General features: G+C 64.5%; 48 protein-coding genes, 1 tRNA gene and 1 pseudogene (1 of these 50 only partly in view). 19 read left to right on the top strand and 31 right to left on the bottom strand.

Annotated elements, in window-relative coordinates; all coding sequences use genetic code 11:
* Positions 1-523: 523 nt before the first annotated feature.
* The 3 genes and pseudogenes from F3H96_RS31345 to F3H96_RS27110 all read right to left on the bottom strand — a co-directional run.
* Positions 524-661 (bottom strand): annotated as a pseudogene (locus F3H96_RS31345) (integrase); the annotation flags it as partial.
* Between the two features lie 229 nt (positions 662-890).
* The gene (gene guaA / locus F3H96_RS27105) at positions 891-2,471 is read right to left on the bottom strand and encodes a glutamine-hydrolyzing GMP synthase (RefSeq protein ID WP_149804735.1); all 1,581 of its coding nucleotides are present in this window, start codon (positions 2,469-2,471) and stop codon (positions 891-893) included.
* 56 nt (positions 2,472-2,527) lie between these two features.
* On the bottom strand, positions 2,528-3,010 hold the full coding sequence (locus F3H96_RS27110) for a MarR family winged helix-turn-helix transcriptional regulator (RefSeq protein ID WP_149804736.1): 483 nt from the start codon (positions 3,008-3,010) through the stop codon (positions 2,528-2,530).
* Between the two features lie 188 nt (positions 3,011-3,198).
* On the opposite strand from F3H96_RS27110, the gene F3H96_RS27115 reads away from it, so the two are divergent.
* Positions 3,199-3,525: a hypothetical protein gene (locus F3H96_RS27115; protein ID WP_149804737.1), complete on the top strand. Its 327-nt coding sequence runs from the start codon at positions 3,199-3,201 to the stop codon at positions 3,523-3,525.
* 12 nt (positions 3,526-3,537) lie between these two features.
* Here the strand turns inward: F3H96_RS27115 and F3H96_RS27120 are convergent, their stop codons facing one another.
* The 3 genes from F3H96_RS27120 to F3H96_RS27130 all read right to left on the bottom strand — a co-directional run bounded on the left by F3H96_RS27120 (position 3,538) and on the right by F3H96_RS27130 (position 6,023).
* Positions 3,538-4,173, bottom strand: coding sequence for a 5'-methylthioadenosine/S-adenosylhomocysteine nucleosidase (locus F3H96_RS27120; protein WP_149804738.1), 636 nt, complete (start codon positions 4,171-4,173; stop codon positions 3,538-3,540).
* A 3-nt stretch (positions 4,174-4,176) separates the two neighbouring features.
* Positions 4,177-4,638, bottom strand: a complete 462-nt coding sequence (locus F3H96_RS27125) for a PaaI family thioesterase (protein ID WP_149804739.1) — start codon at positions 4,636-4,638, stop codon at positions 4,177-4,179.
* Between the two features lie 95 nt (positions 4,639-4,733).
* Positions 4,734-6,023 (bottom strand): RsmB/NOP family class I SAM-dependent RNA methyltransferase, encoded by a 1,290-nt coding sequence (locus F3H96_RS27130; RefSeq protein ID WP_149804740.1) that lies wholly within the window; start codon positions 6,021-6,023, stop codon positions 4,734-4,736.
* A gap of 329 nt (positions 6,024-6,352) precedes the next feature.
* Here F3H96_RS27130 and F3H96_RS27135 point away from each other — a divergent pair, with 329 nt between their 5' ends.
* Positions 6,353-7,030: an MIP family channel protein gene (locus F3H96_RS27135; protein WP_149804741.1), complete on the top strand. Its 678-nt coding sequence runs from the start codon at positions 6,353-6,355 to the stop codon at positions 7,028-7,030.
* A gap of 72 nt (positions 7,031-7,102) precedes the next feature.
* On the opposite strand, the gene katG is transcribed toward F3H96_RS27135, so the two are convergent.
* Positions 7,103-9,316 carry a catalase/peroxidase HPI gene (katG, locus tag F3H96_RS27140; protein WP_149804742.1) on the bottom strand — a complete coding sequence of 738 codons (2,214 nt, stop codon included), beginning with the start codon at positions 9,314-9,316 and terminating at the stop codon, positions 7,103-7,105.
* A gap of 162 nt (positions 9,317-9,478) precedes the next feature.
* Between katG and F3H96_RS27145 the strand changes: the two genes are divergently transcribed.
* The gene (locus F3H96_RS27145; RefSeq protein WP_149804743.1) at positions 9,479-10,387 is read left to right on the top strand and encodes a hydrogen peroxide-inducible genes activator; all 909 of its coding nucleotides are present in this window, start codon (positions 9,479-9,481) and stop codon (positions 10,385-10,387) included.
* A 55-nt stretch (positions 10,388-10,442) separates the two neighbouring features.
* On the opposite strand, the gene F3H96_RS27150 is transcribed toward F3H96_RS27145, so the two are convergent.
* The 6 genes from F3H96_RS27150 to hisS all read right to left on the bottom strand — a co-directional run bounded on the left by F3H96_RS27150 (position 10,443) and on the right by hisS (position 17,661).
* The gene (locus F3H96_RS27150; protein WP_149804744.1) at positions 10,443-11,546 is read right to left on the bottom strand and encodes a calcium:proton antiporter; all 1,104 of its coding nucleotides are present in this window, start codon (positions 11,544-11,546) and stop codon (positions 10,443-10,445) included.
* A gap of 87 nt (positions 11,547-11,633) precedes the next feature.
* Positions 11,634-12,257 carry a poly-gamma-glutamate hydrolase family protein gene (locus tag F3H96_RS27155; protein ID WP_149804745.1) on the bottom strand — a complete coding sequence of 208 codons (624 nt, stop codon included), beginning with the start codon at positions 12,255-12,257 and terminating at the stop codon, positions 11,634-11,636.
* A 79-nt stretch (positions 12,258-12,336) separates the two neighbouring features.
* Positions 12,337-14,097 carry an AMP-binding protein gene (locus F3H96_RS27160; RefSeq protein ID WP_149804746.1) on the bottom strand — a complete coding sequence of 587 codons (1,761 nt, stop codon included), beginning with the start codon at positions 14,095-14,097 and terminating at the stop codon, positions 12,337-12,339.
* Positions 14,098-14,170: 73 nt separating this feature from the next.
* Complete coding sequence (gene hisG, locus F3H96_RS27165) at positions 14,171-14,869, bottom strand: ATP phosphoribosyltransferase (protein ID WP_149804747.1); 699 nt, start codon at positions 14,867-14,869, stop codon at positions 14,171-14,173.
* The gene (locus F3H96_RS27170; RefSeq protein ID WP_149804748.1) at positions 14,866-15,984 is read right to left on the bottom strand and encodes an ATP phosphoribosyltransferase regulatory subunit; all 1,119 of its coding nucleotides are present in this window, start codon (positions 15,982-15,984) and stop codon (positions 14,866-14,868) included. The genes hisG and F3H96_RS27170 overlap by 4 nt, the downstream gene beginning before the upstream one ends.
* A 174-nt stretch (positions 15,985-16,158) precedes the next feature.
* Entirely contained in the window at positions 16,159-17,661 is a 1,503-nt protein-coding gene (hisS, locus tag F3H96_RS27175) for a histidine--tRNA ligase (RefSeq protein ID WP_149804806.1), read from the bottom strand.
* Positions 17,662-17,972: 311 nt separating this feature from the next.
* Between hisS and F3H96_RS27180 the strand changes: the two genes are divergently transcribed.
* Together F3H96_RS27180 and F3H96_RS27185 are read left to right on the top strand one after the other, a co-directional pair.
* On the top strand, positions 17,973-18,203 hold the full coding sequence (locus F3H96_RS27180) for a hypothetical protein (protein WP_149804749.1): 231 nt from the start codon (positions 17,973-17,975) through the stop codon (positions 18,201-18,203).
* A 23-nt stretch (positions 18,204-18,226) separates the two neighbouring features.
* The gene (locus tag F3H96_RS27185; RefSeq protein ID WP_149804750.1) at positions 18,227-18,610 is read left to right on the top strand and encodes a hypothetical protein; all 384 of its coding nucleotides are present in this window, start codon (positions 18,227-18,229) and stop codon (positions 18,608-18,610) included.
* Positions 18,611-18,616: 6 nt separating this feature from the next.
* On the opposite strand, the gene F3H96_RS27190 is transcribed toward F3H96_RS27185, so the two are convergent.
* Positions 18,617-19,255 (bottom strand): DNA-3-methyladenine glycosylase I, encoded by a 639-nt coding sequence (locus tag F3H96_RS27190; RefSeq protein ID WP_149804751.1) that lies wholly within the window; start codon positions 19,253-19,255, stop codon positions 18,617-18,619.
* Between the two features lie 214 nt (positions 19,256-19,469).
* Between F3H96_RS27190 and F3H96_RS27195 the strand changes: the two genes are divergently transcribed.
* Complete coding sequence (locus tag F3H96_RS27195) at positions 19,470-20,210, top strand: L,D-transpeptidase (protein ID WP_149804752.1); 741 nt, start codon at positions 19,470-19,472, stop codon at positions 20,208-20,210.
* A gap of 390 nt (positions 20,211-20,600) precedes the next feature.
* Positions 20,601-21,521: a bifunctional 5,10-methylenetetrahydrofolate dehydrogenase/5,10-methenyltetrahydrofolate cyclohydrolase gene (locus tag F3H96_RS27200; protein WP_149804753.1), complete on the top strand. Its 921-nt coding sequence runs from the start codon at positions 20,601-20,603 to the stop codon at positions 21,519-21,521.
* Positions 21,522-21,527: 6 nt separating this feature from the next.
* On the opposite strand, the gene glcF is transcribed toward F3H96_RS27200, so the two are convergent.
* The 4 genes from glcF to F3H96_RS27225 form a co-directional block, all read right to left on the bottom strand.
* On the bottom strand, positions 21,528-22,853 hold the full coding sequence (gene glcF / locus F3H96_RS27205) for a glycolate oxidase subunit GlcF (protein ID WP_149804754.1): 1,326 nt from the start codon (positions 22,851-22,853) through the stop codon (positions 21,528-21,530).
* 9 nt (positions 22,854-22,862) lie between these two features.
* Complete coding sequence (glcE, locus tag F3H96_RS27210) at positions 22,863-24,068, bottom strand: glycolate oxidase subunit GlcE (RefSeq protein ID WP_149804755.1); 1,206 nt, start codon at positions 24,066-24,068, stop codon at positions 22,863-22,865.
* A gap of 235 nt (positions 24,069-24,303) precedes the next feature.
* Positions 24,304-25,800, bottom strand: a complete 1,497-nt coding sequence (locus F3H96_RS27220) for an FAD-linked oxidase C-terminal domain-containing protein (RefSeq protein WP_149804756.1) — start codon at positions 25,798-25,800, stop codon at positions 24,304-24,306.
* Positions 25,801-26,091: 291 nt separating this feature from the next.
* The gene (locus tag F3H96_RS27225; protein ID WP_149804757.1) at positions 26,092-27,414 is read right to left on the bottom strand and encodes a DUF3422 family protein; all 1,323 of its coding nucleotides are present in this window, start codon (positions 27,412-27,414) and stop codon (positions 26,092-26,094) included.
* Between the two features lie 206 nt (positions 27,415-27,620).
* Between F3H96_RS27225 and F3H96_RS27230 the strand changes: the two genes are divergently transcribed.
* The 3 genes from F3H96_RS27230 (at position 27,621) to F3H96_RS27240 (ending at position 30,448) form a co-directional block, all read left to right on the top strand.
* Positions 27,621-28,424: an FCD domain-containing protein gene (locus tag F3H96_RS27230; RefSeq protein ID WP_149804758.1), complete on the top strand. Its 804-nt coding sequence runs from the start codon at positions 27,621-27,623 to the stop codon at positions 28,422-28,424.
* A 23-nt stretch (positions 28,425-28,447) separates the two neighbouring features.
* The gene (locus F3H96_RS27235) at positions 28,448-29,584 is read left to right on the top strand and encodes an alpha-hydroxy acid oxidase (protein WP_149804759.1); all 1,137 of its coding nucleotides are present in this window, start codon (positions 28,448-28,450) and stop codon (positions 29,582-29,584) included.
* Between the two features lie 96 nt (positions 29,585-29,680).
* Positions 29,681-30,448 (top strand): metallophosphoesterase, encoded by a 768-nt coding sequence (locus F3H96_RS27240; protein WP_149804760.1) that lies wholly within the window; start codon positions 29,681-29,683, stop codon positions 30,446-30,448.
* A gap of 36 nt (positions 30,449-30,484) precedes the next feature.
* Here the strand turns inward: F3H96_RS27240 and F3H96_RS31565 are convergent, their stop codons facing one another.
* Positions 30,485-30,616 carry a hypothetical protein gene (locus F3H96_RS31565; protein WP_263481599.1) on the bottom strand — a complete coding sequence of 44 codons (132 nt, stop codon included), beginning with the start codon at positions 30,614-30,616 and terminating at the stop codon, positions 30,485-30,487.
* A gap of 293 nt (positions 30,617-30,909) precedes the next feature.
* Positions 30,910-31,608 carry a type 1 glutamine amidotransferase gene (locus F3H96_RS27250; protein WP_149804761.1) on the bottom strand — a complete coding sequence of 233 codons (699 nt, stop codon included), beginning with the start codon at positions 31,606-31,608 and terminating at the stop codon, positions 30,910-30,912.
* 85 nt (positions 31,609-31,693) lie between these two features.
* Between F3H96_RS27250 and F3H96_RS27255 the strand changes: the two genes are divergently transcribed.
* From F3H96_RS27255 to F3H96_RS27270, 4 genes are all read left to right on the top strand, one after another.
* Positions 31,694-32,341 (top strand): hypothetical protein, encoded by a 648-nt coding sequence (locus F3H96_RS27255; RefSeq protein ID WP_149804762.1) that lies wholly within the window; start codon positions 31,694-31,696, stop codon positions 32,339-32,341.
* 134 nt (positions 32,342-32,475) lie between these two features.
* Positions 32,476-33,210: a 16S rRNA (uracil(1498)-N(3))-methyltransferase gene (locus F3H96_RS27260; protein ID WP_149804763.1), complete on the top strand. Its 735-nt coding sequence runs from the start codon at positions 32,476-32,478 to the stop codon at positions 33,208-33,210.
* A gap of 202 nt (positions 33,211-33,412) precedes the next feature.
* Positions 33,413-34,786 (top strand): glutamate--cysteine ligase, encoded by a 1,374-nt coding sequence (locus tag F3H96_RS27265; protein WP_149804764.1) that lies wholly within the window; start codon positions 33,413-33,415, stop codon positions 34,784-34,786.
* A 101-nt stretch (positions 34,787-34,887) separates the two neighbouring features.
* Entirely contained in the window at positions 34,888-35,898 is a 1,011-nt protein-coding gene (locus F3H96_RS27270) for a DUF937 domain-containing protein (protein ID WP_149804765.1), read from the top strand.
* Positions 35,899-36,246: 348 nt separating this feature from the next.
* On the opposite strand, the gene F3H96_RS27275 is transcribed toward F3H96_RS27270, so the two are convergent.
* Complete coding sequence (locus tag F3H96_RS27275; protein ID WP_149804766.1) at positions 36,247-36,537, bottom strand: DUF1127 domain-containing protein; 291 nt, start codon at positions 36,535-36,537, stop codon at positions 36,247-36,249.
* A 179-nt stretch (positions 36,538-36,716) separates the two neighbouring features.
* On the opposite strand from F3H96_RS27275, the gene F3H96_RS27280 reads away from it, so the two are divergent.
* The 3 genes from F3H96_RS27280 to F3H96_RS27290 all read left to right on the top strand — a co-directional run bounded on the left by F3H96_RS27280 (position 36,717) and on the right by F3H96_RS27290 (position 40,499).
* A complete protein-coding gene (locus F3H96_RS27280) occupies positions 36,717-37,673 on the top strand; it encodes a LysR substrate-binding domain-containing protein (protein ID WP_149804767.1) in 957 nt (318 codons plus the stop codon).
* Positions 37,674-37,807: 134 nt separating this feature from the next.
* A complete protein-coding gene (gene xseA, locus F3H96_RS27285; protein WP_149804768.1) occupies positions 37,808-39,373 on the top strand; it encodes an exodeoxyribonuclease VII large subunit in 1,566 nt (521 codons plus the stop codon).
* Between the two features lie 7 nt (positions 39,374-39,380).
* The gene (locus tag F3H96_RS27290) at positions 39,381-40,499 is read left to right on the top strand and encodes a P1 family peptidase (RefSeq protein ID WP_149804769.1); all 1,119 of its coding nucleotides are present in this window, start codon (positions 39,381-39,383) and stop codon (positions 40,497-40,499) included.
* A 34-nt stretch (positions 40,500-40,533) separates the two neighbouring features.
* On the opposite strand, the gene F3H96_RS27295 is transcribed toward F3H96_RS27290, so the two are convergent.
* The 3 genes from F3H96_RS27295 to F3H96_RS27305 form a co-directional block, all read right to left on the bottom strand.
* Positions 40,534-40,788, bottom strand: coding sequence for a DUF768 domain-containing protein (locus F3H96_RS27295; RefSeq protein WP_149804770.1), 255 nt, complete (start codon positions 40,786-40,788; stop codon positions 40,534-40,536).
* A gap of 197 nt (positions 40,789-40,985) precedes the next feature.
* Positions 40,986-41,062: transfer RNA gene (locus F3H96_RS27300), tRNA-His, on the bottom strand.
* Between the two features lie 343 nt (positions 41,063-41,405).
* The gene (locus F3H96_RS27305; protein ID WP_149804771.1) at positions 41,406-41,861 is read right to left on the bottom strand and encodes a phasin; all 456 of its coding nucleotides are present in this window, start codon (positions 41,859-41,861) and stop codon (positions 41,406-41,408) included.
* 257 nt (positions 41,862-42,118) lie between these two features.
* On the opposite strand from F3H96_RS27305, the gene F3H96_RS27310 reads away from it, so the two are divergent.
* Positions 42,119-45,859: a PAS domain S-box protein gene (locus tag F3H96_RS27310; protein ID WP_149804772.1), complete on the top strand. Its 3,741-nt coding sequence runs from the start codon at positions 42,119-42,121 to the stop codon at positions 45,857-45,859.
* Positions 45,860-46,382: 523 nt separating this feature from the next.
* Here the strand turns inward: F3H96_RS27310 and F3H96_RS27315 are convergent.
* Positions 46,383-48,341: an acetoacetate--CoA ligase gene (locus F3H96_RS27315; RefSeq protein ID WP_149804773.1), complete on the bottom strand. Its 1,959-nt coding sequence runs from the start codon at positions 48,339-48,341 to the stop codon at positions 46,383-46,385.
* Positions 48,342-48,606: 265 nt separating this feature from the next.
* Here F3H96_RS27315 and F3H96_RS27320 point away from each other — a divergent pair, with 265 nt between their 5' ends.
* Positions 48,607-50,487, top strand: a complete 1,881-nt coding sequence (locus F3H96_RS27320) for an AsmA family protein (RefSeq protein ID WP_149804774.1) — start codon at positions 48,607-48,609, stop codon at positions 50,485-50,487.
* A 29-nt stretch (positions 50,488-50,516) separates the two neighbouring features.
* On the opposite strand, the gene F3H96_RS27325 is transcribed toward F3H96_RS27320, so the two are convergent.
* The 6 genes from F3H96_RS27325 to F3H96_RS27350 all read right to left on the bottom strand — a co-directional run.
* Positions 50,517-51,335: an ABC transporter permease subunit gene (locus F3H96_RS27325; RefSeq protein ID WP_149804775.1), complete on the bottom strand. Its 819-nt coding sequence runs from the start codon at positions 51,333-51,335 to the stop codon at positions 50,517-50,519.
* Positions 51,332-52,297 (bottom strand): ABC transporter permease subunit, encoded by a 966-nt coding sequence (locus tag F3H96_RS27330; RefSeq protein WP_149804776.1) that lies wholly within the window; start codon positions 52,295-52,297, stop codon positions 51,332-51,334. The genes F3H96_RS27325 and F3H96_RS27330 overlap by 4 nt, the downstream gene beginning before the upstream one ends.
* Before the next feature lie 9 nt (positions 52,298-52,306).
* Positions 52,307-53,446 carry an ABC transporter ATP-binding protein gene (locus tag F3H96_RS27335; RefSeq protein ID WP_149804777.1) on the bottom strand — a complete coding sequence of 380 codons (1,140 nt, stop codon included), beginning with the start codon at positions 53,444-53,446 and terminating at the stop codon, positions 52,307-52,309.
* A 79-nt stretch (positions 53,447-53,525) separates the two neighbouring features.
* Positions 53,526-54,623, bottom strand: coding sequence for a polyamine ABC transporter substrate-binding protein (locus F3H96_RS27340; protein WP_149804778.1), 1,098 nt, complete (start codon positions 54,621-54,623; stop codon positions 53,526-53,528).
* Positions 54,624-54,964: 341 nt separating this feature from the next.
* Positions 54,965-55,915 (bottom strand): DMT family transporter, encoded by a 951-nt coding sequence (locus tag F3H96_RS27345; RefSeq protein WP_149804779.1) that lies wholly within the window; start codon positions 55,913-55,915, stop codon positions 54,965-54,967.
* Between the two features lie 172 nt (positions 55,916-56,087).
* On the bottom strand, positions 56,088-56,979 hold the 3' portion of the coding sequence (locus tag F3H96_RS27350; protein ID WP_149804780.1) for an XRE family transcriptional regulator. Its footprint extends 551 nt past the window's final position; 892 of the gene's 1,443 nt are visible here — the last part of the coding sequence; its start codon lies off the right edge, out of view; its stop codon occupies positions 56,088-56,090.

The following is a 56,979-nucleotide window of genomic DNA, read 5'->3' on the forward strand; positions in this document are numbered from 1 at the left end:
ATCGGGCGGATGGCCGGGCAACGGCTGGGGGGACAAGAACCACATTCACATCGGCCCTCCCGGCCAAACCGGAAAATAGTGGTTTTGTTCGACAGCATTTGAAATGCTCGGGCCGCTCGCTCGAGCAGAGGCAACGAAGTCCCCGGCCGTATCCATCTCGGCACTTCCCGACTATGACCCCGCTACCGCCGACATCAGCCGCAACCCGAAATCCCCATAGCCATAGTCCGTGGTCCGCGGGTTCCTGCATGAGAGGCTTCCTACGCCTGCCGACACCCGAAACCCTTCGCCATCGCGGACAATCAACAATCAGCCCGCAGGTTCTGGAAGCTGCTGTTCGCGAGACTTCCGATATTAAAATGCGTTCTGCTCAAGCGGCGGCCACTTCGACCGACACCTTTGACACGTTGTAGAGCGCGTCGTTTGGGATCTGGCCGAGGTCGAGGTCTGGTTGCTTGCTCGCAGGGTGGTACCTATCAGGCGCGCCAAGCTCCCGATGTAAGTTTGCGAAAGACCGGTCCTGTCAAAGCGCTGGATCGGGCTCAAAGGCCGTCATCGTCGGGGGCATAAGCACGATAGAGCGTTTTCTCCCCTCGACCCAAGCTTCGACCACGTCCGACCACTCCCGCATCATGTGGCGGCGCTGGATTTCGCATTCCGCTTATTTTCAGCTGGTTATGCTGAAAAAAGTACCGTCACTAGCCCTATGGATAGTGACGGTACTGTCGAAAATTCCCGTTGGCAATATGTCGGAGGGCCGGCAAGCGGTCCGGCAAAGCCAAACCATGCATGCCGATAGCCACCGAAGGTTGGCGGCAAAAAATATTTTTGATTTCAGTATCTTAGATCGAGCTACGGCGTGAATTCGGCGGCGTTCGGATAGGCCGGAATCATTCCCACTCGATCGTGCCGGGCGGCTTCGACGTTACGTCGTAGACCACCCGGTTGATGCCTTTGACCTCGTTGATGATGCGGGTCGCGGCGGCGCCGAGGAAGGCCATGTCGTAGTGGTAGAAATCGGCGGTCATGCCGTCGACCGAGGTGACGGCGCGCAGCGCGCAGACGAATTCATAGGTGCGGCCGTCGCCCATCACGCCGACCGTCTGCACCGGCAGCAGCACGGCGAAGGCCTGCCAGATGGCGTCGTAGAGGCCGGCCTTGCGGATCTCGTCGAGATAGATGGCGTCGGCCTCGCGCAGGATCTCCAGTTTTTCGCGGGTGATGCCGCCCGGACAACGTATGGCCAGGCCGGGGCCGGGGAAGGGATGGCGGCCGATGAAGCTGTCGGGCAGGCCGAGCTCCTTGCCGAGCGCCCTCACCTCGTCCTTGAACAATTCGCGCAGCGGCTCGACCAGCTTCATGTTCATGCGGTCGGGCAGGCCACCGACATTGTGGTGAGACTTGATCGTCACCGACGGGCCGCCGGAGAAGGAGACGCTTTCGATGACGTCGGGATAGAGCGTGCCCTGCGCCAGGAAATCGGCGCCGCCGAGTTTTTTCGCCTCTTCCTCGAACACTTCGATGAACAGGCGGCCGATGGTCTTGCGTTTCTTTTCGGGATCGGCCTCGCCTTCCAGCGCCGAGATGAAGCGGTCGGAGGCATCAACCAGGATCAGCGGCAGGTTGTAATGCTGGCGGAACATCTCCACGACGCTTTGCGCCTCGTCCTTGCGCATCAGGCCATGGTCGACGAGGATGCAGGTCAATTGGTCGCCGACCGCTTCGTGGATCAGCAGCGCGGCGACAGAGGAGTCGACGCCGCCCGAGAGCGCGCAGATGACCTTGCCCTTGCCCACCTGCTTGCGGATCGATTCCACGGCGTGCTCGCGATAGGCGCGCATCGTCCAGTCGCCCTCGATGCCGGCGATGTTGTGGACGAAGTTCCTGAGCAGCCTGGCGCCATCCGGCGTGTGCACCACCTCGGGATGGAACATGATGCCGTACATGCGGCGCTCGACATCGCCGAAGATGGCGAAGGGCGAGCTCTCGGACTTGCCGAGCACCTTGAAGCCGGGCGGCAATTCGATGACGCGGTCGCCATGGCTCATCCACACCTGGTGGCGCTGGCCGGGCGCCCACAGGCCTTCGAACAGCGGGCTCTCCTTCTCGATCTCGACGAAGGCACGACCGAATTCGCGATGGTTGGAGCTTTCGGCGACGCCGCCCATCTGCACGCAGAGCGCCATCTGGCCGTAGCAGATGCCGAGCACCGGCACGCCGGCATCGAAGACGATCTGCGGCGCGCGCGGGCTGCCGATGTCGGTGGTGGAGGCCGGGCCGCCCGACAGGATCACCGCTTTGGGATTGATGCGCTTGAAGGCCGCTTCGGCCGATTGGAACGGGACGATCTCGGAAAAGACGCCGGCCTCACGGATGCGGCGGGCGATGAGCTGTGTGAACTGGCTGCCGAAATCGATGATGAGAACGGTTTCGGGCAGTACGGTGTCGGAATGTCTGGCTGTCGTCGTCATGGCGAGCCTTTAGAGAAAGAAACGAGTCGGCGCAATGGGTTGCGCGATCGCGCCGTTCACTTCGTTTCCGGTGCTTCTTGCGATCCGTCGGCCGGCCCGGCGTCAAGCGAGCGCAAGGCGTCCATCAGCGCGGCGAACCTGTGCCGGCCAATGCGGCTAACGTAGTCGTGTTCGATCTGAAGCTTGACGCGGTCGCCGTCGCGCAAGGCATCCAGACCCTTGCGCGTATAGCGAACGAGCTTGCCGCGCCCGTCCCGCGGATCGGGTAGCCGCTCCAGCACGCCTTCCGCCTCCAACCCGTCGAGCAGTTGCTGAACCGCTTGCTTCGAGGTCGCCGAGCGCTCGATCAGTGCCGACTGCCGCGTGCCGCCGCGGGGGATATGCCCGAGCAGCCCGGCTCGCGCCTCGGTGAACCAGGCATGGCCGGCAGCACGCATGGCGGCGCCGAATTCCGCCTGCCAGGCGCGGCTTGCCTGCCATAGCCGCCAGCCGACATGATCGGGCAGCGCTTCGTTTTTTTCGTCAAGCTCCTTGACCACTTGATCCGAACTCCATATAGTCAAGATACTTGACGATAGTCACGCCGTCGAGACATTTTCAAAACGTTGGAGCGGTTCAGCTTTTCACAGAATCGCCGATCCGCTCCAAGTATTTGTTTTCACGCAATCCCGGACGGAAAACCGTTAGGCACGTTTTCTCGAATCGCTCTGACCCGTGGACAGGAACAATGACGATACTGAACAAGGACATGCTGGCCATTATCATGATCGGCACCACGCATGTCATCGACATGGGCGGCAAGTACGCCTTCATCCACTACGAAACCGATGATCGAGCGCACTTGCTCTTACCGGACGGCACGCGCTTCCACGGGCTTTGGGCGCTGCTCGAGGATGGCTACAAAGTCGAATGGAAAGATGGCCCCACCGGCTCCTGGAAGCTCAATCACACGCCGGGAGCAATCGACTATGTCGATGCGACCGGCGCCACCCGCGGACGCATTTCGCGCATCGAGTTCGGCGATTTCGGCGATCCGCAGCGCCTGGCTGCCTGACCGGGGAGGCGATCAGGCACCAAGCAAGCCGTCGCCGATCGCCCGTTCCAGCAAGCCGACCGCAGCGGCCAGCTTCTCGTCGATGACATGCAGATATTCGGTCCAGTCGTTGACGTGCCTGAGATCGGCGGCGCCGTCGGAAATGCCGCGCAGGCCGATCAGCGGCACGCCGAACAACTGGCAGGCGCGCAGGCAGGCGAAGGTCTCCATATCGACCATGTCGGCGTCGATGGCGTCATAGGCGGCGCCGGAAATGATCGCGCCGCCGGTCGAGAGCGTGGCGGTCTTGACGCCTGGAATGACGAAGGGCAGCGGCACCGTCACCGGCAGGTCGAGGAAAGGCGTCGCGCCCTTCTCGAAACCGAGCGGCGAAGCGTCGATGTCGCGATAGCCCACGGACACGGCCTGGTAGATTTCGGTCTGTTCCAGCTTGCGGCTGCCGGCCGAGCCCAGCGAAACGACCAAGTCCGGGAGCGATGCCTCGGCCTTCAAGGCCGCGAGCTCGGCGGCCAACCTGACGCCGGCCTCGACCGGACCGACGCCGGTCATCAACGGCGTGAACAGGTTTTTGAGGTGGGGGCCATATTCGGCCTCCGCCGCCATGACGAAGAGAACGGATTTCTCGCCTATCCGCGCAGCCGTCGCCATGGCTTACTCCTCGATCCCGTCGCGCCCCATCACCGTCATCATTGTGCCGGTCATGGTGGCGATCAGCTTGGCCTCGCCGTCGGCGGCGAAGGCGTATGCCTGGCCGTCGGCGACGATGATGGTGCGGCCGGGCTTTGTCACCGAGCCGCGGAACAGGAAGCGTTCACCCCTGCCCGGCGCCAGCAGGTTGACCTTGAACTCGATGGTCAGCACGCTGGAATTCTGCGGCAACAGCGAAAAGGCCGCGTAGCCGCAGGCCGAGTCCAGCGCGGTCGAGATGACGCCGGCATGCAGGAACCCATGCTGCTGGGTGAGCTCTGGCGCATAAGGCATCTCGATCTCGATGATGCCGGGCGTCACCAGCGTCAGTTCGGCGCCGATCGTCGCCATTGCCTTCTGCCGCGCAAAGGAGCCCCTGACGCGTTCCTCGAAATCGGGAGCGGGTACGATCTTGGCTGCTGCCATGGCGCTTCGCCTCACATTTGCTGGCGAAGCTTATTGCAGAGCCAGGCAGGACAGGCAATCTTTTATGTTGCAGTGCAGCAAAGGGCCGGCCGTCCTCAAGCAGTCCTGCGCAAGGCGTGGAAATAGAAACCGTCGGTGCCGCTGAGCGCCGGCGACAGCGAGATGCCGCCGGTGCCGGCAATACGCGCGGCACCTTCATGGCCGGGGAAGCGACCGTGCCAGAGCTGGCGATGGTCGACCGGCGCAAAGCCGCCATGGCGCTCGCGGAAAGCCGCGACCTGCTCCCCGTTTTCGGCATCGAACACCGAGCAGGTGACGTAGACCAGCAAGCCACCCGGTTTGACGAAGGCCTGGGCCGTGTCGAGGATCGCCTGCTGCTCAGCCCTGCGGGCTTCGAGCTGCCTGTCCGTCAACCGCCATTTGGCGTCGGGCCGCCGCCGCCAGGTGCCGCTGCCGGTGCAGGGCGCGTCGATCAGCACGATGTCCATATGCGCGGTGAGCGGCGCCAGCTCCGTCGGCTTGCTGAGAACCTGGACGTTGCGGTTGTGCGAGCGGCGGATACGCTCGAAGATCGGCGCCAGGCGCACCTTCTCCGCGTCATGGGCAAAGAGCTGGCCTGTGTTGCCCATCTCGGCCGACAGCGCCAGCGTCTTGCCGCCGGCGCCGGCGCAATAGTCGAGCACCTGCATGCCAGGCTCAGCGCCGGCGAGCGCGGCGGCAAGCTGCGAGCCCTCGTCCTGCACTTCGAACCAGCCTTTCTGGAAGGCCGGCTCGGCCTGCACGTTCGGGTGCCGGCCGTCGCCGTCGATCGGCGGGATGCGGATGCCGTGCGGCGCGATTGCCGCGGGCGCGGCACCCGTGCCCAGCAGCTCGGCCAGCACCTTGGCGCGATCGGCCTGGAGCGTGTTGACCCTGAGATCGAGCGGCGGCCGCCGCGCCAGAGCAGCACCTTCCTCGACCCAGGCGTCGCCATAGGTCTGTTCGAGCAGCGGCGCGCACCAGTCCGGGACATCCGCCCGCACGGCGTCGGGCGCATCGTCAAGCCTGCGTCCGGCCGCCGCATTCAGCTCGGCTGCGCTGAGCAGCGGCGGCGCGAATTTGTCGCCATCGAGCGCCTCATTCAGCGACCGCGCCGTCTGCCCCCATTCGAGCAGCAGCGCGCCGAAGCCGATGGCGCGCGGCGTGTCCTCGCCGAACAGCCAGCCGGCCGAGCGTTTGCGGCGCAGCGCATCATAGACGATGTTGCCGATGGCGGCACGGTCGCCGCCGCCGGCGAAGCGGTGCGACAGGCCCCAATCGCGCAAGGCGTCGGCCACCGGCCGGTGACGCCGGCCAATGTCTTCCAGAACCTCGATGGCCGCCGCTAACCTTCCGCCCAGTCGCATCCCGTTTTCCGATTGCTCTACAAAATTGGCTCCAGCCCGCTCTTAAAGCGTTTCAGGCCCGGATTGAAAGGGTTCTGTTCGCATTGCCCGTCAAACCCCGTTTCATACCGGGCGATGTCCCCGAAAGGTTTTTCAAAGCAGGCGACACCGCTTAAAAAAGAGCAAACCGGCCAGAACATGAAAGGTTTCTAATGTTTTGACTGGCGCGTACAAGCAAGCCCGTTGGCTTAAGCTCTCAGCTTTCCAAGTTTTGCCGGCGGGAATACTCTTCCGGCAGTGATTCGCGGCGCGGGAAACGCGGTTTGGCGGATCCTTACGAGGAGAGGGCAATGAAAACCTATCTGGCAGAAGTTCTCGGCACGTTTTTGTTGGTGTTCATCGGCACCGCCTCCGTGGTCACGGGCGGGTTCGGCGGCGCGCTGCCGCTCGGGCAGGAAGGCATCGGCCTGGCGTTCGGCATCGGCCTGATCGCCGCGGCCTATGCGATCGGCCCGATCTCGGGCGCGCATCTCAATCCGGCGGTGACGTTTGGCGTGTTCCTGGCGGGGCGGATGCCGGCCAAGGATGTCGTCCCTTACTGGATCGCGCAGATCATCGGCGCCATCATCGCTTCGCTGGCGCTGTGGATCATCGTCTCCGGCCAGGCCGGCGGCCATACCGGCGGCTTCGGCGCCAATGGCTGGGACGAAACGAAGTGGGGCATGAGCTCGGCTTTCCTGTGGGAGCTGATCGGCACCTTCACCTTCGTCACCGTGATCCTCGGCGTCACCAACGCCAAGCACACCACCGCCTTCGCCGGCCTGGTCATCGGCCTGACGCTTGCCGGGATTCACTTCGCCATGATCCCGGTGACCGGCACATCGGTCAATCCGGCGCGCTCGATCGGCCCGGCGCTGTTTTCGGGCGGCGCGGCGCTCGGCCAGCTCTGGCTGTTCATCGTCGCGCCGCTGATCGGCGGCGCGATCGCCGGCGTCGTCGCCAAGGCGGGCGTGTTCGAAAAGGACTGATCGGTCCCGCAGGATTGAACCAGAAAAGGCGCGAGGCAAAGCCCCGCGCCTTTTTAGTGGGAGGATAAGACCTTACCTCGCGGCGATGTCGAAGCGGTCGAGATTCATCACTTTGGTCCACGCCTTGACGAAATCCCCGACGAACTTCGCCTTGGCGTCGCTCGAGCCATAGACTTCGGAGAGCGCGCGCAATTGTGCGTGCGAGCCGAAGATCAGGTCGGCGCGGGTGCCGGTCCACTTCACTTGCTTGGTCTTGCGGTCGCGCGCCTCGTACACCTCGTCGGAGCCCGGCTCGGAACCGGCCGCCGGGTCCCAGACGGTCGCCATCGAGAGCAGGTTGACGAAGAAGTCGTTGGTCAATGTGCCCGGTCTATCGGTAAAGACGCCGTGCTTCGAGCCGCCGACATTTGCGCCGAGCACGCGCAGGCCGCCGACCAGCACCGTCATCTCCGGCGCCGTCAGCGTCAGAAGCTGGGCGCGGTCGACCAGCATTGCTTCGACCGACATCGGCAGCTTGCCTCCGCTGTAGTTGCGGAAGCCGTCGGCGACCGGCTCGAGCGGCGCGAAGGAGTGGACATCCGTCTGTTCCTGTGAAGCGTCCATACGGCCAGGCGTGAAGGGCACCTTCACCTCATTGCCGCCATCCTTGGCGGCCTTCTCGACAGCAGCGACGCCGCCGAGCACGATGAGATCGGCGAGCGAGACCTTCTTGCCGCCGGTCTGCGCCGCGTTGAACTCCTTCTGGATGGCTTCCAGCTTTGCCAGCACCTTCGAGAGCTGAGCCGGCTGGTTGACCTCCCAGTCCTTCTGGGGGCTAAGCCGGATGCGGCCGCCATTGGCGCCGCCGCGCTTGTCCGAGCCGCGGAAGGTCGAAGCCGAGGCCCAGGCGGTCGAGACAAGCTCCGACACCGACAGGCCGGCGGCCAGGATCTTCGCCTTGAGCGAGGCGATGTCCTGCTCGCTGACCAGCTCATGGTCGGTGGCCGGGATCGGGTCCTGCCAGATCAGCTCTTCCTTCGGCACGAGCGGGCCGAGATAGCGCACGACCGGTCCCATGTCGCGGTGGGTGAGCTTGAACCAGGCGCGGGCGAAGGCGTCGGCGAACTGCTCGGGGTGCTGATGGAAGCGGCGCGCGATCTTCTCGTAGGCCGGATCGAAGCGCAGCGCGAGGTCGGTGGTGAGCATGGCCGGCGCGTGGCGCTTCGAAGGGTTGTGCGCGTCCGGAACCGTGCCGGCGCCGGCGCCGCCCTTCGGCGTCCACTGATGGGCGCCGGCCGGGCTCTTGGTCAGCTCCCATTCATAGTTGAACAAATTGTCGAAGAAGTTGCTGCTCCATTTGGTCGGCGTGGTCGTCCAGGTGACCTCGAGGCCGGAGGTGATCGCGTCGCCGGCGATGCCGGAAGCATATTTGCTCGACCAGCCGAGGCCCTGAGCCTCGATGCCGGCGCCTTCCGGTTCGGCGCCCACCAGCGAGGCGTCGCCGGCGCCGTGGGTCTTGCCGAAGGTGTGGCCGCCGGCGATCAGCGCGACGGTTTCTTCGTCGTTCATCGCCATGCGGCCGAAGGTCTCGCGGATGTCGCGCGCCGCGGCGATCGGGTCCGGCTTGCCGTTCGGACCTTCGGGGTTGACGTAGATGAGGCCCATCTGCACGGCGCCGAGATGGCCTTGCAGCTCGCGATCGCCGGAATAGCGCTGATCGTCCAGCCACTTGGTCTCGGAGCCCCAGTCCACGTCCTGCTCCGGCTCCCACACGTCGGCGCGGCCGCCGGCGAAGCCGAAGGTCTTGAAGCCCATCGATTCCAACGCGACGTTGCCGGTGAGGATCAGAAGGTCGGCCCAGGAAATCTTGCGGCCGTATTTCTGCTTGACCGGCCACAGCAGCCGGCGCGCCTTGTCGAGATTGGCATTGTCCGGCCAGCTGTTGAGCGGCGCAAAACGCTGCTGGCCGGCGCCGGCGCCGCCGCGGCCATCGCCGATGCGATAGGTGCCGGCGCTGTGCCAGGCCATGCGGATGAAGAGCGGCCCGTAATGGCCGAAGTCGGCCGGCCACCAGTCCTGCGAATCCGTCATGACCTTGTGCAGGTCCTTGATCACCGCATCTAGGTCGAGGCTCTGGAATTCCTTGGCGTAGTCGAAATCTTCGCCCATCGGGTCCGAGAGGTTCGACTGCTGATGCAGCACGGCAAGGTCGAGCTGGTTCGGCCACCAGTCACGGTTGGTCCTTGCCGAGGATCCATGCGCGACAGGGCATTTGCCAGCGCTGTTGTCGTCGGTTTTCGCGTCCATCTTAGTCTCTCCGATTTGCCGAGGTTGAATTTCGCCGAGGTCGATTTTCCCGAGATGTGCGGGGGCGGCCATGGGCCGCGCCAACCTGGAACGATTCCAGACTAGGCCGGCCAGCCGATAAAGACAAATTGCCTTTCCTGTTTGTTTTGATAGCCTTTGCTTATGATTGGTCTCACCGTTCGTCAGATGCTTTATTTCGACGCGCTGGCGCAGACGCTGCATTTCGGTCGCGCCGCCAAGCTTGCCGGCGTCAGCCAGCCGGCACTGTCATTGCAGATCGCCGAGTTGGAAGAACGACTGAACTGTCGTCTGTTCGAACGCGGCGGCAAGACGGTGCGGATGACCGATGAGGCGCATGCCTTGCAGCCGCGCATCGAGCGCATCCTCGCCGATATCCGTGACGTCGAAACGACGGCTCGACGCGGTCGCCCCGCCATGGAGGGCCGCTTCCGGCTGGGCATCATTCCGACGGTGGCGCCGTACCTGCTGCCGCACGTGCTGCCGGAGTTGAAGAAGAAATACCCTGCCCTGCAGCTCGAGCTGCGCGAGGCGGTGACCGCATCATTGGTCGATGGCACGGCCTCCGGCCGGCTCGACGCTTTTATCGCCGCGCTGCCGCTCGACCATCCCGGCCTCGTCACCGAAGAGCTCTTCCCCGATCGGTTCTTCCTGGCCGTGCCGTCGGGCGACCCGGCCTTCGCCTCGCCGCCCGTGCCGCCCGAAAGCCCGGCACTGGAGCGGCTGATGCTTTTGGAGGAAGGCCATTGCCTGCGCGAGCAGGCGCTGGCCGTCTGCGGCAATGTGCGGCCAGTGGCGATGGCAAGCTACGGCGCGACCAGCCTGACGACGCTCTTGCAGATGGTGGCGCATGGGCTCGGCGTCACACTGGTGCCGGAAATGGCGGCCAGCGCCGCCGGCGTCATGCCGGACCTCAAGATCGTGCCGTTCCAGGAACCGATGCCGCAGCGCCTGATCTGCATGGCCTGGCGCCGCAACAGGGCGCGGCAGGACGAATGCGCGGAGCTGGCGAGGATCATACGGGGGCTGGATCGGGCTGTGCTTGCGGCGTGAACAGCTTTCCACGCCCACTCCATCCCCGCGCCCAATGGCCGGCCGCAACCGCGTTTCACGGCACAAATATCAGAAACACATAGGCGAGAAACACCACGACATGAACCATGCCGGTCAGGAACGTCGTTCTTTCCGTGCTGAAGCTCACGCTGCAAATGAAAAGCGCCAGCACCAGAAGCACCGCATCGGTCGCCGGCAGCCCCAGGGTCAACCCTCTGCCCGTCAGCAGGCTGGCGGCCGCGACCGCCGGTATTGTCAGACCGATCGTGGCGCAGGCCGAACCCATCGCAACGTTCAAGCTGCGCTGCAGCTCATTGTTGAGTGAGGCGCGAACCGCCGAAATCGCCTCCGGCATCAAAACCAGCCCGGCGATCAACGCCCCCACGATGCTGTCGGCCTGGGTCACCTGGTAGGCAGCCAGCGTATCTTCGACACCCGCGGCGACCTGCTCGGCGAGCATGACAATTCCGATCAGCCCGCATAACAGCAGCAAGGCGCTGACAGATACGCTTTCGGGAGGAACGGTTCGCGTTGAAACGTCGTGTCCGTGTTCCTGGACGAAGTCCTCCCGGTGCCGGACGGTCTGGGCGAACACGAAACTTGCATAGAGCAGCACTGAAAGGGCGCTTACAAAACCAAGCTGAGCTGCCGAAAACGTGCCGGGATCCGTGGCTTGGGTGTAGGTCGGAAGGATAAGCGTCATCACGGCCAGCGCGATCAGAACCGCCAGGTAAGCGCTGGTCCCTTGCCGAACGATCGCCTGCTTGCGATGAAGCCAGCCGCCAAGCGTGAGACAGGTGCCGACAACGCCGGTGGAGGTAATCATTACCGTCGAGAAAACGGACTCGCGGGCCAGTGTCGGGTTGTTTTCTCCATGCAGCATCATGGAGACGATGATCGACACTTCAATCGCCGTCACCGCAAAAGTCAGCACCAAAGTTCCGTAGGGCTCCCCCACGCGCCGGGCGAGTGCCTCGGCGTGGTCGAGCACCACGAATATGGTGGTGAACATGATGGCGCCCGACAGCGCTCCGACAGGTATCCTGACGTTCAGCGATCCTTCGTCGACCGAAACGCCGCTGGCCCTGACCGCGAGAGCCATCGCCAGCGCGGCCAACGGCATCGTGTAGGAAGTCACCGACCGCCCGTAACCAGTCATTCAAGTCCCCCACGCATTTGCGCTAACTTAGCGGAAAAGCGCGTGGGGAGCACCTCTCACGGGCATCTTTGCTGCCAAGCGCGCCGTTCAAAACATGATTGAGGACTGGGCACCATTTTTGGCGTCGAATGTCTCGATGGCCTTGCGAACCGCCATGCAGAATTTTTCCAGAAGTTCGGGCTCGTTCCCCAGCCGGCGGCGCAGCGAGAAGGGCACTTCCAGTTGCGCTCCTTTCCCCGTCAGCCCCCGGTTGACGATGTTCGAATCCTGGATACCCGGAAACGGATGGTTATCGTTATTTGTCTGGAAGCCGGCCTCCTGCAAACGCCAGACTATTTCTGAAATCAGCATCACGTCCTTGCCGCCCATGTAGACTGTCGAAGGATCGTCTCGATCCTGACGGCCGTGGATAGCGACGACCGTGGCCTTCGTCCGCAACAATTCCAGCGCGGATTCCTCGTCAAAGTTCCTGGATGTTATGTGCAGCTCTCGGTTGCTTTGCGGCATGAGCCCTTCAAAGCAATACATATCGAGATCGCGTCCTGCTATCGTTTCGGCGATCAGCGAGGTGCGGGGTTCGATTTTCCCGCCATGCGGAGCCATGACGATCGCATTGCCGGTTCGCGCTCCACGCCGGACGACTATGCGATAATCTATGTTTTCGGCTTTGGCGGTCTTCAGCGCCGCGAAGTTTGGAAACTCGTTATCCATGACCTATCCAGAAATGCACGAAGAGCGCTGCCCCCTCTGGCGCATTTCAAAACCGTGAATATTTCGGGTCGATCCCGCTTTACGCCGTCTTCTGCGCCACCAGCCCTAGTTCTTCCACCATCGCCTCGCGCATCAGGAATTTCTGCGGCTTGCCGGTCACCGTCATCGGCAGTTCGGCGCGGAAACGGATGTAGCGCGGCACCTTGTAATGCGCGATCTGGCCGGCGCAGAAAGCCTTGATCTCCTCGGCGGTGGCGATCTCGCCGGGCCGGAGGACGATCCAGGCGCAGAGCTCCTCGCCATATTTGTCGTCGGGAATGCCGAAGACCTGCACTTCCTTGATTTTTGGATGGCGGTAGAGGAATTCCTCGACCTCGCGCGGGTAGACGTTCTCACCGCCGCGGATGACCATGTCCTTGACCCGACCGACGATGTTGCAATAGCCCTCGGCGTCGATGGTGGCGAGGTCGCCGGTGTGCATCCAGCCGTCGGCGTCGATCGCCTCGCGGGTCTTTTCGGCGTCGTCCCAATAGCCCTTCATCACCGAATAGCCGCGTGTGCAGAGCTCGCCCGGCGCGCCGACCGCGACGGTGGCGCCGTCCGCCCCGATCGCCTTCACCTCGACATGCGGGTGGACGCGACCGACGGTGGAGACGCGCTTTTCCAGCGGATCGTCGACGCTGCTCTGGAACGAGACCGGGCTGGTTTCGGTCATGCCGTAGGCAATGGTCACCTGGCCCATATGCATGAGCGACACCACCTTCTTCATCACCTCGATCGGGCATGGCGAGCCGGCCATGATGCCGGTGCGCAGGCTGGAAAGGTCGAAGGTGGAGAAATCGGCATGGTCGAGCATGGCGACGAACATGGTCGGCACGCCGTAGAGGCCGGTGCAGCGTTCCTGCGCGACAGCCTTTAGCGTCGCGCCGGCGTCAAAGCCTTCGCCTGGAAAGACCATCGTGGCGCCCTTGGAGACGCAGCCCATCGTGCCCATCGACATGCCGAAGCAGTGATAGAGCGGCACCGGGATGCAGAGCCGGTCGTCGACGGTGAGCCGGATCGCCGAGGTGACGAAATTGCCGTTGTTGACGATGTTGGAATGCGTCAGCGTCGCGCCCTTCGGCGCGCCCGTCGTTCCGCTGGTGAACTGGATGTTGATGGCATCGCCGGGCTTCAGGTTCTCCGAGATGCGGTCGAGGCTGTCATGCTCGTCGCGGCCGGCCATGGCCAACACATCGCCGAAATTGAACATGCCCGGCGAATTGTCGTCGCCCATCCGGATGACGATCTTCAGCGTCGGCAGCTTCTTGGCCTTGAGCTTGCCGGGTTCGGCGGTAGCGATTTCCGGCGCCAGCGTCTCGATCATGCCGAGATAGTCCGAGGTCTTGAAGTCGACGGCGGTGACCAGTGCCTTGCAACCTACCTTGTTCAGCGCATATTCCAGCTCGGTCAGCCTGTAGGCCGGGTTGATGTTGACCAGGATCAGCCCGATGCGCGCGGTGGCGAACTGCGTCACCAGCCACTCCCAGCGGTTGGGCGACCAGATGCCGACGCGATCGCCCTTTTCCAGCCCAAGCGCCAGGAAGCCGGCGGCCAAAGCGTCGACCGTGTCGGAAAGCTCGCTCCAGGTGAAGCGCTTGTCCTGGCCGACGAAAACCGCGGCATCGAGCGTGGCGTATTTGCTCACCGTGTCGGAAAACAGTGCCGGAATGGTCTTGTCGAGCAAAGGCACCGAGCGGTCGCCCGACACATGCGCCTTGCCGCCCACCGGAGCAATGAAGCTGTTGCGCGGCTTGCGCAGATTGGTGGCGTTCATGAGCTCATCGAGTTTGATCGCCATCGCCGTCTCCTCCCGGGATCAAGCCAGCCTATCAGCCCGCCGTGATGGTGGAAACCCGCCGATAGTATGGTGGCTAACCGGCCAGCGCAGCCATTTTCGTGGCGATGTCGCGCAATTGCGCCTCATCCGCTCCATCGCGCTGCTTTTTCGAAGCAACCAGACAGGCCTGCGACTTCAGGATCGTGCCGTCGCCCAGCACCTTGAGATGGTTGGCGCGCAGCGTCGAACCGGTGGTGGTGATGTCGACGATGACGTCGGCCAGGCCCGCGGCCGGGGCGCCTTCGGTGGCGCCGAGGCTCTCGACGATGCGGTAGACCTGGATGCCGTGCTTGAGCGAAAAGAATTGCTGCGTCAGCCGCCAATATTTGGTGGCGATGCGCAAGCGCCGGCCATGGCGCTGGCGGAAGTCGGCGGCGACGTCGTCGAGGTCGGCCATATTATCGACGTCGAGCCAGATGTCCGGCACCGCCACCACGACATCGGCATGGCCGAAGCCGAGGCGGGCGACGATTTCTGCCCGCGCTTCCCAGTCGGCAAGGTTCTCGCGCAGCAAATCCTCGCCGGTAATGCCGAGATCGACCGCCCCTTGGCCGATCTCGCCGGCAATCTCGGACGCGGAGAGGAAGGCCACCTCGACGTTGTCGAGGCCGTCGATGCGGGCGCGGTATTTGCGGTCATCCTGCGGCAGGGCGACAGTCAAGCCGGCCTTGGCCAGCACGTCCAGAGACTGCTCCTTGAGCCGGCCTTTCGACGGGATCGCCAGCGTGATCATCGCGTCCCCTCCCGCAAGGCCTCGATGCGGTCGAGCCAGACCGAGAAGCCGACGCCGGGGATCGGCTTCCTTGCACCGAGCAGCGTCAGCAGCCTGTCGTAGCGGCCGCCGCCGGCCAGCGGGCGATCGCCATCACCTGCGGCAATCTCGAAGACGAGACCGGTATAATAGTCGAGCGGACGGCCGAAGGCGGCGTCGTAGCGGATTTGCGCCGACGGCAGGCCGTGCGCCTCGATCGCCCTGGCGCGAGCAGCGAAATTCTCCAGCGCCGGCCCCAGCGACAGGCCGGCATCGGCGGCAAATTTTTCGAGCGCCGCCGTTGCGCCATCCAGCGCGACGTCGATCGTCAGAAAATCTTTCAGCGCCGAGAAGGCTTCGTTCGAGAGCCGCACGCTGCGCAGCTGCGCTTTCTCGATCAGCCTGCGCGCGATGTCGGCCGGGGCGCGGCCGGTCGATGCCGACAGCCCGGCCTCCTCCATGCCGGCCGAGATATGCGCGGCAAGAGCTTCCGCATCGCCGTCGAGCACCAACGTGGCGACGCGACCGGTGAGCTGGCTGTTGCGCGGCGGGTTGGCGAGATCGGCAAGGGCTGCTTCCAGCATTGGCGCCGAGCCGAAGGCACGCGCAAGCCGCATGCGCCAGCCGCGCGGCAGGCCAAGCGCCGCCAGCACCGCCTCGAACAGCGTCTGGTCGCCAAGCGTGACGGCGAGCGCCGGTCCCGGCAGCACCAGCGAAAGCAGGGCGTGCGCGTCGGCGAGCGAGCGCGCGTCGGCCGCGGCCGTGTCGCTGTCGCCGAGATCCTCGATGCCGGCCTGGAAGAACTCGTTGCCGCCTTCGCGGCGCTGGCGGAACACTTCGCCGAGATAGGAATAGCGGCGCGGCGTGCCGGCCTGGCTGGCGATGTGATCGAGACAGACCGGAATGGTGAATTCGGGCCGCAGGCACAGCGTCTTGCCGGTCTCGCTCTCGGTGAGGAAGATGCGGCGGCGCAGGTCCTCACCCGCCATGTCGAGGAACGGGTCGGCCGGCTGCAGCACAGCGACCTCGACCGCGTGAGTGTCGCGCGTGGCGAAGAGTTTTGCGATGTCGGCGGCGATCGCGGGGCGGGAGGTCATCGGGCTTGCCCTCCCCTTCTCCCCTTGTGGGAGAAGGTGGATTGGCGCGAAGCGCCAAGACGGATGAGGGGCGCTGGAAGGAATGAGACGTCGGCGTTTCCTGGAACACCCCTCATCCGACCGAGCTTCGCTGGGCCACCTTCTCCCACAAGGGGAGAAGGAGAGGTCGGCGCTCTACTTTCCACGTGCCCGCTCCTCGGCCTGCGCCGCCAGGATCTTCTTCACCTCTCCAACCAGCTCGCCCTCCGCCACAGTCACCTGGGCCGGCCTTGCGGCGCGCCATTCGGCGTTGTCGGCGATTTCGGCCGACATGCGCGCGCCTTCGATCAGGTCCTTGATCTGCAGCTCGCCCTTGGCGCGCTCGTCGCCGCCCTGGATGATGGCGACCGGGCTGCCGCGGCGGTCGGCATATTTCAGTTGTGCCTTCATGCCGGCGCCGCCGAGATACATTTCGGAGCGGATGCCGGCGGCGCGCAGGTCGGCGACCATCTTCTGGTAGCGGCCGAGGCTTTCCGTGTCCCTGTCCATCACCAGCACGACGACCGGAGCGACGACTTCCGACGTATCCAGCTTGCCGAGGTTCTTCAGCGCGGTCATCAGCCGGGAGACGCCAATGGAAAAGCCGGTCGCCGGCACCGGCTCGCCGCGGAAGCGCGAGACCAGCCCGTCATAGCGCCCGCCGCCGCCGACCGAGCCGAAGCGCACAATCTGGCCGTCCTCATTGGGAATCTCGGCCAGCAGCTCGGCCTCGAAGACCGGGCCGGTATAATATTCGAGGCCGCGCACGACGGAACGGTCCATGGCAACACGGTCTTCGCCGTAACCTGCTGCCCTGACTAGGGCTTCAATCGTTGCCAGTTCGCCGACGCCTTCCTGATAGACGGCGTTGGCACTGACGCCGGAATCCTGGCCGGCCTGTCCGTTCCTTGCCGTTGCGAGAAGAACCGCTTCGGCCTGTGCGCCATTCAGCCCGGCGCCTTTGGCGAAATCGCCTTCGCCTTCCTTGCCGCCATCCCACCGTCCCGGGCCAAGCAGCAGCCTCACGCCTTCCGGCCCCAGCTTGTCCAGTTTGTCGATGGCGCGCAGCACCGTCAGCCGGCGGCCAGCATTTTCCTCGCCACCAAGCCCGATCGCATCGAGCACGCCGTCCAGCACCTTGCGGTTGTTGACGCGGATGACGTAGTCGCCGCGCTTGATGCCGAGCGCTTCCATCACGTCGGCCATCATCATCGCCATCTCGGCGTCCGCCGCCACGCCCGGTGTGCCGATGGTGTCGGCGTCGAACTGCATGAACTGGCGGAAGCGCCCCGGGCCAGGCTTCTCGTTGCGGAACACCCAGCCGGAGCGATAGCTGCGATAGGGCTTCGGCAGCTTGTCGAAATTCTCGGCGACGAAACGCGCCGTCGGCGCGGTCAGGTCATAGCGCAGCGACAGCCACTGGTCGTCATCGTCCTGGAAGGAGAAGACGCCTTCGTTCGGCCGGTCCTGGTCGGGCAGGAATTTGCCCAGCGCATCGGTGTATTCGATCATCGGCTGGTCGACCGGCTCGAAGCCGTAAAGCTCATAAACCGAGCGGATGGTCGCCATCATCTTCTCGACGGCGCGGATGTCTTCGGCGCTGCGGTCGGCAAAACCGCGCGGCAGCCGCGCTTTCGTCTTTTCGGATTTGTCGGCCATGGAATGGTTACTCGGTGTTTCGTGGCGCGCCATGGGCAGGAAATTTCCTATTTCCAAGGCGCGCGTGTCCTAACCGATGCTGCTTGGTGCGGCAAGGGTTTGCCGCCTGGCGCGTGGAGAGGTCGAGAACTGTTCGATAATTTGCGGCCAAGCGAGCGACGAACGACGTCAGACTTCGTTTCGAAGAGTGCGAGATTCCAGCCGCCGTCGAAACAAAACACACCGAAAACGAAACAACTCCGCCGCCAGCGCGGCATGCTGCAGACACAATCGACGACCATAAAGCGGGCCGAAACAAGGGGCTCGGGGCCATGACGGCGGCAAAAGACGTCTTCGAGTGCGGCACGCCTGCCAGGTTGCGGGCTGCCGGCAATGCCTCGATCAAACCGGCGCGGCAGCCGGCCGGACCGTTCGAGGTCGCAACCCGTCGGCCGACGATGCGCGACGCGCTGGCCGCCGGGCTGCTGGTCATCTACCCGGCCTTCGCCGCGCTTGCAGCCATTGTCGCCGGGCTGTTTTTGACGGGCGCCGGCAGCGTCTGATTTCGTTTGATCGGGGGATCATCATGCAGTTGCAATTTGCGTGCGCACTTGCCGGCGCGCTGGTCGTTGGCGCAACGGGCGCGGCCAACGCGTGCCAGCCGGGCGATGCCCGTCTTGCCGGCCATTATTACCTGAACGGCGTCATGGAGGTCGGCTCGGAACTGTTGCTGAAGAAAGATGGCAGCTTCGAGTTCGCGCTCGCCTACGGCGCCAACGATCAGTACGGCAAGGGCTGCTGGGTGAGGACGGGCTCGACGGTCGAGGTCATCCCGGCCGGCCGCAGTTCGGCCTCCACGCATCACACGCCGGACGACAGCGGTTTCAGCGGACTGGTGCTGACGGTGTCGGGTTCCAGCCTGGTCTGGGACATCAACGGCAGCGGCCATAAGGGACGGTTCGAGAAGTGAGGCGCCTCACTTCGGCCGCTTGAACTTCTTGCGTTCCTTCTCCACCTCTGCCCTGCAGTAGCAGCCTTCGAGATGATCGTTGACCAGGCCCATCGCCTGCATGAAGGCATAGACGGTGGTGGGGCCGACAAAATTCCAGCCGCGCTTCTTCAATTCCTTCGATATCCTGACCGAGACCGCCGTCGTCGGATTGGCGCGCAGATGCGCGAGGTCGACGACCGATGGCCGTTCCTCCGGACCCGGCTCGAACTTCCAGAACCAGGCGGCCAGAGAGCCGAATTCATCGACCATCTCGCGGGCGCGCTTGGCGTTGTTGACGGTAGAGACGATCTTGCCGCGATGGCGGATGATGCCGGCATTGCCGAGCAGGCGCTCGACATCCTTATCGGTGAACGCCGCCACCTTGTCGAAGTCGAAATTTGCAAAGGCCTCGCGGAAATTCTCGCGCTTGCGCAGGATGGTCAGCCACGACAGGCCCGACTGGAACCCTTCCAGGCAGATCTTTTCGAACAGCCGGCGATCATCCGTTACCGGCCGACCCCATTCATGGTCGTGATAGTGCAGATAGTCCGGCAGATTGCCGTGCCAGAAACAGCGCGCCTTGCCGTCGGGGCCTTCGAGAACGCCGGAAGTTTCTTGTGCCATCACCGCAAATCCATTCGTTAATGCGCTTCAGCGCCGCTTTTACCGTGGCTTTACCAGATTCCTGAACCCGCCGGTAACCACACCAAAAGCTTTACTGACAAAGCAGCATTTTACGCATTCCGATTCATGTTTTGCTTGCCGCTCCACGCCAAGGATCGCGAAACCGAGGGCGCCTCCCCGCCCTGGATGAGTTCGACGATCAAGGTGCGTTCCGATGAAGACAGCGTTTTGTTCCCTGCTTGGCGCGGTGGCCGTTCTCGCCGCCTGCGTCACGACCTCCCTTGCCAACGACCGTTATGCCGACATGCCGCCGGTGATGGTGAGCCCCGACCTTTCGGCGCCCTGGGTGCTGCAGCTTGGCCGCGCGCCGGGCATCGTGCGCCCCGCGCGGCAGACGGCGCAGCAGCCGCAGCGGCGACTGTTCCGGGCACAGCCCGATCAGCAGCGCACGGCGGCCGTGCAGCAGCCGGCCAAGCGGATCGCGATGCGACCGCAGATCGACCCGATCTATCTGCCGCAGGAGGTCGCCTATGACGGGCCGGCCAAGCCGGGCACCATCGTCATAGATACCCATGAGAATTTCCTCTATCTGGTGGAGAAGAACGGCAAGGCGCGCCGCTACGGCGTCGGCACCGGCAAGCCGGGCTTCGAGTGGTCCGGCACGCACAAGATCACCGACAAGAAGGTTTGGCCGGACTGGCGCCCACCGGCGCAGATGATCAAGCGCGAGGCGGCCAAGGGCCGCTACCTGCCGACCTATCTGGCCGGCGGCATCGAAAACCCGCTCGGCGCGCGCGCGCTCTATCTCGGCACCACCGAATACCGCATCCATGGCACCAACCAGCCCTGGACGATCGGCGGCGCGGTATCTTCCGGCTGTATCCGCATGCGCAACGAAGACGTCGTCGACCTTTACGAGCGCGTGAATGTCGGAACCACGGTCGAGGTGATATAAGTGATCGCAAATCAGCCGGTCAGGCTGCGCTAACTGTTCTTTTTGGCTTGCTGTTGCCCTCATGCCATAGCGCGCTTTCGCAAGAGATGCTTAGACTGGCAGCGAGTTAACGGGGGACGGGCCGTGTGGGGATACGGCCGGTCACGAAAAGGCAGCGCGGGCAACCGCGCTGCCTTTTTCCGTTTCCGGGTACTTGTTGGATGCATGTTCCAAACCGCTGAGTATGGAGCGGCAGGTCGCCCTGAACGCAGGGCGTTTCGTTTTCCGGGGCTGATTTCCTGAAGCGCCTCTGCTATTGCAGTGCACAAATCTCAGTTGCTACGCAATTCCGGGCTGAGAGCCGCTTGCGCGCATTTCCCCGAATTGCTCCAGAAGGCAAAGGTGCCAGCCATGACCCGGACCGACGACAGCCGCTACCTTAAAGGCGGCCCGGTCGCCCAGCGCATCATCGCTTCCGTGAGCGAAGACGCGGCGATCGCCACCGCCGAAGGCTTTCCGCCAAAACTGGTTTCGATCACCGTCGGCGATACCGACGCGGTCGATGTCTATGTGCGCAACCAGCGCGCCAAGGCAGCGCTTGCCGGCATCGGCTTCGAGGAACGGCGTTTTGCCGCCGATATCACCGCCGGTGAGTTGGAAGCGGCGATCCACGGCCTCAATGCCGATCCGCGCGTGACCGGCATCATCATCCAGCGGCCGGTGCCGGCGCATATCCCGATCAAGACGCTGCAGGCGGCGGTGCATCCGTTGAAGGATGTCGAGGGCATGCATCCGGCCTCGATCGGCAACATCGTCTACAACCAGCTCGACCTGGCGCCCTGCACGGCGGCGGCCTCGGTCGAACTGCTGAAGGAGACCGGCCTCGATCTCAAGGGGCTCGAAGTGGTCGTCGTCGGCCATTCCGAGATCGTCGGCAAGCCGATCGCCTTCCTTTTGATGAGCGAAGGCGCGACGGTGACGGTCTGCCATCACATGACGCGCTCGGTGACGGCGCACGCACGCCGTGCCGACGCGCTGTTCGTTGCCGTCGGCAAGCCCAGGCTGATCAAGGCGGACATGGTGAAGCCCGGCGCTTGTGTCATCGACATCGGCATCAATTCGGAAATCGGACCGGACGGCGAAAGCCGCATCGTCGGCGACGTCGACACCGAGAGCGTCAAGGAAGTGGCGTCCTGGATCACGCCGGTGCCCGGCGGCGTCGGCCCACTCACAGTGGCCATCCTCTTGCGCAACACCATGGTGGCGCTCAACCGCCAGCGCGCGCTTTACCGCGCGACCTACGGCGTCGCCGACCAGCTCGCGGCGGAATAGCGCTGTCTATTCGGCGGCGACCGGCTTCGCGTCGGAAACGCCTTCCGGCTTTGGGCCGCCATAGGCCCAGTCGAGCAGCTTGATCGTATGCACCACCGGCAGCTTCGCCGCCCACGCGATCTGGGTGATGCAGCCGATGTTGCCGGTGGCGACGATTTCGGCGCCGGTCGCCTCGATGTTCCGGATCTTGCGGTCGCGCAGCTTGGCCGAGATGTCGGGCTGCAGGATGTTGTAGGTGCCGGCCGAGCCGCAGCACAGATGACCTTCGCGCGGGTCGCGCACGACGAAGCCGGCTTTCGCCAGAAGCTCCTTCGGCTGGCGCGTTATTTTTTGGCCGTGCTGCATCGAACAAGCGGAATGATAGGCGACGACCGTGCCCGGCTTGCGCACGGGCTCAGGCAGGTCGAGACCGGCGAGATATTCGGTGACGTCCTTGGCCAGCACCGAGACGCGCGCAGCCTTTTCGGCATAGGCCGGATCGAGCCGCAGCATGAAGCCATAATCCTTGATCGTGGTGCCGCAGCCGGATGCGGTGATGACGATGGCGTCGAGCCCGCCTTGTTCGATGGCGCGCGTCCAGGCATCGACATTGCGCCTTGCCGAGGCAAGGGTTGCTTCCTCACGGCCCATATGGTGCACGAGCGCGCCGCAGCAGCCCTCGCCTTCGGGCACCACGACCTCGACGCCCAGCCTTGTCAGCAGGGAGATGGTCGTTTCGTTGATGGCGGGGTCGAGCACGGACTGCGCGCAACCGGTGAGGATGGCGACGCGGCCACGCTTTGCGCCCTGCCCGGCATGCGTGCCGGGCGAAGCCATCGGCGAGGCCGGCGGGATCGACGAGGGCGCGAGCTTGAGCATCGCCGCGACAGGCTTCAGCGCCGGCAGTTTTTCGAACAAGCCGATGAACGGCCGGCCGAGCCCAGCCAGTTTCAGCGCGGCGCGAAATCGCCCCGGATAAGGCAGCACGAAAGCCAGCATGGCGCGCGTCAGCCGGTCGAGCGGCGGTCGTCTATAGGTCTTCTCGATATGGGCGCGGGCATGGTCGACCAGATGCATGTAGTTCACGCCCGACGGGCATGTCGTCATGCAGGCGAGGCAGGACAGGCAGCGATCGATATGGGTGACGATTTCCTTGTCGGCCGGCCGGCCGTTCTCCAGCATATCCTTGATGAGGTAGATGCGGCCGCGCGGCGAATCGAGCTCATTGCCCAAAGTCACATAGGTCGGGCAGGTGGCGGTGCAGAAGCCGCAATGCACGCATTTGCGCAGGATCTTTTCCGATTCCGCGACATGCGGATCGGCAAGCTGCGCGGCTGAGAAATTGGTCTGCATATATCAGTCCTAGGCCATGCGGCCGGGGTTGAGAATCTGCTTCGGATCGAACTCGGCCTTGAGCCGCGCCGAGAGCGCCGCCAGATGCGGCGGCTGCGGCTCGAACACCGGCAGCGCCGCGCGATGCGGGGCGGAGGCGCGCACTAGCGTGGCATGGCCGCCGCCATGCTTGCGTATCAGCCCGCGCAGCAGCTCGGCTTCGGCATCGTCCTCGCGCATCGACAGCCACACCAGACCGCCCTGCCAGTCATAGAAGGCATCGACCGCCGCCTGCATGCGCAGCGCCATCACCATGTGATGCGCCTGCGACGGCGCCATCGACACGCGCCACACCGGCCGCGCGCCGCCATCGGCGAAAGGCGCGCAATCGCGGATGTCGCGCCAGATGGCTTTCGATGCCTCGCCGGCAATCTCCTCCAGCGGACCGGCCTTGCCGAGCAGCCTTTTGAGCGCTTCGATACGATAGACGACCGACGGACCAAATCCTTCGACGCGCAGCAGTGTCGCGGCATCGCTGCCCAGACGGCCGGCCGCAACCTTCGCGGCGATCCGCTCCGGCAGATGCGCCGCGCTCGAGACTTCAGCGCTGGAGCCTAGCGCCAGCGCCATGGCGGCGACCGCGGCATCGTCAAGCAGGCCACGGATGGCCAGCGTCACCTCCACCTCGGCTGCCGGCAGCACCTTGAAGGTGACGTCGGTCAGCACGGCCAGCGTGCCCCAGCTCCCCGCCATCAGCTTGGAGAGATCGTAGCCGGTGACGTTCTTGACGACGCGCCCGCCCGACTTGAAAGCCTCGCCCCGCCCCGAGACGGCGGCAATGCCGAGGATATGGTCGCGCGCGGCGCCCGCTTTGAGACGACGCGGGCCTGACAGGTTTGAGGCAAGCACGCCGCCGATCGTGCCCTTGCCCGACTCGCTGCCGAGCAGCGGGCCGTAATCCATCGGCTCGAAGGCAAATTGCTGGCCGTTCTCGGCGAGGAGCTCTTCAAGTTCGGCGAGCGGCGTGCCCGCCTTTGCCGACAACACCAGCTCGGCCGGCTCGTAGAGCGTGACGCCGGTGAGTTTTGAGAGGTCGAGCGTGTGCTCGGTCTGCAAAGGACGGCCGATGCCGCGCTTGGAGCCGTGGCCTTGGATTTCGAGCGGTGTATCTTCGGCGGCCGCCCATTGGACGGTTGAGAGGACTTCGGCTGGTGAGGGTGGGGTGAAAGTGGACATCAGCAGGAGGCACCCTCGAAAGCGGAGATGCCACGTTCCTTCGCGCCCCCCTCTGTCCTGCCGGACATCTCCCCCACTTGGGGGGAGATTGGCAGTTTCGGCAACCGCGCCTTTCTTGCAACGTCGGAGATTGGCGAAGGCCGCGATGATGGCTGATCTCCCCCCTTGTGGGGGAGATGTCCGGCAGGACAGAGGGGGGCGCGAAGGATCGCCGTCATGCGAAGATTGGCCCCCATCAAAACCTCGGAATATCGGGAAACGCCACTTGGCCGCGGTGCACATGCATGCGCCCGAGTTCCGCGCAGCGGCGCAGCTGCGGGAAGACCTTGCCGGGGTTGAGCAGATGGTTGGGGTCGAAAGCGCATTTGACCCGCATCTGCTGGTCGAGGTCGATCTGGTTGAACATTTCCGGCATCAGGTCGCGCTTCTCGACGCCGACGCCATGCTCGCCGGTCAGCACGCCGCCGACCTCGACGCAGAGCCGCAGGATGTCGGCGCCGAAGCTTTCCGCCTTGTCGAGCTCGCCCGGCACGTTGGCATCGTAGAGGATCAGCGGGTGCAAATTGCCGTCGCCGGCATGGAAGACGTTGGCGACGCCCAATCCGTATTTCTCCGACAGGTCGCGCATGCCGGCGAGCACGCGCGGCAATTCCTTGCGCGGGATGGTGCCGTCCATGCAGTAGTAGTCGGGCGAGATGCGGCCCACCGCCGGGAACGCCGCCTTGCGCCCGGCCCAGAAACTCAGCCGCTCCTGTTCCGACTGCGAGATGCGGCAGGTGGTCGAGCCGTTGCGATGGGCGATCGCCTCGACGAGGCCGATCAGGTGATCGACCTCGACGCTCGGACCGTCGAGCTCGACGATCAGCAGCGCCTCGACGTCGAGCGGATAGCCGGCATGGACGAAATCCTCGGCGGCGTGGATCGCCGGGCGATCCATCATCTCCATGCCGCCCGGGATGATGCCGGCGCCGATGATGTCGGCGACGCACTGGCCGCCCTCTTCGCTGGTCGGAAAACCGATCAGCAGCGCGCGCGCCGTCTCCGGCATCTTGAGGATGCGCACCGTCACCTCGGTGACGACGCCGAGCAGGCCCTCGGAGCCGGTCATGACGCCGAGCAGGTCATAACCTTCCTGGTCGAGATGGCTGCCGCCGAGGCGCACCACCTCGCCGTTCATCAGCACCATCTCGATGCCCAGCACATTGTTGGCGGTGAGCCCGTATTTCAGGCAGTGCACGCCGCCGGAATTCTCCGCGACGTTGCCGCCGATCGAGCAGGCGATCTGGGAGGATGGATCGGGGGCGTAGTAAAAGCCCTCCTGCTCGACGGCGGCGGTGATGCCGAGATTGGTGACGCCCGGCTGGGCGACGACGACACGATTGGGATAGTCGATTTGAAGAATGCGATTGAAGCGGCTCATCACCAGCAGCACCGCATCTTCCAGCGGCAGCGCGCCGCCGGAAAGCGAGGTGCCGGAACCGCGCGGCACGACGCGGATGTTGCGCGTGTTACAGTATTTCAAGACGCGCGAGACCTGGGCGGCGGTCTCGGGAAGCACAACGACCAGCGGCAGCTGCCGATAGGCGGTGAGGCCATCGCTCTCGAAGGCGCGCATTTCGTTGGCGGCGTCGACGACCCCCTCGCCCGGCACGATGATGCGCATGTCGGCGACGATCTCGGCGCGACGGCGCATGGTCTCGGCGTCTGGCTTGGGCATCGCTAGGCCGGACATCGGGCGGGCCTCATCTCGCTTGACTGGTCAAAATCTTTTACCAGCTAGACAGTTTTGTTGCAAACGTTGCTTTGGTCACACGCGGCGGCGAGCGTAATACCAAGCTTCCGCAGCGGCAATCTGCCGCTACGCTCGGATCTCCCCCCTTGAGGAGGAGATGGCCGCGAAGCGGTCAGAGGGGGTCGTCTCACGTAAATCGCCGACGTCTTCCGTCTTCGAGGAAGGCGCTGGCGCTCCTCGCGCAGCGACCCCCTCTGTCGCCTTCGGCGACATCTCCCCTCAAGGGGGAGATTACTCTCCCGGATGCCTGGCCGGTTCGGAGTGCATCCTGCGCACGCGGCGCACGCCCCACCAGACGAGCAGGATGGCGACCGGCACGGATGCCGCGGTGACGACTTCGGGCGCGAAAGCGTGACCGAAGATCGAGGCGCCCTTGGCGACATAGCCGATCAGGCCGACTACATAGTAGGAGACGGCAGCGACTGAAAGGCCTTCGACCGTCTGCTGCAGACGCAGTTGCAGCCGCGCGCGGTTGTTCATCGAGGCCAGCAGGTCGCGGTTCTGCTTCTCGACCTCGACATCGACCCAGGTGCGTAAGAGCGTGGTGGCGCGGGTGAGTTTTCGCGACAGATTGGCCTGGCGCTCCTCGACCGAGCGGCAGGTGCGCATGGCCGGCGCCATGCGCCGCAGCAGGAAGCCCGCCCAGGTGTCGTAGCCTTGCACCGGTTCCTCATCGAGCGCCTCCAGCCGTTCGGTGACGATGCCGTCATAGGCGCGGCTGGCGCCGAAGCGGTAGAGGCTGGATGCGGCATCGGCCTCCAGCTCGGCCGCAAGCTCGGTAAGGTCGGAGAGCAGCGTCTGGTTATCGCGGGTCTCGACCGCCTTCATTTCCAGCGTGGTCTGCGCCAGCCGGTCCTCGATGCGACGGGCGCGGCCGGACAGCGTCAACGCCAGCGGCAGGCCGAGCATAGCAAGCGTCCGGTAGGTTTCGATGTCGATCAGCCGCTGCGACAGGGCGCCGGTGCTGGCCGGCGTCAGGCCGCGATCGAGCACCAGCATGCGGGTCAGCCCGTCGCCGTCCTGGCGGAAATCGGTGATGATGGCTGCGGCGCCGCGCTCGACCAGCGAATGGCACAGGCTGGTCGGGTCGAAGCCGGCAATCAGCTTCTCGCTCGCTTGCGTCCATTTGCGGATCTCGAGCCGTATGCCGGAAATCACCGTTCCCGGCGGCGAGAAGCCATTGCCGAAGGGTGAATCCTCCTGGCCCCGGCCGTTCTCCGCCAGCGGCCCTTCCCAGAGATAGGTCGAGAATTCCGTGTGTCGCTCCCAGCGCAGCGTGCCTTTGCCCCATTTCATGGCGTGGTGGCGGGCATGGCGCTCGGGCACGGCGATGCCGAGGCGCCGCGACAGTTCGGAAAGCACGGCATGGTCGACGCCGGCCCCGCCGTCGGTCATGAAGGAAAGCTGGATGAGGACACGCGGCTTTTCGACCAGCGGGTGCGGTCGCGCGTGGACTTCGCCGAGCGCGCCGGGGCGCCCCTCATGCGCCGGAAAGCCCATCACGCTGCCCTGGGAGCGCGGCTGGAATTCGAGACTGGATATCTCGTCAGACACGGCTGGTCCCCCTTTTTCGACCCTTCGTGCAACCCGGTCGTCTTGCGGCAATCGGCGAGACTCGTAAACAGCAAATGTTGGCAGCCGGAGGAGGCGGCGCTTGGCCCGCGACGCAACCGGCTTGGACGAATTGGATAAATAATTTGACCAGTTCGCGACAGAGGCTTTAATCTGGCGGTGTCCGTCCCATTCGCCAGGCGCCTCCTTTGAGCGACATTTTCTCCAGGATCGAGCATTCGCGCACCGCCGACGAGGTCGTGCAGCAGATCGAGAGCCTTATCCTCGAAGGCGTGCTGCGCACCGGCGACCGGTTGCCGGGCGAGCGCGAGCTGGCGCGGCAGTTCGACGTGTCGCGGCCGATCCTGCGCGATGCGCTGAAGGCACTCGAGGCGCGCGGGCTGCTGACCACGCGGCCGGGCGGCGGCACGCATGTCGCCGACGTCATCGGCCAGCTCTTCACCAAGCCGGTGACGGACCTCATCTCCACGCACCGCAAGGCGGTGACCGACTATCTGGAATACCGGCGCGAGATCGAAGCGGTGGCGGCCGAATACGCGGCGCGCCGGGCAACGCCCGAGGATCTGGCGCTGCTGGACCGCATCATGGCGCGCATGGACGAGGCGCACCGGACCGGCGACTTCGACGACGAAGCGGAAGTCGACGTCGAATTCCACCACGCGGTGTGCGAGTGCGCGCACAACATGATCCTGCTGCACACGCTGCGCTCCTGCTACCGGCTGCTTTCCGAAGGCGTGTTCCAGAACAGGCTGTTGGTGTTCAGCGTTCCCGGCGCGCGCGAAGCGCTGCTCCAACAACACCGCGCGATCCACGCCGCGATCAAGGCCGGCGACCCGATCGCCGCGCGCAAGGCGGCGATGGATCACATCACCTATGTCGAGCGCTCGATGGCGGAAGCCGAGCGCAGCGGCGACTGGCAGCGCGTCTCACGGCTGAGGCTGCGACAGCGCTCCGAAGCCGGCGACATCGAACCCACACGCAAACGCTCCTAAGCATACATCAAGCGGGGACCACCATGAGCGACATCCTGACCATCGCCGACCTCAAGGAGCTGGCGCGCCGCAAGGTGCCGAAGATGTTCTTCGACTATGCCGATTCCGGCGCCTGGACGGAGAGCACCTACCGGGCGAACGAAGAGGATTTCGGCAAGATCAAGTTCCGCCAGCGCGTGCTGGTCGATATGAGCAACCGCTCGCTGGAATCCACCATGATCGGCGAGAAGGTGGCGATGCCGGTGGCGCTGGCCCCGACCGGGCTGACCGGCATGCAGCATGCCGACGGCGAGATGCTGGCGGCGAAAGCGGCGGAAGAGTTCGGCGTACCGTTCACGCTCTCGACGATGAGCATCTGCTCGATCGAGGACGTCGCCTCGGTGACCACGAAGCCGTTCTGGTTCCAGCTCTATGTGCTGCGCGACAAGGATTTCGTGCTCAACCTCATCGACCGCGCCAAGGCGGCGAAGTGCTCGGCGCTGGTGCTGACACTCGATTTGCAGATCCTCGGGCAGCGCCACAAGGATATCCGCAACGGGCTATCGGCGCCGCCCAAGATGACACTGGCCAATATCGTCGACCTAGCGATGAAGCCGCGCTGGTGCCTGGGCATTGCCGGCACCAAGCGCCGCACCTTCCGCAACATCGTCGGCCACGCCAAGGGCGTAGGCGACGTCTCTTCGCTGTCGTCATGGACGACGGAACAGTTCGATCCGCATTTGTCGTGGAAGGACGTCGCCTGGATCAAGGAACGCTGGGGCGGCAAGCTGATCCTGAAAGGCATTCTCGACAAGGAAGACGCGCTGATGGCGGCCGAAACCGGCGCCGACGCGATCGTGGTCTCCAATCATGGCGGACGGCAGTTGGACGGCGCCGCCTCCTCGATCTCGGTGCTGGAGGAGATCGCCGATGCTGTCGGCGACAGGATCGAGGTGCATATGGATGGCGGCATCCGCTCGGGCCAGGACGTGCTCAAGGCGCTCTGCCTCGGCGCCAAGGGAACCTATATCGGCCGGCCTTTCCTTTACGGCCTCGGCGCGATGGGCAAGGAGGGCGTTACCAAGGCGCTCGAGATCATCCGCAAGGAAATGGACATCACGCTGGCGCTGTGCGGCAAGCGCCTCGTCACCGACATGGGCAAGGATCAGCTCCGTCGCTGAACAGCGCCTTCGGAAGAATTGGGCGGCATGCGCTAGGGCCTCGTTCACCGATCCGCACTAGGTTCGGCCAAAGCCTCCTATCGGGAAACGCGCGCCTTGACCGAAACCGGCATCCACTATCTCGACGCAAGCGGGCCGGACGGCATGCGCCTCTACGCCATCGGCGACGTGCATGGCCGCCATGACCTGCTAAGCGCCATGCACCGGCGCATCGCGAGCGAACTGGAGCATGCGCCCGCGTCCGACTGGCGCATCATCCATCTCGGCGACTATGTCGACCGCGGGCCGGATTCGAAAGGCGTGATCGATTTCCTGATCGAGGCGCAGAAACGTGATCCGCGCAACATCACGCTCGCCGGCAACCACGATATCGGCATGCTCGAATTTCTTGCCGACGCCGAGCCAGACGGCCTGTTCATGAACTATGGCGGCGTGCAGACGGCGCAATCCTATGGCGTGGATCTTGCGCGCGATGCGCATTGGTTCGGCAAGGCGGAAGCGGTGCGGCGGGGACACGCGGCCCTGGTGAAAGCGGTGCCGCGCAGCCATGTCGACTTCCTGCGCTCGCTGGCATTTTCGGCGACCTTCGGCGACTTCTTCTTCTGCCATGCAGGGATAAGACCGGGCGTGCCGCTCGACCACCAGAACCAGCAAGACCTGATCTGGATCCGCGACACCTTCCACGACCATCAAGGGCTTTTTTCAAAGGTGATCGTGCACGGGCACACGCCCGTCCCGGAAGCCGAGGTCAGGGCCAACCGCGTCAATGTCGACACGCTTGCCTGGAAATCGGGAACGCTGAGCGCGCTTGCCGTCAATGGTGGCGACAAGCGCATCATCACCGCCGAAGGGAAAGCGTTCTAGACGCGATCCCAGCTCCGGCTCCGATTTTGTCGAGGCTTAGTTCAGCGAGGCAGTGACGCCGTAGCCGTCAACGGCCCGGTGGTTGGTCGCTGCGTCGGCGGCATAGATACCCAGGCCGCAGAGCACGATGGCAGACAGCATGACAAAAGACAGGAGAGCTGCTTTCACGGACGTCATCTCTGGTTAAGCTTTCAGCATCTGGGCACGAGGCGGTTACCAATGCGTTGAAACGATAAAATGCGTCTCAATGTTTCGACGATTTCGCGCTTCTAAGCAGATTCTGTATCGCCGGTGTGTCGGCTGGATCACACAAAAGGTTCATGGCCGTTGCGCCGACGATACAAAGCGCGCCCTCTTAGGCGAGCGGCCGGACACAAACCAAGGAAGAAGAACTTTATCCCCAAGCGGAAGCGCGCAGGCGTGCCAATTATGCAACGCCGCCCCGTGCGGGATTAGATGAGTCAGATGGTCGCCACCCAGGCGCGGGCAATGGCCAGGCCGGCGGCATCTGCATCGGGGCCATTGCGGGCCATCTCGTCGTCGAGCTGATCGTTCCAGTCGGGATGGCGGTCGGCAATCAACGACGCGAAGGACGTGCTCCAATCGCGCACCATCGGGGTATCGGCCTCGAAGTGGAACTGGAAGCCATAGATGGCGCGGCCGAGGCGGAAGGCCTGGTTCTCGGCCACCGGACTGCCGGCCAGGCGCACAGCGTTTTGCGGCAGGCCGAACGTGTCGTCATGCCACTCGAAAATGGGAAAGGTCTCCGGCAGCGTTGCCAGCACCGGATCCGATTTCGCCGCCGGCGTGAGCGACACTTTGTGCCAGCCGAACTCGGTGGCGCCGCCGATCTGGTTCTTGCCGCCGAAGGCGCGCGCCAGAAGCTGGCTGCCGAGGCAGATGCCGAGCACCGGGCGATCCTTGTCGGCGAAGTCGCGCGCCAGGTCGATCAATGCAGAGAAGTATGGGCAGATCTCGTCGTCGAGCGCGTTCTGGGCGCCACCAAGCACCACTATGGCATCGTGCTCGGTGCTGTCCTCGGGCAAGGTCTCGCCGCGATAGGGCTTGCGCAAGTCGATATCGGCGCCGGCTTCCACAAGCGCCGCGCCGATCTGGCCAAGGCCCTCATTATCGAAATTCTGGACGACCAAAACCCGCATCGAAAACCTGCTGACATGAAAACGCTGGGCTGAGCGATATCATGCGGCCCGTATTTCAGCCAAGACGCGTGCCGGAGAGAAAGCTATGCCACTGCAGAATCGGGTCGACCCCTTCGGCGCCATCCATGCCGTGGCGGAGCGCGGCCTGTTCACCGGCAATCGCGGTATCATCCATGACCCCGAAACCAGGACGCTGTTGAAGAAGCGCTGGGCCTTGCCAGCCTGGATCATCTGCGCGTGCCAGTTCGGCAACGTGCGCCGCGAGCCGATGGGCCGCAACAGGCCAGGTGGCAAGGCCGGCTGGACCGAGCTGTTCTTCCTCGACGAGGTGACGGCACTGGCGGCCGGCCACCGGCCCTGTTTCTTTTGCCGGCGCGAACGGGCGACCGATTTCGTCGGCCGCTTCGGCGAGGCCTTCGGCATTGATGAGCCGCGCGCGCCGATGGTCGACAAGCGGCTGCACAAGGAAAGGCTCGCTTCGGGCGGACGGCCTCCTGCCGTGAGCGTGCCGGAACTTGACGGCTTGCCCGATGGAGCGATGATCGCGAACGGCGACACCGCCTATGCGCTGCGTGCCGGCAAGGCACTCAAATGGTCTTTCTCGGGCTATGCCGAGCGGGTTGCGCTCGACCGCCTCGCCGGTTCCTCGCTGCGCCTGCTGACGCCGGCGACCACCATTGCGGTGCTGCGGCAAGGTTTTGCCCCGGTCTGGCATCCGAGCGCCGATACTTGACGGCAAACCCGCGCCTCGCCCATTGCCAAGCAAATATTCGTGGGATGTCCCACGAATATCTGCTTAGATTCCCTTGTTTTTCGCAGGTTCTGATCGCAAAACCGCGAGACACTTTTGCGGAACCTGCTTGGGCCATGCGCGCCAACTACAAAATGCAGCGGCTGTTCGTGCCCGACGATCTTGGACCGGGTCGCGAGTTCGATGCCGGCCAACAGCAAAGCCACTATCTCGCGCATGTGCTGCGGCTCGGCGAAGGCACCGAGGTTCTTCTGTTCAACGGCCGCGACGGCGAATGGTCGGCTTCGATCGCCGCCAGGTCCAAGAAGGCGGTTCGGCTGAGGGTGACGGAACTGCAGCGTCCGCAGCCGCCGTTGCCCGATCTCGTCTATTGCTTCGCGCCCTTGAAGCAGGGCCGACTCGATTACCTTGTGCAAAAGGCGGTCGAGATGGGCGCCGGCATGCTGCAGCCCGTGGTCACCCAGCACACGCAGGTGGCAAAACCCGGCATCGAGCGGTTGCGCGCCAATGTCGTCGAAGCGGCCGAGCAGTGCGGCATCCTGGCGGTGCCGGAGGTGCGCGAGGCGGAAAAGCTCGAGCGGCTGCTCGGTAACTGGGACAAGGAGCGGCGGCTGATCTTCTGCGACGAGGACGCCTCGACCAACAATCCGGTGCCGGCCTTGCAGGCGATCAAGGAGAAAAAACTTGCGCTGCTGGTTGGGCCGGAAGGCGGATTTTCCGACGACGAGCGCAAGATGCTCAGAGCGCTGCCTTTCGTCACCGCCATTCCGCTCGGGCCGCGCATCCTGCGCGCCGATACTGCGGCGGTGGCTGCTCTGGCCGTGATCCAGGCGACGGTCGGCGACTGGTGATCAAATCCTGTTGAGGCGTGGCTCAGGATTTTTTGCTTGATCGGCTCCTGACATTTCGTCCATCTAGCGCCGGCGGCCGTCCGGCCCCTGCAGCGCCACGCCGCCTTTTTGGTGTGCTAAGAACGCTGTAACACTAAGATCTTGCGCAGGATGCCCGGCGGAAATCGAGGTTGATTTCCGGGCAATGCGCTTGGAGGGGCTCATGGCGCGCGACACAACCGATATCCAGCCCATCGAAGGCATCGACGAACTCGTTGGTTACCTGGCCGCGGGCAACAAGCCGCGCGACAAGTGGCGCATCGGCACCGAGCACGAGAAATTCCCGTTCTATGTCGACGGCAACGCGCCGGTGCCTTACGGCGGCGAGCGCGGCATCCGCGCCATACTCGAAGGCATGCAGGAAAAGCTCGGCTGGGATCCGATCGTGGACGCCGGCCGCATCATCGGGCTGGTCGAGCCGACCGGCCAGGGCGCCATCTCGCTCGAGCCGGGCGGCCAGTTCGAGCTCTCCGGCGCGCCGCTGGAATCGATCCACCAGACCTGCCGCGAAGGCAACGCGCATTTGGCGCAGGTGCGCGAGATCGCCGAGCCGCTCGGCATCCGCTTCCTCGGCCTCGGCGGCAGCCCGAAATGGTCGCTCGCCGACACGCCGAAAATGCCCAAGTCGCGCTATGAGATCATGACGCGCTACATGCCGAAGGTCGGCACCAAGGGCCTCGACATGATGTACCGCACCTGCACCATCCAGGTGAACCTCGACTTCGAGAGCGAGACCGACATGCGCCGCAAGATGCAGGTGTCGCTGAAGCTGCAGCCGCTGTCGACGGCGCTGTTTGCCAACTCGCCCTTCACCGAGAGCCGGCCGAACGGCTTGCAGAGCTGGCGCGGCGACATCTGGCGCGACACCGACAACCAGCGCTCCGGCATGCTCGAATTCTGCTTCTCGCCCGATTTCGGTTTTGCCGACTATGTCGAATGGGCGCTCGACGTGCCGATGTATTTCGTCATCCGCGACGGCAACTATCACGACATGACGCGCTACACCTTCCGCCAGTTCATGGCAGGCGCCGCCCGCAACGAGGTGCCCGACGGCCTGCCGACGATGGGCGACTGGGCAAACCATCTCTCGACTTTGTTCCCGGATGTGCGCCTGAAGCGCTTCCTTGAAATGCGCGGCGCCGACGGCGGGCCATGGCGGCGCATCTGCGCCCTGCCAGCCTTCTGGGTCGGGCTGCTTTATGACGAGCAGGCGCTTGACGCCGCCGAGGCGCTGACCGCGAACTGGACCTACGCGGAAGCGCTGGCGATGCGCAATGCCGTTCCGGAGCAAGGGATTGCCGCGCCGTTCCGCAACGCCACCTTGCGCGACGTCGCCCGCGACGTGCTCGCCGTCTCGCGCATGGGCCTGAAGAATCGGGCTAAGAAGAACCGCGACGGCTATGACGAGACGTCGTTCCTCAACACGCTCGACGAGGTCGTGGCGCGCGGCACCACCAGCGCCGAGGAGATGCTTTCGGCCTATCACACGCGCTGGGGCGGCTCGATCGAGCCGGTGTTCATGGAATACGCCTATTGACCCTCCGGCGTCCTCTGGCGGTGGCGCGGCGAAAGCCGCTTCAATCAGGAATGGAAACGAACTAGGTTTCTTCCACGAGGATGTTCTCGGAGGAGATGCCAATGCCTTCCCTGTTCGACATTTTTGCCCAGGCCCAGAACGGCGCCGGCATGCAGGCGCTGGCCCAGCAATACGGGCTTTCGATGCAGCAGACGCAGGCGGCGGTCCAGGCGCTGCTACCCGCCTTCTCGCAAGGACTGCAGCGCAATACCGCCGATCCCTACGGTCTCGGCGCCTTCATGACGGCGATGGCGAGCGGCCAGCACGCCAAATATTTCGAGGACGCTACCAGAGCCTTTTCGCCGCAAGGCATCAATGAAGGCAACGGCATCCTCGGCCATCTGTTCGGCTCAAAGGACCTGTCGCGCGCCGTGGCAAGCCAGGCCGCCCAGGCGACGGGACTGAGCCAACAGGTGCTGCAGCAGATGCTGCCCGCCATGGCCTCGATGATGATGGGCGGGCTGTTCAAGCAGACCAACAACCAGATGCAGGCCGCCGGCTTAGGCGGCAGCGGCAATCCGCTCGGCGAGATCATCGAGCAGATGATGCGGCAAAGCAGCGTCGCACCGACGCCGCAGCCACGCCAGGCACCGGAACCAGCGCCCAATCCCTATAGCGAGAACCCGCTCGGCAAAGTGCTGCAGGACATATTCGGCGGCGGAGCGGCACAGCCGCAAAGCCAGCCCCAGCAGGCACCCAATCCTTACGGCGACAACCCGCTCGGCAAGGTGCTGCAGGACATGTTCGGCGGCGCCGCGCCGCAGCAGACGCAGCCGCAACAGACGCAAAGCCCCTATGGCGACAACCCGCTCGGCAAGATCTTCGAAGAGATGCTGCGCCAGGGCGGCGGTTTCGGCCTGCCCGGCGGACAGCCGGCGCCGCAGCCGCAACAGCGCCAACCGCAGCAGGGCGCGCCGCAGCAGCCGCAGACCAACCCGAGCGGCCGGCCGCGCAACCCGTTCGACGACATCTTCGGCAAGATGTTCGAGACCGGCGCGCAGCAGCGCGACGAATATGAAAAGAGCGTCGGAACGATCTTCGACCAGTTCAAGCGCGACATGGATCGGCGGTAGGGGCCTCACGCCTACCGGCGCGATCGTCATCCTAGGGCGGAGCAAGCAGCGAAGCGACGCGCGCAGACCCTAGGATCCATGCCGTGACGCTAAGGCGTTGGAACGGCTAACAATTCTGCTCCGCCGCGCGCCTTGGCCGGGGTCACGGCATGGATCCTCGGGTCTTCGCTTCGCTACGCCCGAGGATGACGAAGTCGAAAAAATGCCCGGTAGTCCTGGAGGAGAACCGGGCAATGTGCAGGCAGGCCGGCGGGGAACCGGCAGGGAGTGTGGGAGCCTGCATGAAGCTTGGTCGCGCCGAGCCTTGGAAAGGTTCAACGCGACCGGAAATCCAGGCAACGGGGCCGTTCAGGCTACCCGACGAGCAATATCCTCGATCGTGTCGACGCGCTCGCTGGCAATGGCGCGCAGCTTCGCCGTCGGATCGCAGCCGAAGGGAATATCGATCGCGACATGCAGGTCGGCGCGGGTCAGGCCGATATCGGCAAGCTCGGCGTCCGACATTTCGCCGAGGCGATAGAAGGCGCGGCGATTTTTCCAGGCGCGGTAGGCGTTGGCGAGCGCATTGACCACAAGCGTCGCAACGGCCGGACGCGTGGTGATGCGCGAGGTCTCGGAGGCGAGTTCAATCGTGGTCATGTCAGTCTCCTTCAGGAGTCGAGCGGACGAAACCAGTCAATCGGCGCCTTGGGAGAAGCGCCGTTGCGGTTTCCATTCACATGCCTTCATGTGGACAATGCCAATTTGCCACCGTGCGATTGATTAATCCAACGAATGTTTTTAATCTGTAGCATCAACATCAATGATAGGTTGGACCGATGAAAGCGCCGCTTGACCTCGATCAGTTGCAGACCTTCATCTCGATCGCCGACACCGGCAGCTTCACCCGCGCGGCCGAAGAGGTGCACCGCACACAGTCGGCGGTGTCGATGCAGATGCGCCGCCTCGAGGAGCGGATCGGCAAGCCCTTGTTCGAAAAGGACGGCCGCACCAACAAGCTGACCGAGGAGGGCGACAGGCTGCTTTCCTATGCGCGGCGGCTGATCTTTCTCAACCGCGAGACTTTGGCCGCCTTCGACGACCAGCGGCTGGAAGGCACCATTCGCATCGGCACGCCGGACGACTATGCCGACCGCTTCCTGCCCGAGATCATGGCGCGCTTCTCGCGCTCCAACCCGCGCGTGGAGCTGACCGTCGTCTGCGAGCCGACGCCGGGGCTGGTCGAACACATCAAGCGCGGCAATCTCGACCTGGCGCTGGTGACGCATAACGACACGCGCGGCCAGTCGGAGGTGGTGCGGCGCGAACCGCTGCTGTGGGTGACCTCGGCCAACCACGCCACGCATGAACAGGAAATCCTGCCCATGGCCTTCGGCCGGCCGAACTGCATCTGGCGGCGTGCCGCGGTCGACGTGCTCGACCGGCAGAACCGCGAGTACCGGGTGCTGTTCTCCAGCTTCTCGGCGACGGTGATCACCGCCGCGGTGCTTTCCGGCCTGGCGGTCTCTGTGCTGCCGGAATGCGCGCTCAGGCCCGGTATGCGGGTGCTCGGCGAGGCCGACGGCTTCGGCCAACTGCCGGACTGCCGCATCGGCATCATGCGCGGCCAGACCTCGCAGCCGGAGATCGTCGATGCGCTCGCCCGCCACATTGCCGAGAGCCTGGACAACATTTCCGTGCCGGTCAGCGAAGAGGCGGGAAGTTTCGATTTCGCCGCACTCGCCTTCGCCAAGATGAAGCGGGTCAAGGCAAACCAAATCATGCCTGGCTGGTAGGGGCAGGCACGGGCGGCAGCCCGCCCACGGCCGAGGCGATCCAGGCCGCCGCGGTTCAAGCAGTAGGCCCGCGTACAACATGGCGAGGCCTCTCGGCGCTTGACGCGAGCCGATAAGCGTTCCCCAATCGCGCGATGAGTGAAATAGCAACCGAATCACGCAGCAACGCCACCGAATACACGGTGAGCGAGATTTCCGGCGCGCTGAAGCGCACTGTCGAGGACGCCTTCGGCAATGTGAGGGTGCGCGGCGAGATTTCCGGCTATCGCGGGCCGCATTCGTCCGGCCACGCTTACTTCGCGTTGAAGGACGACCGCGCGCGGCTCGATGCCGTGGTCTGGAAGACCACCATGGCGCGGCTGAAATTCCGCCCCGAGGAAGGCATGGAGGTGATCGCAACCGGCCGCCTGACGACCTATCCTGGAAAATCCAACTACCAGATCGTCATCGACAATCTGGAGCCGGCAGGCGCCGGCGCGCTGATGGCGCTGCTGGAAGAACGCAAGCGCCGGCTGCAGGCCGAGGGCCTGTTCGATACCGGCCGCAAGCGACGGCTGCCGTTCATGCCTAAAGTCATCGGCGTCGTCACCTCGCCGACCGGCTCGGTGATCCGCGACATCATCCATCGCATAAAGGACCGGTTTCCGCTCCATGTGCTGGTCTGGCCGGTCAGGGTCCAGGGCGACACGACCGCCAAGGAAGTGACCGCCGCCGTCAACGGCTTCAATGCGCTGACCCGGGACGGCGCCATCCGCCAGCCCGATCTTTTGATCGTGGCGCGCGGCGGCGGCAGCCTTGAGGATCTGTGGGGCTTCAACGACGAAGGGCTGGCGCGCGCCGTCGCGGCCTCGGGCATCCCGGTGATCTCCGCCGTCGGCCACGAGACCGACTGGACGCTGATCGACTTCGTTGCCGACATGCGCGCGCCGACGCCAACGGGCGCTGCCGAGATCGCCGTACCGGTCAGGGCGGACCTCGAGGCCACCTTGGCCAGCCTCGGCGCGCGGCTCAACGCCTGCGCCTCGCGGCATCTGGAGCGCAAGCGCCAGGCGGTTCGCGCCGCGGCGCGCGCGCTCCCCTCGCCCGACCAGTTGCTGGCCCTGCCGCGCCGCCGTTTCGACGATGCGACCAGCCGCCTCGGCCGCGGACTGACGGTGAATATCGAACGCAAGCGGGCGACGCTGGAACGGCAAAGGCTGACGCCGGCCACGCTGTCGCGGCGCCTCAACGAAGCGCGCACGCTGACTGGCCGCGACATTGCGCGCGCGCGCGCCGCATTCTTCGCAATCGTGCGCGAACGCCGCGCGCGCTTCAGACGCGCGGCGGCAAGATTGTCGCCGGCGCCGATCGTCCGGCGCCAGAAGCAACAGGCCGACACGCTGGCCAGGCTGACGCACCGCCAGGACCAGGCGACGGCGCGGCGGCTGGACCGGCTGCGCGCCGCCCTCACCCAGGCGGACCGGCTGCTTTCGACGCTGTCGCATAGAGCCGTGCTGGCGCGCGGCTTCGCGCTGGTCAAGGATGCCGATGGCGCCGTCATCAAGCGGGTTGCGGAACTGGCGCCGGGCGCGGCACTGCAATTGGAATTCGCCGACGGCAATGCCGAGGCCATCGCCACCAGCGGCGGCGCACGGCCGAAACTGGCCGCCAAGCCCGCCGCGAAGGCCCGGGAGCCAGGCAATCAGGGCTCGTTGTTCTGAGGATCGCATGAGCGACGACGGCCCGCATCTTCGCACGCCTTCGGGCAAGCCGCGCCTGCGCGCCTTCGGCATCGCGCTCGACGGCACGCCAGGCCGCCTCAACGCCATCACCGACGTACCGGGCGTGTCGGTCGGCTACACGACGCTGATTTCTGGCGACGGTCCGCTGCAAGTCGGCAACGGCCCGGTGCGCACCGGCGTCACCGCGATCCTGCCGAGGCCGATCGCAGATCTCGCGACGCCGGTATTCGCTGGCGTGTTCAGCCAGAACGGCAATGGTGAACTGACGGGCACCCATATCATCGAGGAAACCGGCGCCTTCAACTTGCCCATCACCATCACCAACACGCACTCCTGCGGCGTGACCCGCGACGGCACGCTGCGCTGGATGAACAAGGTGTCGCCTGCCGCGCTCGACAGCGGCTGGGGCCTGCCGGTTGCGGCCGAGACCTATGACGGCTTCCTCAACGACATCAACGGCCATCATGTCGGCTTCGACCATGTCGCTGCCGCACTCGACAGCGCCAGCGGCGGGGCCATCGAGGAAGGCAGTGTCGGCGGCGGTACCGGCATGATAACCTTCGGCTTCAAGGCCGGATCCGGGACCGCCTCGCGCCTCGTCGGATGGCAGGACAGAAGCTACGCGCTCGGCGTGTTCGTGCAGGCCAATTTCGGCAAAAGGCACAATTTCACGCTTCGCGGCCGGCGGGTCGGTCCTGAATTGGTCGAGCCGGCCATTCGCGAGGGCACGCCGCGCGCCGAGAAGGGCTCGATCATCGCCATCATTGCCACCGACGCGCCGCTCCTGCCGCATCAGATGAAGCGACTCGCCCGGCGGGTGCCGCTCGGCATCGCCATGACCGGCGGCTATGGCTACCACAGTTCGGGCGATATCTTTCTGGCGTTCTCGACCGCCAACCCGGAGGCGGCGCTTGCGGCTTCGGGTGATCTCGCACACGCGGAGTTCATTCCGGACGTCGACATCGATCCGTTATTCGACGCGGTCGTGCAAGGTGTCGAGGAAGCGATCCTCAATGCATTGGTCGCCAATGAGGATATGACGGGCCGCGACGACAATTTCGTGCCGGCGCTGCCGAAGGCATGGCTGAAGGAGACGTTCGGCTAAGAATACCTGCCGGCCCGTGCTGGAGCCGGCATTTTCACTCTGCCGGCTTGTCCGGCTTCGTTTCGCTGGTGCCCTCTTCGGCGGCTTCCTCGAGGCGCGATGCGATCAGTTCCTGGATATCGCCGACCTCTTCCTGGATGTCCTCCAGGAGGATGCCCGCCTCGGCGGCCTTGGCGCAGCACTCCCTGGCGAGGGTCTCGGCCTGCTTGTCGATCTTGACCGGCGAATGCTGGCACTGGACTTTCTCGCCAATCCATCCGCGCAAGAACTCGATCGCATGTTCACTCATACTGCTTTTTCCCTAGCGGCCAAGCCGATTGGTAGCCATGAACGTCCGCACCCCCGCAAAGGATGCATGCCCCATTCGAGCCGAGTCGGCCTCGACCGGCAAGTCACCTTGCCCGTGGGACAAGACATCTTGCCCATGGTCCGCGAAGCCGAAGGATTGGAAGGGTTCAAGGTGCACGTTCAGATCATTGCGAATGATGGTACCGTTGGCTGGGATCGAACCAGCGACCTCCGGATCCACAATCCGGCGCTCTAACCAGCTGAGCTACAACGGCATGCCTGCCTGAGCTAGATCGAGGTGAAAGCTTCATTCTCCGTGATCCGCTCTGTCGTTCGGCGATGCGTCAAATACGGGCTATCGGATTCTAATTCAAGGGCCTTGATAAGGTAAAGGATTGGTTTCCTCGTCCGCCTTTCGTCAAGGCAAAAGAAAAGGCCGGCGGGAGGAGGTGCCGGCCTTTTCCTGTTACGAGCCAGCGGGAGGAGGTGCTGGCTGGTCACCCCGGAAACGGAGGGAGGAGGTTCCATTTCCGGGTATCTGGTTGCTCAACTCTATCGCACGACTATTTGTCTGACGAAATGCGACGTTTTGATGCATCGCAAGGTTGTGCGCGGAAATCAGGCAGCCTTGGCGTCGTTGATCGCCTTCTCGAAGGCGATCTTGACCGGCTTGGAGACATCCTCGACCGCCTTGGTGGCAACAGTCTGGAACTCCTTGGCCTGCTCGACGACCATTTCGACGCGCTTGCGCAGGAAAGCGGTCTGCAGCTCGACGACTTCCGAAAGGGTCTTGGCGGCGACCAGGGCTTCGAGGTGCGAGAAGCTGGCCTCGGCATTGGCGCGCAGCGCGGCGATCGCCTTGAGCGAAACGTCGCTGGAAACGGTCTTGGCGGTCTCGTAGGTCGACTCCAGAACCTTCTGGGTCTCCTCGGCGCCGGTCTTCAGCTTGGCATAGGCTTCTTTCGACTGCTCGACACCCTTCTCGGCGAAGGCGCGGATCTGGTCGGTGGCCTTGGAAGCATCGAAGCTCGGGAATTCAACGTTTTCGATGGTCTTGGCGGTGGTCTTGGACATTTTCCAACCTTTCGGGTAGCGGCTTTGGCAGAAAGCCGTCTCGTTCATGTATGATGGCAATATACAGGATTTTTTGTGCATTGCAATATCTTTGTTGCACCGCACCATAAAAATCTTCCCCCACGTCAGCCATTTGGCCGTTAACCAAGAGCCCAGAGATTTCGACCGTTGCAAGCCAGGCTTGTGGACCTTCGGGCCGCGGGCTTTTATTAACAAAGCGTTAACTGAAATGCCCGCTCCGGAGGGTTGGCCAGCGCATGCCGCCTGAAAACTACTCCTTCCTCGATGTCGCCGTCCTCGACGCGGTGCGCCAGCGCTTTGCCGCCGGCGACGCTTTGGCGATTTTGTCGGCCGATCTTGAACAGGTGATCTGGGCGAACGGTCCGGGAGCATCGGTGTTCGGCTATCCGGATATCGAAGCCATTATCGGAGCCTCGGCGCGGCTGCCGCTGGTTGCCCGGCGGCAGATCATGGCGACCAGCGGTTTTCCGAACATCGGCAGCGACCGCGCCGTCACGGTGAGGCTGGCCACCGGCGTCGTGAGCCGCGCCGTCGGTTTCCTGGCAAGCGCCGTGACGATGCCGGACGGCGAGAAGGCTATCATGCTGGTGGTGCCGGCTGCGCAGACCAGCTCGCGCGGCGCCGCCGAGATCGCCGACCGCGCCATAGGCGGTTTCACCGAAGCCGGGCATTTCATCGCTTTCGTCGACGCGCGAGGCGACGTCGAAGCGGCCTCGGACGGCTTTGCGGCGCTCGGCATCGAGCCGGCGACGCTGGCTGCCCTGGTTGCGGATGTGACGGCCAGCGGCGACCGCCTCGTCAAGCGCCTTGTGCCGGGCGCCAGAACCTCCTACCCGGCCGGTTTTGCACGCCTCACCGAAACGCGCCATCTGCTCGTGGTGATCGATGAGAACCAACTCGGCGACTCGGACGGCGGCCAAGGCAAACAGCCAGGCCTCGACCAGGGCGATCAGCCCGGCGATCAACAGATTGCGGCGCCGAAGGCGGCGACGGCGGCACCCTCGGGTGAAGGCCCGGTCGTCGAGCCCGAGCCTATCCAGGACAACAGTCCGGTGCAGGCCGTGGCGCCCGGCGCAGAGCCAAGCCGACAGGCAGCGGATGCCGGCGCCGGCCAGCACGACCATTGGTACTTCAACGCTGGCGACGACAGGCAACCGGCGACACCGGCAAAGGATGGACCGACCGTGGGGGCCGCAAACGAAAGCGGGCGGCAGGACGGCGGCGACACCGCCGCGCCTGAAACCGTCGCCCAGGCGCGGCCGGCGCCGCCCCGCGACATCGATCGCTCCGCGCCACCGCTGCGCTTCGTCTGGCGCACCGACGCCGAAGGCAAGTTCAGCGCGCTGTCACCCGAATTCGCCGATATCGTCGGCCAGCCTGCCGCCGATGTGATCGGCCGCCGCTTCAAGGACGTCGCCACCACTTTTGGCCTCGACGCCTCGGGCGAGATCGCCGGCCTGCTCGAGCGGCGCGACACCTGGTCCGGCCGCTCGGTGTTGTGGCCGGTGGCCGGCACCGGTCTGAAGATCCCGGTCGATCTGGCGGCGCTGCCCGTCTATGGCCGCAGCCGCGCCTTCGAGGGTTTTCGCGGATTCGGCGTGGCGCGCAGCGCCGACGCCGTCGTCGATCCGGAAGCGCTCGGCATGGCTCTGGTGCCCAATGCCCAACCTGCCGGGGCCGAGCCGGCCGGGCAGCCAGCCGCGGAGCAGACGTCACCCGAACCGGCAAAACCTGAAGATCCGTTCCAGGGCGAAGTGCCGGCGCTGGCCATCGTGCCGAAGCCCGAGCGACGCTTCGCCGACAAGGTGATCCGGCTGGCTGAGCATCGCCAGCCGGCCAACGACAAGGAGCCGGGAAGCGACCGGGGGCTGTCGATCCTCGAACGCAGCGCCTTCCGTGAGATCGGCGAGCGGCTGCGCAAAGACAGTTCCGCCCCTGTCGAGCCGAGCGCGTCCGAAACCGACGCGCAGTCCGCTGCGGCTGTTGCCGGCAAGGAGGAGACAACGGCGCGGAAGCCGGCCAGCGAAGCGCCCGAAGCAAACCAGCCGCCTTCACTCGACGTGCCGGAACACGAAGGTTCGGCGCAAGAGGCGACCCCGCCGGAAGCCTCGGAAACCGCCGACGCGAAGGCCGAGGCCGAGGAAGCGCAGACCGAGGCGGAAGACCAGCAAGACCTGGCGCGGCTCGACGGCATCGATCACGCCGCCGAGACGGGCGACAGCGGGCAAGCCGGGACGCCAGCCGTTTCCGGCTCGCTGCTCAACTATGCCGATGGCGAGAAATCCACGAAAGAAGCCGACGCCGCGCCTGTTTCCGAGACCGGGCAACCAACGGACGCCCAGCATGCGGCCGTACACGCCGGCGCGGCGGCGCCGGAAGAACCAGAAGTAGCAGCAGCGTCGGTTCGGCCGCGCCTCGATGTGCCGCCGCTCAAGCTCGCAGGTTTCATGCCGTCCGCTTTTTCGACCGGAGAAGAAGCCGGCGCGCCCGACACATCCATCCTCGCCAGGCTGCCGGTGCCGCTGCTCATCCATTCGGGCGACGTGCTGCATTATGCCAATGCAGCCTTCCTCGAGCTCACCGGCTACGATGCGCTGGACGACCTCGCGGACGCGGGGGGCCTGGGCGCGCTCTTTGCCGATCCTTACGGCGACGATACCGCTGCTGACGAAAGCGACCGCTCGCTGAAGCTCAAGACCCGCCAGGGCCAGGAATTTCCGATCGACGCGCTGCTGCGCTCCGTGCCGTGGCGCGGCGGCAAGGCGCTGATGCTGGTGGTGCGACGCTCCGGCGAGGAGGACGCGGCGCATTTCGCCGCGGCGAATGACGAGCCGGCGCTGCAGCCGGACGTGCCTGAACTGAAGTCGCGCATTGCGGAGATGCGCACCATCATCGACACCGCCACCGACGGCGTCGTGCTGATCGGCCGCGACGGCAACATCCGCTCGATCAGCCGGCCGGCAGAAGCGCTGTTCGGTTTCGACAGCGACGACGTCGCCGGCAAGCCCTTTGCCTCGCTGTTCGCCATCGAAAGCCAGCGCGCGGCGCGCGACTATCTTGCAGGCCTTTCGGAGCCGGGCGTGGCGAGCGTGCTCAATGACGGCCGCGAGGTCATCGGCCGTGAGGCGCAAGGGCGTTTCATCCCGCTGTTCATGACCATCGGCCGGCTGCCGAACGACAGCGGCTTCTGCGCCGTGGTGCGCGACATCACGCAATGGAAGCGGGCAGAGGAAGACCTGACGCAGGCACGCGCCGTGGCCGAACGCGCCTCCTCGCAAAAGACGGATTTCCTGGCCCGCATCAGCCATGAGATCCGCACCCCGCTCAACGCCATCATCGGTTTTTCCGAGCTGATGGTGGACGAGAAGTTCGGCCCGATCGCCAACGACCGCTATCGTGACTATCTGCGCGACATCAACCGGTCGGGCAACCATGTGCTCGACCTCGTCAACGACCTGCTCGACATCTCGAAGATCGAGGCCGGCCAGCAGGAGATGGATTACGAGGCGGTGTCGCTCAACGACACGCTGGCCGAGACGGTGGCGATGATGCAGCCGCAAGCCAATCGCGAGCGCGTCATCATCCGCTCCAGCTTCGCCTCGCGGCTGCCGGAAGTGGTGGCCGACTTGAGGAGCGTGCGCCAGATCGCCCTCAACATCCTGTCCAACGCCATCCGCTACACCCAGGCCGGCGGCCAGGTGATCGTCTCGACCGCCTACGAAGCCTCGGGCGACGTCGTCATGCGCGTGCGCGACACCGGCATCGGCATGACGCAGGCTGAGATCGAGCAGGCGCTGAAGCCGTTCAAGCAGATCAATGCGCTCAAGCGCGGGCGTGGCGACGGCACCGGCCTCGGACTGCCGCTCACCAAGGCCATGGTGGAGGCAAACCGCGCCCGTTTCGCCATTACCTCAACGCCGGGCGAAGGAACCCTGGTCGAGGTCGGCTTCCCCTCGACGCGCGTGCTCGCCGAGTAAACATCATGCGGGACAGGTTCGGCCAAAGAAAAAGGCGTCCGACTGGACGCCTTGAGAAATGGGATGCTGTTACAACGGGGGCTTGAGCTGAACCTCAGGGGACGAGGAACGGGATTTCTCCCTCAAGTTACACGCGACTATCGGGGGTGGTCCCTTAACAACTCCTTACCGGGCCGCCAAAAAATTTACGAATGTGTACCACCCGTGAAATCTAGGTAAATTCGCCGTACATATGTTGTTTACCAAGCCGGGCTCAGTTTCGGCATTGACGGCGGCGCAGGGATTCAAAGTTAGCCGAGACATACCTCCCGTCGTCATCCACGGGCGAAGCAAGAAGCGAAGCGACGCGGCGCAGACCCGAGGATCCATGCCGTGCCGTCAAAGCATTGCAACGGTGCAGAATTCTGCTCCGCTGCGATCTGCGATCAACGTAACGGCATGGATCCCAGGGTCTCCGCGACGGAGCTTTCGCTCCTGCTTCGCCCTGGGATGACGAAGTTGAGAAGCCTCGGCTAATCTGGAACTAATCCGCCAATTGCGGCAGGTCGCGGAACAGTTCCAGCGCCTCAGGATTGGCGAGCGCTTCCTTGTTCTTGACGGCGCGCCCATGGACCACGTCGCGCACGGCCAGTTCGGTTATCTTGCCGGACTTGGTGCGCGGGATGTCGGTGACGGCGACGATCCTGGCCGGCACGTGACGGGGGCTGGCGCCGGTACGGATCTTGGCGCGGATACGCTTTTCCAGATCCTCGTCCAGGCTGACGCCATCGGCGAGCCGCACGAACAACACAACGCGCACGTCATTGTCGAAATCCTGGCCTATGCAGAGCGCCTCGAGGATTTCCGGCATCTGCTCGACCTGATTGTAGATCTCGGCCGTGCCGATTCGCACCCCGCCTGGATTGAGCGTGGCGTCCGAGCGGCCGTGAATGATCATGCCGCCATGTTCCGTCCATTCGGCGAAATCGCCGTGACACCAGATGTTGTCGAAGCGCTCGAAATAGGCGGCGCTGTATTTCTTGCCTTCCGGGTCGTTCCAGAAGCCGATCGGCATCGACGGGAAGGCTTTCGTGCAGACAAGCTCGCCCTTCTCCTGACGGACCGGCTTGCCATCGTCGTCCCAGACATCGACGGCCATGCCGAGGCCTGGCCCCTGGATCTCGCCGCTCCAGACCGGCTCGGTCGGCACGCCGAGCACGAAGCAGGACACGATGTCGGTTCCGCCCGAGATCGAGGCCAGATGCACGTCCTTCTTGATGCCGTCATAGACGAAGCGGAAATCCTCCGGAGACAGCGGCGAGCCGGTCGAGGAGAGGGTGCGCACGGTCGACAGGTCGTGGCTCGCGATCGGCCTCAGCCCGGCCTTGCGAACCGAATCGATGAATTTGGCCGAGGTGCCGAAATAGGTCATCTTCTCGGCGTCGGCGAAATCGAACAGCGCATTGCCGTCGGGGTAGAAAGGCGATCCGTCATAGAGCAAGAGCGTCGCGCCCGAGGCGAGACCGGAGACCAGCCAGTTCCACATCATCCAGCCGCAGGTGGTGAAATAGAACAGGCGATCACCTTCGAGCAGGCCGGCATGCAACCGGTGCTCCTTGACGTGCTGGATCAGCGTGCCGCCAGCCGAATGCACGATGCATTTCGGGATGCCGGTCGTGCCCGAGGAAAACAGGATGTAGAGCGGATGGGCGAATGGCAACCGCTCGAAGCTGACTGTCCTGGCGGCAAAGGGCGAGAGCGCTTCTTCGAGCGCGGTTGCCTTGTCGACAGTGGCGGCGACATCCGTCGAGGTGCCGAGATAGTCGACGATCAGCACCTCGCGCAGGCTGGCGAGCTTCATCGCAATCGCGCGGACCTTGTCGGCCACCTCGATCGCCTTGCCGTTATACCAATAGCCGTCCGGCGCGATGAAGACGACCGGCTCGATCTGGCCGAAACGGTCGAGCACGCCCTGCTCGCCGAAATCGGGAGAGCACGACGACCAGACCGCGCCGATCGAGGCGGCGGCCAGCATAGCGGCAACGGTTTCGGGCATATTCGGCATCATGGCGGCGATGCGGTCGCCGGCCTTGACGCCGAGCGACAGGAAGAGCTGCTGCAGCCGCGAGGTCAGCGCATGGAGCTCGTTCCACGACAGCCGGCGCTCGACCTTGTCCTCGCCGCGAAAGACGATTGCCGCGCCGCCGCCGGTCTTCCGCAAAAGGTTCTCGGCGAAATTGAGCCTGGCATCGGGAAAGAAGCTGGCGCCGGGCATCCGCTCGCCGTCGACCAGCTGCCGCTCACCCTTTTCGCCGACAAGGCCACAAAAATCCCAGACCAGGCTCCAGAAGGCTTCGCGATCATCGATCGACCAGCGGTGAAGCCCGGCATAGCTGGAGACAGCCACTCCCGCCTTTGCCTCGGCGGCCTTGATGAACGCGGTAATCGGGGCCGCGTCGATCCGCTCCTTGGTCGGGGTCCACAAAGGTGTCTCGGCGGCCATGATCGCTCCTCCCAAAGCGCGTCGCGTTCGAGCCAGTAAAGCTCAGCATCGCATATGCCATCGTCCCAAAAACGGCGCGCAACCGCGGACCGGGATCGTTCAGACCGCTTATGCATATTGCAGCGCAGCAGAGCAAGATTTTGTTCGGACGGCCGATGGCGAGCGCGGCGAGAATGCCATCGCAAGGCCATAAAGACTTGAAAAGCGTCGGCGCTCGGTTACACCCGTCGGGCGATTTGTCGGCAATGAAAGCATACGGGGCGAAATGCCATCATCTTTGATCCGGCGCGGGGTGTGGGCGATCGGCGTTGCCGTGCTCGTCATCGCGCTCGCGGTCGCGGCGCTGCCGCTGATTGCCTCGACCCGCATCGTGCGCGACCGCATCGCCTGGGAATTGAGTGCCTGGAGCGGCTTCAGAGTCACGATCGACGGCTCGCCGCGCATCGAGGTTTGGCCGAAGTTCCGGGCCATCCTCAGCGACGTGACGCTGTCGCAATGGACCGAGACCGATGCGCCGCCGGTGGTCGAAGCCGATCGCATGGAGGTCGATCTCTCGGCCATGGCCGCCTTGCAGGGCAATGTCGCCTTTTCGACGGCAAGGCTGGTGCGTCCGACGATCAGGGTGCAGCGGACGGAGAGCGGCTTGTATCTGCCGCCGTTTCCGACCGGAGGCCGCATCACGCGCTCGATCGATACCGCCCGCGGCGTGGTAACAGCCAATCCGCAGAAGCCCGATCTGGGCAGATTGCCTTCCGACCCGTTCGGCACCGTCGAATTCCGCGACGGCCGCGTCGTCACTTCGGCCGACGGCAAGGACGTCGAAATCCTGAGCAGCCTCAGCGGCCAGGTGAGCTGGGAAGCGATGAACAGCGAAGCATCGCTGACCGCGACCGGCATCTGGCGCGGCGAAAGCGTGCAGCTCGATTTCTCCTCGACGAGGCCGCTGCTGCTGTTTGCCGGGGGATCAGCACCCGTCGCCCTCTCCTTCAAGGCGGCACCTGCGACATTCTCCTTCGACGGCACGGCCTCGATGTCGGACAATGCCTATCTGGACGGCCAGGCAAAGTTCGCCGCGCCGTCGCTGCGGCGCGTGCTGGAGTGGTCGCAGGCCGGCATCGCGCCCGGCGCGGCGATCGGCGCGGTCTCGGTCTCCAGCAAGGTGAACGCCTCGGCGGGGCGCGCGAAGTTCGAGAGCACCACCGTCACGCTGAACAACAATCCGGGCATGGGCGCGCTGGATTTTTCCTTCGCCGAAGGACGCCCGGTGATTGCCGGCACGCTCGCCTTCGACACGCTCGACCTCAGATCATTCCTGTCGGCTTTCACGCCTGTCGCGCCGACCAGCGAGACCGGCCCGGGCGACATCGACACCAGCTTCGCCGACCGCATAAACCTCGATCTCAGGCTGTCGGCGGCGCACGCCATGGCGGGCCCGGTGCAGCTTGCCGACGTCGCGGCGACCGCGCAGGTCAAGAACGGTCTTGCCGTCTTCGACGTATCCGACGCGTCGGCCTTCAACGGCAATATCCAAAGCAGCCTGCGTTTCGACCGCAAGCCGGAGGGCACGCAGGTGGAGATGCGGCTCCTGGCATCGGATGTGGATACGGGGGCCTTTGCCACGGCGGCGGGAATGACGCGGCTGGTGCCGGCCGGCACCGGGACGGTGTCGATCATCCTCAAGGGGCCGGGCAAAGCCTGGAACTCGATCTTCGAGAATGCCGACGGATCGTTCTCGGCGACCTTCGGGCCGGGCACGCTCAACGGGCTCGACCTGGCCGCCTTTCTCAAGCGCAACCAGCAAGGTGGCTTCTTCGCGCTGGACGATGTCGCCAATGGTTCGCTGCCGATCGACGGCGCCGAGATCAAGGCAAGCATCTCGAAGGGCGTGGCGCGCCTCGACAAGGCCGAGATCAATTCGCAGAAATATAATATCTGGCTGTCCGGCATCGCCTCCTATGTCGGACGCGGGCTGGCGCTTTCGGGCGGCGTCGTGCCGAAGGGACAGCCGGCGCAGCAGCCCCAACAGGCCAACGGTCAGGCGGCCAGTCCGGCCCCCGCGCCGCCGAGCCAGTCGCTGTTCTTCGTCGGCGGCAACTGGAGCGCACCGTTCATATCGCCGATCGCTCCCGGCGTTTCAGGCCAGTAAATGCGGGGCCGCTAAGCCCCGCCCCTCGTTCAACCGCGCTGCGCGGCCTGCTCGTCGAGCTGGCGCTGGACTTCTCGGCGTTTGTTGGCGATCGAGGCGATGATGACGCCGACCGCCACCACCGCAATCAGGATGGTGCAGGCGGCGTTGATTTCCGGCGTCACGCCAAGGCGCACCTGGCTGTAGATCTTCATCGGCAGGGTGGTGGCGCCGGGACCCGAGGTGAAGCTCGCGATGACCAGATCGTCCAGTGAGAGCGTGAAGGCCAGCATCCAGCCCGAAATGATCGCCGGCAGGATCACCGGCAAGGTGATCTGGAAAAAGGTTTTCACCGGCGGCGCGCCGAGATCCATGGCCGCCTCTTCCAAGGAGCGGTCGAAAGAAACCAGGCGCGACTGCACGACGACGGCGACGAAGCACATGGTGAAGGTGATGTGCGCGAGCGTCACGGTCAGGAAGCCGCGGTCGAGCCCGACGGCGACGAAGAGCAGCAGCAGCGAAAGGCCGGTGATGACTTCCGGCATGACCAGCGGCGCGAAGACCATGCCGGAGAACAGGACACGCCCCCTGAAGCGCGTGTAGCGCGTGAGTGTGATGGCGGCGAGCGTGCCGAGCACGGTCGCCACCGTGGCCGAGATGACGCCGACGCGGGCCGTGACCCAGGTTGCGTCCATCAGGCCCTGGTTGTGGAACAGCGAGACGTACCATTTGGTCGAGAAGCCGCCCCAGACGGTGACGAGCTTCGATTCGTTGAAGGAAAAGACGATCAAAAGCACGATCGGCAGGTAGAGAAACGCAAAGCCCAGCACGATCGAGGTGATGTTGAAGCGGCTCCAGGTCGAGTTCATTTGCCCTGCTCCTGCGCGCGTGCCTGGGCCTGCTGGAAGAACATGATCGGAACGGTCAGCACCAGGAGCAGGATGACTGCCACCGCCGACGAGACCGGCCAGTCACGGTTGGAGAAGAACTCGTTCCAGAGCGTCTTGCCGATCATCAGCGTCTGCGACCCGCCAAGGAGGTCGGGAATGACGAACTCGCCGACGGCCGGAATGAACACCAGAAGGCAGCCGGCGACGACGCCGGGCAGCGACAGCGGGAAAGTGATCTTCCAGAAGGCGCCGGTCGGCGGACAGCCGAGGTCCTGCGCCGCCTCGACCAGCGAATAGTCCATCTTCTCAAGCGAAGAATAGAGCGGCAGCACCATGAACGGCAGGTAGGAATAGACGATGCCGATGAAGATCGCGGTGTAGGTGTTGAGGATGACCAGCGGCTGGCTGATCAGGCCCGTGGCGAGCAGAAGCTGATTGAGCAGCCCCTCGGGTTTCAGGATGCCGATCCAGGCATAGACGCGGATCAGGAACGAGGTCCAGAACGGCAGGATCACCAGCATCAGCAAGGTCGGGCGGATCGTGGCCGGCGCACGCGCCATGCCATAGGCGATCGGATAGCCGACGATCAGCGTAAGGATCGTCGAGATCCCCGCGATGATCAGGCTCGTCACATAGGCATTGAAATACAGCGCATCCTGGGTCAGCCAGGTGTAGTTGTCGAAATTGAGCTCGCGGACGCCGGCAAAGAATCCCGAGACGCCGTCCCTGAAGTCGAGCACGGGCGTGTAAGGCGGCATCGAGATCGCCGTCTGCGACAGCGAAATCTTGAAAACGATGATGAAGGGAATGAGGAAGAAGAACAGCAGCCAGAGATAGGGAACGATGATGACGAGGCGGTCGACGAAGCGCTTCGCCAGCCGTGTCGGCAGCGCGGCGGCGGCAGCGGGCGATGGAGCGGCTGTAGCTGCGATATTTGTCATCTCCGCCCCCTACCTTGTCAGCACAACGCCGGCATCTGGCCGGAAGGAGACCCAGGCGCGGTCGTTCCATGTGAGCGGATCCTCGGTGACGCGCGAGGCGTTCATCGCGCTCGCCCTTACCATCTGTCCGTCGTCAAGCTTGATATGATAGACGGTCATGTCGCCGAGATAGGCGACGTCATACACCTCGCCTTCCAGCGCATTGACCGCATCCGCGGGCTTTTTCGAGGAGACCTTGATCTTCTCGGGCCGGATCGCGAAAACGATGTCGGAACCGGCGGTGGCGGCGCCACCATTGTCGACGACGATCTGGGCGCCGGTCGCGCCGGTGATGCGCGTCGTGTCCGCCGTGCGCTCGGCAACCCTGCCCTCGAACATGTTCACATTGCCGACGAAATGCGCCACGAAACGCGAGGTCGGCGCCTCGTAGATCTCGGCAGGCGTGGCAACCTGCATCACCTCGCCCTTGTCCATGATGGCGATGCGGTCGGCCATGGTCATGGCTTCTTCCTGGTCGTGGGTGACGACGACGAAGGTGAGGCCGAGTTCCTGCTGCAGGTCCATCAATTCGAACTGCGTCTCCTCACGCAGCTTCTTGTCCAAAGCGCCGAGCGGCTCGTCGAGCAGCAGAACCTTGGGACGCTTGGCGACGGAGCGGGCAAGCGCGACACGCTGGCGCTGGCCGCCCGAGAGCTGATGCGGCTTGCGCTTGGCGAACTGCTCGAGCTTGACCAGCTTCAGCATCTCGGCGACGCGCTTGTCGATGTCGGATCCCGGCATGCCTTCCTGCTTGAGGCCGAAGGCGATGTTCTTCTCCACCGTCATATGCGGGAACAGCGCGTAGGACTGGAACATCATATTGACCGGCCGCTTGTAGGGCGGGATGCCGCGCAGGTCCTGCCCGTCGAGCAGGATGCGGCCCGCCGACGGCTCCTCGAAGCCGGCGAGCATCCTGAGCAAGGTCGACTTTCCGCAACCCGAAGCGCCGAGCAGGGCGAAGAATTCGCGCTCGAAGATGGTCAGCGACAGGTTGTTGACGGCGGTGAAGTCACCGAACTTCTTGGTGACCTTGTCGAACTGGATGTACGGCTTGGCGCTCGGGTCGTTCCATGGCGCGAAATCCCTGCGGATGCTGCCAAGCGATTTCATGGTCCCCACTCCGTTACCTTTCAAATTCCCTAAAACAAAGCAACCCCGGCAGTTGGCTGCCGGGGTCGCGTCGAAATGCTTACTGGCCGGTGACGATCTTGGTCCAGGTGCGCGTGATGACGCGCTGTGTCTTGGGATCGTATGGCGCAACCGTATACAGCTTCTTGGTCGTCTCTTCGTCCGGATAGACCGCAGGATCTTCCAGGATCGCCTTGTCGATGAACTGCTGCGACGCCTTGTTGCCATTGGCGTAGAGCACGTAGTTCGACGATTTGGCGATGACTTCAGGCGTCATCATGTAGTTGATGAACTCGAGCGCGTCGGCGGCATGCGGCGCGTCCGCGGGGATCGCCATCTGATCGAACCACATCTGGGCGCCTTCCTTCGGCACCGAATAGCCGATCTCGACGCCCTGCTTGGCTTCCACCGCACGGTTGCGCGCCTGGAACACGTCGCCCGACCAGCCGATCGCCAGGCAGATGTCGCCGTTGGCCAAAGCGTTGATGTATTCGGACGAATGGAACTTGCGGATATAGGGTCTGACCTTCAGCAACGCCTCCTCGGCCTTGGATATGTCGTCCGGCGAGGTGCTGTTGGGATCGAGACCGAGATATTTCAGCGCCGCCGGAATGATGTCGGCCGGAGAATCCAGCACATAGACGCCGCAATCCTTAAGCTTGGCCAGCTTGTCCGGATTGAAGAACACGTCCCAGCTGTCGATCTTGTCGGTGCCGAGCGCGGCCTGCACCTTCTTGACGTTATAACCGAGGCCGACCGTGCCCCACATGTAGTTGACCGAATATTCGTTGCCCGGATCGTATTTGGCGGTGCGCTCGGAAATGACGTCCCACATGTTGGAGAGATTCGGCAGCTTCGACTTGTCGAGCTTCTGGAACACGCCTGCCTGGATCTGGCGCGCCAGGAAGTTGGCGCTCGGCACGACGACGTCATAGCCGCTGCCGCCGGCGAGCAGCTTCGTCTCCAGGATTTCGTTGGAATCGAAGGTGTCGTAGACGACCTTGATGCCGGTCTTCTTGGTGAAGTCGTCGATGATCGAGCTGTCGATATAGTCGGACCAGTTGTAGACGTTGACGACACGATCTTCGGCATGACCGCTCATAGTAAAAAGCGTCAGCAATGCCGACGTCGCCGAAAGCAAGAGCGCTTTGCGGATCATAATGTTCTCCTTTGGTGAGTGTTCCCGTGCCGGCTCGTCGCGGCATGGGCGCGAGACGGCGTTTGGTTCAGATTATTGAGCTTTCGCGGGAGCGACGAGCGCGCACGTCCGGTGGTGCGCCTGACCCTTGAGTGGCGGTTGTGGTCCCCGCATCCCTTCCAGGAAGCTGTCCGGGCGGCGTCAGCGGCGTTCGCCGCGGAGTAAGCAGAAATATGACGATGCGGTCCGGCCCCGATGAGGCCGGCGGTGACACTTGGCAAGATACGCCTGTCTTGTTGTTGCCGTAATCGCAGCCTGCCCGGGCAGCAGCGGGGTTGTCAATGGCAAACGCTTGCGCGGCGTCAATTAGGCGACGGCAGGCCGGTGACACCCGGCCGCTCGGGGCGCGCCTGCCGCTTGAACTCGAACCCGATATGGACGAGCAGCGCGGTGACGACGACCGCGCCGCCGATGATGGTGCGCACCGACGGCACTTCGGCATGAACCAGCCAGACCCAGATCGGGCCCAGGATCGGCTCGAACGTGCCGAGCAGCGCGGCGACGGCGGCCGGCACCAGCCGCGCTCCCATGGCGAAGAAAGCAAGGCCGACGCCAAGATTGATGACACCGAAGGCGAAGAGGAAGCTCATGTCGCGCGCCGAAACGGCGAATTGCATGGCCTGGGAGGCGGCGAACACCCCGGCAAGCAGCGCGCCGAGACAGGTGGCCGGCACCATGCGTACATGCGCAAAGCGCCGGGTGATGACTGTCGCGAAGGAAAACATCACCGCGATCAGCAGCGCAAGGCCATCCCCGATCGGCGAGACGGACCCGCCCAGGGATTCGGAGACCATGATGGCGACGCCGGTGATGACGGCGGCGATGGCGATCCAGGTGCCTTGACTCACGCGTTCTCGAAACAGCAGCCAGGCGAGCAGGGCAGCCAGGAGCGGCACGCCAGCCTGCATCAAAAGGATGTTGGCGACCGTCGTATAAGCCAGCGCAACGATAAAGCTGGTCGAGGCGGTGGCAAAGCAGAAGGCGACGCCAAGGCCGGGCAGGCCCATATCGCGGAAGAGCCTCAAAGTGCCGCGCCAGCCGTCGCGCCAGACCATGAAGGCGACAAGGAAGGCCACGGCCCACAGCGAACGCCAGAACACCACGGTCCAGCTGTCGCCGACGTGGATGAAACGGGCGATGGTGCCGCCGAAGCTCCACATCAGCGCCGACAGGAAGATCAGCAGCATGCCGATCCGCTCCTCGCGCGGCGAGACGGCAGGCAAGGCAACGCGAGGCGAAGCGGTATCGGTCATGGACGGAAACTGTCAGCGATTTGCGAGCGGCACGATTCACCACGGACGACCAGACTATATCCCATTCGCGTAGCGCAAAGGCGGTCGCCAGGCGTGATCCAGCATCCGCCGAAATATGGGACAAAGCCAGCTCACGCTTCCTCGAGGCCGGGACAGAATCCGGCGGCAGGCGTTATCCCTGGAAATCGAAGGCGCTGAGACCCGTGACCATCTCGTCGAGGCCGAGCGGGCGCGTCACCGGCGGCTCGGCGCGCGCCAGGCAGCCGACGCGCTCGCAAAGCCTGCAGGCGGGGCCGACCGGTGTGGCGAAGCCTTGCCCGGACTTGCCGGCGGCTGACCCCGGCAGCGCGGCGCCATAGACGATCTCGTCGCGGAAGCCGATATCGCAGCCGAGCAAGAGCGCCGTGCGCCGCGGCCGCTCGGAGAAGGCGCCCTGCGGTCCTTCGAGCGTGCGGGCGATGCAGAGGAATTCGGCGCCATCGGGCATCTCCACCGCCTCGACCAGGATCTGGCCCGGCTGGGAAAAGGCCGCATGGACGGGGAGCTTGGGGCAGCCGCCGCCGAAGCGGCTTTGCGGATAGCCCTGACTGCCGGCCTTGCGGAAGCGGTTGCCGGCGTTGTCGACTTCCAGCATGAAGAAGGGCACGCCCGACGCTCCCGGCCGCTGCATCATGGTCAAGCGGTTCGCGGCCTGCTCGAAGGAGACGCCGAAGCGCGAGCGCAAGACGTCGATGTCGTAGCGGGCGCGGACCGCGGCGGCGTGAAAGCCCTGATAGGGCATCATCAGCGCGTGGGCGGCGTAGCGGCCGAGCTCGAAACGGGCGAGCCGGCGCGCCTCGTCGGTGGCGAGCTTCAGCGCCTGGATCTCGCCGGCCACGGCAACCGTCATGCGGATCAGGCTCGCCTCCATGGCGACCTCGCGCAGCTGGTCGAAAGGCGACAGCCGCTCGGACAGGAACAGGCGTTGCGAATGGCGGTCGTAGCGGCGGCGCCAGTTGGGCATGGTGGCGACCGGCAGCACCTTGACGACGATGCCATGCTCGCGCTTCAGCCAGGCCTTCAGC

Origin of the sequence: Mesorhizobium sp. NFR06 (assembly GCF_900115245.1) — a bacterium.
Classification (GTDB): Bacteria; Pseudomonadota; Alphaproteobacteria; order Rhizobiales; family Rhizobiaceae; genus Mesorhizobium.

Bases quoted from the DNA above. Each gene is read 5' to 3' on its own strand.
- F3H96_RS27255 (WP_149804762.1), top strand. From the start codon at position 31,694: ATGCCACTGCAGAATCGGGTCGACCCCTTCGGCGCCATCCATGCCGTG.
- xseA (WP_149804768.1), top strand. From the start codon at position 37,808: ATGAGTGAAATAGCAACCGAATCACGCAGCAACGCCACCGAATACACG.
- F3H96_RS27235 (WP_149804759.1), top strand. From the start codon at position 28,448: ATGAGCGACATCCTGACCATCGCCGACCTCAAGGAGCTGGCGCGCCGC.
- F3H96_RS27195 (WP_149804752.1), top strand. From the start codon at position 19,470: ATGAAGACAGCGTTTTGTTCCCTGCTTGGCGCGGTGGCCGTTCTCGCC.
- F3H96_RS27315 (WP_149804773.1), bottom strand. From the start codon at position 48,341: ATGGCCGCCGAGACACCTTTGTGGACCCCGACCAAGGAGCGGATCGAC.
- F3H96_RS27275 (WP_149804766.1), bottom strand. From the start codon at position 36,537: ATGACCACGATTGAACTCGCCTCCGAGACCTCGCGCATCACCACGCGT.
- F3H96_RS27150 (WP_149804744.1), bottom strand. From the start codon at position 11,546: ATGACTGGTTACGGGCGGTCGGTGACTTCCTACACGATGCCGTTGGCC.
- F3H96_RS27310 (WP_149804772.1), top strand. From the start codon at position 42,119: ATGCCGCCTGAAAACTACTCCTTCCTCGATGTCGCCGTCCTCGACGCG.
- F3H96_RS27130 (WP_149804740.1), bottom strand. From the start codon at position 6,023: ATGCGACTGGGCGGAAGGTTAGCGGCGGCCATCGAGGTTCTGGAAGAC.
- glcE (WP_149804755.1), bottom strand. From the start codon at position 24,068: ATGTCCACTTTCACCCCACCCTCACCAGCCGAAGTCCTCTCAACCGTC.
- F3H96_RS27220 (WP_149804756.1), bottom strand. From the start codon at position 25,800: ATGTCCGGCCTAGCGATGCCCAAGCCAGACGCCGAGACCATGCGCCGT.
- F3H96_RS27155 (WP_149804745.1), bottom strand. From the start codon at position 12,257: ATGGATAACGAGTTTCCAAACTTCGCGGCGCTGAAGACCGCCAAAGCC.
- hisG (WP_149804747.1), bottom strand. From the start codon at position 14,869: ATGATCACGCTGGCGATCCCGTCGAAAGGCCGGCTCAAGGAGCAGTCT.
- F3H96_RS27280 (WP_149804767.1), top strand. From the start codon at position 36,717: ATGAAAGCGCCGCTTGACCTCGATCAGTTGCAGACCTTCATCTCGATC.
- F3H96_RS27270 (WP_149804765.1), top strand. From the start codon at position 34,888: ATGCCTTCCCTGTTCGACATTTTTGCCCAGGCCCAGAACGGCGCCGGC.
- F3H96_RS27170 (WP_149804748.1), bottom strand. From the start codon at position 15,984: ATGACCTCCCGCCCCGCGATCGCCGCCGACATCGCAAAACTCTTCGCC.
- glcF (WP_149804754.1), bottom strand. From the start codon at position 22,853: ATGCAGACCAATTTCTCAGCCGCGCAGCTTGCCGATCCGCATGTCGCG.
- F3H96_RS27135 (WP_149804741.1), top strand. From the start codon at position 6,353: ATGAAAACCTATCTGGCAGAAGTTCTCGGCACGTTTTTGTTGGTGTTC.
- F3H96_RS27305 (WP_149804771.1), bottom strand. From the start codon at position 41,861: ATGTCCAAGACCACCGCCAAGACCATCGAAAACGTTGAATTCCCGAGC.
- F3H96_RS27250 (WP_149804761.1), bottom strand. From the start codon at position 31,608: ATGCGGGTTTTGGTCGTCCAGAATTTCGATAATGAGGGCCTTGGCCAG.
- F3H96_RS27340 (WP_149804778.1), bottom strand. From the start codon at position 54,623: ATGATCCGCAAAGCGCTCTTGCTTTCGGCGACGTCGGCATTGCTGACG.
- F3H96_RS27125 (WP_149804739.1), bottom strand. From the start codon at position 4,638: ATGGCAGCAGCCAAGATCGTACCCGCTCCCGATTTCGAGGAACGCGTC.
- F3H96_RS27200 (WP_149804753.1), top strand. From the start codon at position 20,601: ATGACCCGGACCGACGACAGCCGCTACCTTAAAGGCGGCCCGGTCGCC.
- F3H96_RS27330 (WP_149804776.1), bottom strand. From the start codon at position 52,297: ATGACAAATATCGCAGCTACAGCCGCTCCATCGCCCGCTGCCGCCGCC.
- F3H96_RS27325 (WP_149804775.1), bottom strand. From the start codon at position 51,335: ATGAACTCGACCTGGAGCCGCTTCAACATCACCTCGATCGTGCTGGGC.
- F3H96_RS27160 (WP_149804746.1), bottom strand. From the start codon at position 14,097: ATGGCGATCAAACTCGATGAGCTCATGAACGCCACCAATCTGCGCAAG.
- F3H96_RS27260 (WP_149804763.1), top strand. From the start codon at position 32,476: ATGCGCGCCAACTACAAAATGCAGCGGCTGTTCGTGCCCGACGATCTT.
- F3H96_RS27290 (WP_149804769.1), top strand. From the start codon at position 39,381: ATGAGCGACGACGGCCCGCATCTTCGCACGCCTTCGGGCAAGCCGCGC.
- katG (WP_149804742.1), bottom strand. From the start codon at position 9,316: ATGGACGCGAAAACCGACGACAACAGCGCTGGCAAATGCCCTGTCGCG.
- F3H96_RS27115 (WP_149804737.1), top strand. From the start codon at position 3,199: ATGACGATACTGAACAAGGACATGCTGGCCATTATCATGATCGGCACC.
- guaA (WP_149804735.1), bottom strand. From the start codon at position 2,471: ATGACGACGACAGCCAGACATTCCGACACCGTACTGCCCGAAACCGTT.
- hisS (WP_149804806.1), bottom strand. From the start codon at position 17,661: ATGGCCGACAAATCCGAAAAGACGAAAGCGCGGCTGCCGCGCGGTTTT.
- F3H96_RS27320 (WP_149804774.1), top strand. From the start codon at position 48,607: ATGCCATCATCTTTGATCCGGCGCGGGGTGTGGGCGATCGGCGTTGCC.
- F3H96_RS27180 (WP_149804749.1), top strand. From the start codon at position 17,973: ATGACGGCGGCAAAAGACGTCTTCGAGTGCGGCACGCCTGCCAGGTTG.
- F3H96_RS27335 (WP_149804777.1), bottom strand. From the start codon at position 53,446: ATGAAATCGCTTGGCAGCATCCGCAGGGATTTCGCGCCATGGAACGAC.
- F3H96_RS27265 (WP_149804764.1), top strand. From the start codon at position 33,413: ATGGCGCGCGACACAACCGATATCCAGCCCATCGAAGGCATCGACGAA.
- F3H96_RS27345 (WP_149804779.1), bottom strand. From the start codon at position 55,915: ATGACCGATACCGCTTCGCCTCGCGTTGCCTTGCCTGCCGTCTCGCCG.
- F3H96_RS27120 (WP_149804738.1), bottom strand. From the start codon at position 4,173: ATGGCGACGGCTGCGCGGATAGGCGAGAAATCCGTTCTCTTCGTCATG.
- F3H96_RS27145 (WP_149804743.1), top strand. From the start codon at position 9,479: ATGATTGGTCTCACCGTTCGTCAGATGCTTTATTTCGACGCGCTGGCG.
- F3H96_RS27295 (WP_149804770.1), bottom strand. From the start codon at position 40,788: ATGAGTGAACATGCGATCGAGTTCTTGCGCGGATGGATTGGCGAGAAA.
- F3H96_RS27190 (WP_149804751.1), bottom strand. From the start codon at position 19,255: ATGGCACAAGAAACTTCCGGCGTTCTCGAAGGCCCCGACGGCAAGGCG.
- F3H96_RS27185 (WP_149804750.1), top strand. From the start codon at position 18,227: ATGCAGTTGCAATTTGCGTGCGCACTTGCCGGCGCGCTGGTCGTTGGC.